The organism is Endozoicomonas sp. (assembly GCF_031844845.1).
In the GTDB taxonomy this organism is placed as follows: domain Bacteria; phylum Pseudomonadota; class Gammaproteobacteria; order Pseudomonadales; family Endozoicomonadaceae; genus Endozoicomonas.
This window is the reverse complement of the sequence record NZ_JAVRMB020000305.1, coordinates 1-57671: the sequence shown is the minus strand read 5'-3', so window position 1 is coordinate 57671 and position 57671 is coordinate 1. Positions and strand designations below refer to the sequence as shown.

The window sequence follows — 57671 nt, the reverse complement described above, 5'->3', positions numbered from 1 at the left end:
GCCAGAAAAGTTGCCCCGGATAATCCGGCCATTGTTAACGAGGCTTTTGCCGAATACACCGGCTATGCTGCCGACCTGCAAAGTCGGCTATCCCCGGTTCTGGATCAGCTGTTGCAGGAGCTGCAGGCTATTAACGGACATTTTGACCCGGATCTTGCCCTGTACCAGCTGGCAGTCAACGTGATGACCAATAACCAGAATATCCTGCAGGAACTGTGGTATCAGGCGGCCAGTGATGATACCCGGGCTGGTTACTGGCTCAACCAGTTGGCCGGGGAGGTGTGGACCAGAGCAATAGCCGGCGCTGGTCGTTATTGTCAGAGGCGTTGGCAGCAGGAGGTTTATCCATTCTGGAATCAGCATCTTCGTCACCGCTTCCCTATGTCATCAGGAACCAACAGTGATAGTCAGCCCGCTGACTTCACTGAGTTTTTCAAACCGAAGGGGGTGCTGGATAATTTCGGTGTCATTCTGATGCCATTTCTGCAGAAAGAGAGCACTGGCGGGCAGTTGAAAACCGTGAAAGGGCAGCAGTTGCCGGTGAGCCGCACCCTGTTGCGTCAGCTGGATAATGCCCGTCAACTGCAACAGCAGCTGTTAAATGCTGATGGTTCACTTCAGGTTAATTACCAGATGCGCAGCCTTGAACTGAGTGCCCGGGCATCGGAGTTTTCCCTCAGGGACAGTAATGGCCGCTTTGTCTATCGCCATGGTCCCCGGCTCTGGCAAAAGCGACAGTGGCCCGGTAATGAGTCAGAGCAGTTTATTGTTACTATCAGCGACGATTCAGTGGTTTTGACACAGCAGAGTTACACCGGTCCCTGGGCCTGGCTGCGGTTTGTCTTTGCTTGTGACCAGTGGCAGACCGATAACCGGGTTGAACTGCTCTATAACAGCAAGGGCTACCGTGCTCAGCTTGAGTTAGAGATGGAGCGGAGGGGGAATCCTTTCAGCCCGACGCTGTATGGCAGGATTCAGCTGCCTGAAATCATTATCAGGACTGAATCCAGATGATCAGAGGGGAGAGGGCAGGCCGCTGTTGAGATAAGCGGACCTGATCCTTTTCAGGGGGGTTACCCCTGATAACGTTCAAATACCAGGGAGGCGTTAGTACCACCAAAACCAAAGCTGTTGGACATAACCCGGTTCAGGGTTTGTTCACGGGCTTCACCCACCAGAATTGGCAGGTTGGTTGCCGCTTCATCAAGCTTCTGGATGTTGGCAGAGGCGGTGATAAAGTTATGCTTCATCATCAGCAGGCAGTAAATGGCTTCCTGAACGCCAGCTGCACCGAGAGAGTGCCCGGAGAGCGATTTAGTCGAGCTGACCACAGGCATCTGGTCGCCAAACACTTCAATGAGTGCTTTCAATTCTGCAACATCACCTACCGGCGTACTGGTACCGTGAGTGTTGATGTAATCAATGGGCTCTTTAAGGCTTTCCATTGCCACGCGCATGCAGCGGGCAGCACCTTCACCGGACGGGGCAACCATATCGTAGCCATCGGAAGTTGCACCATAGCCAGTAATTTCTGCATAGATTTTGGCGCCACGGGCTTTGGCGTGCTCCAGTTCTTCAACAACGATCATGCCACCGCCGCCGGCGATAACAAAACCATCACGGTCAGCATCATAAGCACGGGAAGCCTGTTGAGGCGTTTCGTTATATTTGGTGCTCAACGCGCCCATGGCATCAAACAGGCCGGTCTGGGTCCAATGCTCTTCTTCACCACCGCCAGCAAATACGATGTCCTGCTTGCCCAGCTGGATCTGTTCGATAGCATTGCCTATGCAGTGTGCACTGGTGGCACAGGCCGAGGTGATGGAATAGTTAACACCCTTGATCTTAAAGGGAGTAGCAAGACAGGCAGAGACCGTACTGCCCATGGTGCGGGTGACGCGATAAGGACCGACTCGTTTGACACCTTTTTCTCTCATGATGTCTGCAGAGTCGACAATGTTTTCTGAGGACGCGCCACCGGATGCGGCAATCAGACCTGTGCGAGGATTGGATACCTGCTCTTCAGTCAGTCCTGCATCTTCGATTGCCTGCTTCATGGCAATATAGGCGTAGGCAGCGGCGTTACCCATAAATCGCAGGGTTTTGCGGTCAATAAACTGCGTGAAATCGATATCTACTGTGCCGGATACCTGGCTGCGGAAACCATGCTCCCTGTAGCTTTCATTAAAGCGAATGCCGGAGCGCCCATGTTTAAGACTGTCAGCAACCTCGTCCTGGGTAATGCCCAGACAGGATGTGATGCCAATCCCTGTAACTACAACACGTTTCATTGATGTCAACCTGAATAGCCCATTTAGTCAGAAAAATCAGAGTCAGAAAGAATCGGTATTCTGGAAAAGACCAACCCGCAGACCTTCTGCTTTGTAAATTTCCCGATCATCAACACTGACCGTTCCGTCAGCAATACCCAGAACCAGTTTACGTGCGATGATACGTTTAATATCGATACGATAAGTCACTTTTTTGCTGGTGGGTAGAATCTGGCCGGTGAATTTCAAGTCACCACTGCCCAGGGCGCGTCCACGACCCGGATTACCCATCCATCCCAGGTAGAAACCAACCAGCTGCCACATGGCGTCAAGGCCAAGACAACCCGGCATCACCGGGTCACCGGGAAAGTGGCAGGCGAAGAACCAGAGATCCGGGTTGATATCCAGCTCGGCAATAATTTCGCCTTTTCCATAGGCGCCACCTTCTTCAGAAATATGAACAATGCGGTCCAGCATCAGCATATTGGGTGCAGGTAGTTGAGCATTGCCAGGACCAAAGAGTTCGCCCTGTGAACAGCGCAACAAATCTTCTTTACTGAAAGATGCTTGTTGAAAATCAGGTTTAAAAGGTTGCTTCATTAGCTTATTGGTTCCTGGAAGGTCCAGCACCTGCATGGCATCAGGCCAGTCATGACACCTGGAAAGCCGATACTCTGATCAGGACATCCCTGCCGATATGGCGTTCATATCAGGGTCTGATGACCCCACTTATACCCTGACAGTCTTGCAAAATGCATTACTATCGTTCCGGAGCTGAACTATACCATTGCTGTTTATCTGTCATAGTGCTGTTGGCCTGTTTGTAACAAAAAGACAACACTGCACCGCCGAAAAGGCAGACAATGATAATTTTCGTAGCATTTTATTACCAGAAGGCCGTTGGGCATTAGACTTGTTGCAAAACTGGCATGATCCACAAAAGTTAAAGGTAATACAGTCGGGGGGGGTTTGCTAGCTATGCAACGGATAATCTATTTTTTTGCTTCCGGTGTGTCTGAACTGTGCCACCGGATCTGGGAGTGTGATTAAATACGGTTTTTACTATACAGCAGCTCGTGGTGTCCCGGTCTCTGTCGACTGCCTTGTGTCGGCACAGACCAGTACCCGTATTATTGAGCGTGTAACTCAGGATTAACAACATGACCGACAGGCCAGATAGCACGGCTGAGCATGGTGGTGCCAGTGACTATACCATCGCTGTTCTTGGTGGTGGCAGTTTTGGAACGGCCCTGGCTGATATCTCTGCCACCAATGGGCACCGGGTAAAACTCTGGATGAGGGATGCAGAACAGGTTAGGAGCATTAATGATGATCATGTCAATGCCAGATACCTTCCGGAGTTTAACATTCATCCATCGGTCACTGCAGACACGGATCTTGCGGCTGTAGTCTCAGATGCTGATATCGTTTTTATTGCCATTCCCAGCAAGTCCTTCAGAGAAGTGGTAAAAAAAACCGGGGGATTACTCTCAGGCAAGATAGTGATCAGTACCACCAAAGGTATTGAGTCAGTCACCTTTGACCTGATGAGTCAGATTTTGCATGAGGAGCTGGATGATGCCCGAATTGGCGTGCTCAGTGGCCCCAATCTGGCTCGTGAGATTGTCGCCAAGGCGTTAACGGCCACGGTTATTGCCAGTGAAGATGAAGACTTGTGTCAGATGGTCCAGTCTGTTTTGCACTGTGACTATTTCAGGGTTTACTCCAACACGGATGTGTATGGGGTTGAGCTGGCGGGTGCCCTGAAGAATATTTATGCCATTGTTTCCGGAATGGGTGCTGCGCTGGGAATGGGTGAAAATACCAAGAGTATGTTGATCACCCGGAGTCTTGCGGAAATGAGTCGCTTTGCGGTCACCCTTGGGGCCAACCCAATGACGTTTCTGGGGCTGGCCGGCGTCGGTGATCTGGTGGCTACCTGTACGTCTGATTTAAGTCGTAACTTTCGTGTGGGTTATGCCCTTGGGGAAGGCTTTTCACTGGAAGAAGCCGAGTCAAGACTCGGGCAGGTTGCCGAAGGGGTTAATACGCTTAAGCAGGTGAAGCAAAAAGCCGATGAACTGGGGGTGTACATGCCTCTGGTGGATGGATTATACAGTATCATTTTTGAAGGTAATGGGATTGATGCCCTGGTCAAGGGGATGATGCTCAGGGAACAGAAAACGGATGTGGAATTTATGTCCAGATGATTGATGTAAAGATCATGGCTATTGAGGCTGGATCTGGCATTTACTTTGGCAATTTTTTGGAGAAGAGTGGAGAAGATCAATGGATGAGAAGGTTGTTAATAATCTGAAATCGGAGTCTCGCTGGTTGAGACTTGTGTTTATGGTTGGCTTTGGAATTGTCGCCTATCTTGCGGCATTTCTGGTGATGTTGCTCGCACTGGTACAGGCTGTTCATGGCTTTTGTATGGGTGAGCCCAATGAGCGTCTGTTGAAATTCAGTGGGGGTGTTAACCAGTTTATCTATCAGATTGCCGGGTTCCTGACCTATAACACTGAGGTAAAGCCTTATCCGTTCTCGGACTGGCCTCAGTCATCAAGCTGTGCAGACAAGGCCTCCAGTGAATCGGATAACGGTTAACCATGAAACTTATCATTATGCGCCATGGTGAGGCTTCATGGTCGGCACCGTCTGATATGGAAAGGGTACTGACTGACCAGGGTGTTCGAGAGGTGTCCAGTACGGTTGCCTCCCTGGCAACTCAGAAGGTTGACCGGATTTTTGCCAGCCCTTATTTGAGGGCTCAGCAAACTGCCCGGATTGCCGCCGGGGCTTTAGGGTGTGAAGTGGAAACGCTTCCCGGGCTGGAGCCTGATGGTAATCCTCAGGCGCTATTACCGATGTTGCCTGAGGCGGGTGTTATTCTGCTGGCCAGTCATATGCCCATGGTAGGTTGTTTATCGGGCCTGTTGTGTGATGGAACTCCTCGATCAGGTCCATCCTTTCAAACGGGGATGGCTTTGATTCTGGAGATGGATATCCTTGCTCCCGGTATGGCTCAAGTCCTCGAACGCATAATGCCTTAGGAACTGTCCCGAAATAATTTGCCTGTTTTCGCCGCCCGCCACCTGCCGCCCGAAAAAGATAAGATGCATGCTTTTACGGGCAGCGGGTGGCGGAAAACGCCTCGTTCAGAGTGAACGGAAACTGAGTTCAAAATGGGTAAGTTATTTTAGGGTAAATCCTTAGTCGAAAGCCTTCGGGAAGCTGCGATTAAGAATATACTATCGTCATTTCCGCGAAGAAGGTTGTCGCAAAAGGGAGAATTAACACCCAACCGTCATCCCCGTGAAGGCGGGGATCCACTGCTCGGGATAGACTCCACTTTCGAGATGGATTCCTGCCTTCGAGGTTGTCGCAAAAGGTTGACCCTCCGTCTTTCCCGCGCAGGAGGCTGTCGCAAAACCCACCAGGAACCTCGCTCCCACGCAGAGCGTGGGAGCGAGGAGGGTTTTGCGACAACCGCCTTCGCGAGGATGACGGTCGGGGGCTGTTTTGCCCTTTTGCGACACCCTCCTTCGCGGGAAAGACGACAGTAGTATAAATCGGCATTGAAGACCTTTTGCAACACCCGCCTTCGCGAGAATGACAGAGGGCTGGTAGTTTCTACAATGCCACTTCCCTTAAACTTCTTATCCTTTCAAATGCGATGTCATTAGACCTTGGGTTCGAATATTGTTGCGGGAAATTCTGTTGTTTTCCGCAATATATAAGTTGATTTAGCGTCTCTTGCAACTCTGTCCTGGACGATAGCTTCGAAGCTATTTAGCTCTCCGCTGATTTTTAAATGAACTTTTTTGGTGCCATCTAATCTAACGATGCTCATGTCCCATATACTGGCGCTTAAGACAGGGAAAGGGTTTGTAGGAATAGGCAGGGAGAAAGTACGGTGGCGACACGTTATATTAGCCTCAGAGGCATTCTGGTCTGCGCAATAGCAGCCTTATTCTGCTCATATCAATTCATGTTGCAGGGGGCGCCATCGGTTATGGTTCCCCAGCTGATGGCTGCCTTCGATCTGGATGTGGCTGGTATTGGCTGGCTAACCAGTAGTTTTGTTTATCTCTATCTGTTGTTTCAGGTCCCTGGTGGCTATCTGGCCGATCGCTGTAATGCACGGGTATTATTGGTGATCTGCAGCTTGCTGATGGCGGTTGCCTGTTACTGGTTCAGTGTCTCTGAAGGCATGTTGTCCGCCATTTCATCCCGGGCATTTATGGGGATTGTTACCTCACCGGTGATCGTGGTTTGTATGACGCTGGCAAGCCGTTGGTTTCCCGAACGCTACTTTCCGACACTGGCTGGGCTGATTGAAGCTTTTGGCATGATCGGTGGTGGGATTGGCCCGCTGGTATTACCCAACCTTATGGACGCTTATGGCTGGCAGGGAGCAATGCGGGTAGTTGCCTGCTTTGGGATTGTGCTGGCTGTCATTATTGCGATTTTTGTCAAAAATACGCCCGCTGTATCAGAGAGTGATGTCAAACTGCATGAAGTCACTTTCGATGATGCTTCTGAAAGTGGGAGCAACCGTAAAGCGTCTTCGAACAGACTCTCCTTCATTCTGTGCTGCATGTATGGTTTTGGTCTCTTTGCGGTGATTACCAGTTTTGCCGGGTTGTGGGGGATTCCTTTCTTCTATGAGCGCTTTCCGGGAGAGCAGGAAGCGGTTGCTGATATGGTTGCTCTGATATTTATCGGTACTGCTATCGGTGCCCCTTTGCTTGGCTGGCTGGCGTGCCGGGTCAGTTCGACTCGGAAAATAATGGTGATTTGTGCTGCGATTTCCCCGATTTTATTCAGTGTGCTGATTTTTCTTCCAGGTTCGATGCCCATTATGGCTTTCTTTTGCTTTATGGCAGGTTTTAGCAGTGGGGGATATATTCTGGCATTTTCTGTGGTTAAAAAAATCAGTAATCCCGCAAGAGTGGGGATTTTGCTCGCTGTCACCAACGGCTCTATGTTGTTGGCTGCTCCTGTAATGCAGCCGCTGATTGGTTTTATCCTGGAAAGTATTGGGCATGATGGGTTGAGTGCTTTATCGATTCAGGACTATCAGGTTGCCTTTCTGCCACTGCTGGTCTGTCAATTATTGGCTCTGGTGGTGGCGATTTTCTTGAAAGAGGGCTTCAAAAAACAGTGAATGATCTATCCATTCACTGTTGATGTCGCTATTCTAGCCCGTTTTATTGAATGTTTTTCAGCTGATAAACCTCTGCCTCTATTCATTTATATTGGCGAAGGTGGTCTGTACATTTTATTTCGAAAGTGCCGCTTTGGTTTCTGCCAGTATTTTCATTGGTCGGGGAAGGCGGTTCTTTCAGCTCATGGCTGTTTGGATGGATAATGCCGTTACTTAGATTCGAAAAGGTCAGTCTGGCCTATGGTGATCAACCTCTGTTGGATCATGCGGAGTTTCAGATCCGTAAAGGTGAAAGAGTTTGCTTGATGGGGCGTAATGGTGCCGGTAAGTCCACCATGATGAAACTGCTCTCCGGGGCTACTTTGCCTGATGAAGGAACGCTCTGGCGTAAACCCGGGCTAAAGGTGGGCGTACTGAATCAGGATCTCCCTGATCAGGATGAGAAGAAAGTCTATGATGTGGTGGCTTCGGGCCTTGAAGCCGTTGGTGATCTGATCAGCCGTTACCACAGCCTGTCCATGAATATCAGCACCGACGCGGATATGAAGGCCCTGGAAAAGGTACAGCATCAGCTGGAGTCGGTGGATGGCTGGAGCCTGAGCCTGAAAATAGATACGGTTATCAAGAAGCTTGGCTTACCGGCAGAAAAACAGATGAAAGAGTTATCTGGTGGCTGGCGTCGTCGGGTAGAACTGGCCAGGGCGCTGGTGGGTGATCCCGATCTGTTGTTGCTGGATGAGCCAACTAACCATTTGGATATTATTGCCATTGACTGGCTTGAGAAGCAGCTTAAGGATTTCTCCGGGGCATTGCTTTTTATTACCCACGACCGTTCATTTCTGCAGTCACTGGCGACGCGTATTATCGAGCTGGATCGAGGGAAGCTGACCAGCTGGGAATGTGATTATGTCACCTTCCTGGAGCGTAAAGCTCATGCCCTTGAGGTTGAGTCTGAGCAAAATGCGTTGTTTGATAAAAAGCTGGCGCTGGAAGAGGTCTGGATTCGTCAGGGCATTAAAGCCCGTCGTACCCGTAATGAAGGCCGGGTTCGTGATCTGGAAAAGCTCAGAGTGGAACGTAGTCAGCGTCGCGAAGTTCAAGGCAATGCCAGCTTTGGGCTGGAGCAGGGAGAGTCATCTGGCAAGTTAGTGCTGGAAGTGAAGAATGTCTCCCAGTCATTTGATAATCATACGGTTATCAAAGACTTTAGTCTTCGTCTTATGCGTGGAGACAAGATTGGCCTGATTGGTGCGAACGGGGCAGGGAAGTCAACGTTGCTCAGTATTCTTCTGGGTAATCTGAACCCTGAGTCGGGTTCCGTAAAAATGGGAACCAAGATTGAAGTGGCCTATTTTGACCAGTTGAGAAATCAGCTGGATCTTGAGAAAACGGTGATTGATAACGTGGCCGAGGGCCGTGAGAGCATCACCATTAACGGTGTCAGTCGTCATATTATTAGCTACCTGGGTGATTTCCTGTTTCCGCCCGGACGCTGCCGTGTTCCGGTTAAGGCGTTATCCGGAGGGGAGCGTAATCGACTGCTGTTGGCGCGTTTATTTAGTAAGCCCTCCAACCTGTTGGTAATGGACGAACCGACTAATGATCTGGATATTGAAACGCTGGAACTGCTTGAATCATTACTGGTTGAGTTTACTGGCACAATGTTATTAGTCAGTCACGATAGAACGTTCCTGGATAATGTGGTTTCCAGTTCGCTGGTGTTTGAGCCGGGTGGTCATGTAAGTGATTACGTGGGTGGATTTGAGGATTGGCTGCGGCAGGGTGGTGCCATTTCTCAACTGGTTGCTGATGCTGGTGCGACCAAAAAAGGAGACAAAGCAAAGCAGGTAGCGGCTCCATCAGGAACTGAAAATAAGCCAGCTAAAAAGAAACTCAGTTATAAACTTCAGCGTGAACTGGAGACTTTGCCTGACGAAATTGAGGCGCTTGAGGAAGAGCTGACAAACCTGGAGGCAAAAATGGCTGAGTCGGATTTTTACCTGGGAGAGAAGGACGCGGTTCAGACAGTCCTGGACAGGCTGGCAGAGCTCAATGAGTTGATCGAAGCGAAAATGGAACGCTGGGAAGAACTGGATAATATGTAAAGCTCTGAATAAAGCCACAGGTTGTACAACCTGTGGCTTTGCGTTGCAAAAGATCAACTATCGTTTTTACCCACTCTTACTGCCAGTACGTCACAGCTGGCGCCATGAAGAATACTGGTTGATGTAGAGCCAAGAATCAGAGCCAGTCCATGACGACCATGGCTGCCAACCACAATCAAATCAATATCAGACTCTTCTGCAATTCGGTGAACTTCCCGTTCAGGCCGTCCATAGACCACATGTTGCTCACCATTCTTTAGCTGGATTGACTCAGCCAGACGGGATATACGCTCTCTTGCCTGTTCAGTGATCTCATCCTGCAGTGTTGTGAGATCGAGGGGGATGTCACTGCCATAAGCAACACTCAGCGGTTCTACAACATGAACCATGGTGAGTTTGGCCTGGTTTTTTTCAGCAATGGATTTGGCTTTTTCGAGCACATCATCGGCTTCGTCGGACAAATCAATCGCAACAAGAATGTGCTTGTAGAGGCTCATAAGCTGTCTTCCTTCTTCTCTTCCTTCTTCAATAAATGCAAAAAGTGATCCGCCCGTTTTCTAACACCTGGATGGCCAGACCGCTGTCGCGATTTCCTCAGTACAATCCGTCGGATGGTTTGAATGTTTCAGGGCTTATCCGAAACCTACTCAAGCCACGGCACCTCAATTGTAAGGCCAATTATGGTTTTATTCATGGTTTTATTCGCTCTCTGTCGGGTAATTATCAGAAATAATGATCCAGATTCTGACGGTGAAAGTTCGTGCCTGTATTCCTGCATGGAAGGTCTTGTGTAAGTATGGGAAAAGGTGGCATCTTCATAGCCTTGCAGGCTTGACTTTAAACACCATTTCACAGAAGGTGGGCACTAAATTCAAACAAGTGTATGAATTTGCAGGAAAGAGCTTGGTTTCTGCCCGGAGCAAGTAAGGCAGACTTAAGTCCGACAGGCTCCTGTGTAAAGTCAGGAAGTAAAGCAATAATAATGAGATAGCTGCCATAGTTAATGTCTGATAGAGGTTGAGTCTGTTTAATAGACCGCACTCACCACTGATCTATGGTTTGCCTGTCTATCTTCAATCCGAAAGGAGAAGTTCATGATCTACCAGGGGAAGGCGTTTCAGGTTCTGCCTGTGGAAAATGGTATCGCGGAACTGCAGTTCAATCTCGACGGGGAAAGCGTCAATAAATTCAGCCGTTCTGCCATTGAAGATCTGGCTGCAGCGCTGGATGCTATTCGGTCTGATAAGAGTATCAAAGGTCTGGTGCTGACCAGTGGCAAGGACGTTTTTATCGTTGGTGCTGATATCAATGAGTTCACCCAGACCTTCAAACAGGACGATGAAACCATATTTACCGAGTTGATGTCGGTGAACAAAGTATTCTCTGGTTTCGAAGATCTCGATATACCAACAGTGGCAGCCATTAACGGTATCGCTTTGGGAGGCGGCTTTGAAATTTGCCTCTGTGCTGATTACCGGGTGCTGTCTACGGAAGCAAAAGTTGGCTTGCCTGAAGTCAAACTGGGCATTTATCCCGGGTGGGGTGGAACGGTAAGGCTGCCTCGTCTGATTGGTGCAGACAATGCGGTGGAATGGATTGCCAGTGGCAAGGAATTCCGCCCTGATGCCGCTTTGAAAGTAGGTGCGGTTGATGCGGTCGTTGCTCCGGAGAAACTGAAAGACTCTGCAGTTGCGCTGGTGCGCAGCTGTATCGCTGGTAAGCTGGATTACAAAGCCCGCAAGCAGGAGAAAAAAGGGAAGCTGAAACTGCCGCCTATTGAAGCAATGATGGTGTTTGAAACCACTGCTGCCGTGGTTAAGCAGCAGGCGGGTCCGCATATGCTGGCACCCATTGCTGCCGTCAAGACCATTCAGAAACATGCGTTTATGGAGCGGGATAAAGCCCTTGAGGTTGAGGCTAAAGGATTTCTCAAACTGGCCAAATCCTCTGTCTGCGATGCTCTGGTTGGTTTGTTTCTTAATGATCAGGCGCTGAAGAAGAAAGCAAAAACTTCCTCAAAGCTGGCGGGCAAAACCGATAAAGCCGCTGTTCTTGGTGCCGGGATTATGGGCGGGGGCATTGCCTGTCAGTCGGCTCTGAAAGGCACGCCTATTCTGATGAAAGACATTAATCAGGATGGCCTGGACCTTGGGCTGGCTGAAGCGAATAAACTGCTTGCCAAGCGTGTGGCCAGAGGGCGGCTGGATGCTGGCAAAATGGGCAATGTTCTGAATAGCATTGTACCGACCCTGTCTTATGGTGACTTCGGTTCTGTGGATGTTGTGGTTGAAGCCGTTGTGGAAAATGCCAGGGTGAAAAAAGCAGTACTGGCGGATGTGGAAAACCACGTGTCTGACAATACGGTTCTGACGTCTAATACCTCTACCATCTCGATTAATGAACTGGCCAGCGACCTGAAACGGCCAGAGCAGTTCTGTGGTATGCATTTCTTTAACCCTGTTCATGCCATGCCTCTGGTTGAGGTTATCCGTGGTGAAAAGACCAGTGATAAGACTGTGGCAACGGTTGTTGAATATGCCCGTAAAATGGGTAAGACACCGGTTGTGGTCAATGACTGTCCGGGCTTTATGGTGAATCGGGTTCTCTTTCCCTATTTTGGTGGTTTCTCTGCTTTGCTCCGTGACGGAGCTGACTTCAAGCAGGTAGATAAGGTGATGGAGCGCTTTGGCTGGCCAATGGGGCCTGCCTATCTGCTGGATGTGGTGGGTATTGATACGGCTATTCATGCGGAAGGTGTGATGTCGGAAGGTTATCCGGATCGTATGAAACGTGACTTCAAGACCGCACTGGATGTGATGTTTGAGAACCAGCGTTTTGGTCAGAAGAATGGCGTCGGTTTCTATAAGTATGAGCAGGATAAAAAAGGTAAGCCGAAGAAGGTGGTTGATGAGTCGGTTTATGGGCTGCTGGATGAAGTCTGCGCAGAACACGGGACCTTTGAAGATGAGGAAATCATTGCCCGTATGATGGTGCCTCTGTGTATGGAAACGGTCCGTACACTGGAAGACGGTATTGTGGATTCGGTGGCAGAAGCGGATATAGCGTTGATTATGGGTATTGGCTTCCCTCTCTTCCGTGGTGGTGCGTTGAAATATATCGACAGTATGGGCGTTGCCGGGTTTGTTGAGCTGGCAGACAAATATGCTCATATCAGTCCACTTTATGCACCTACTGACAAGCTTCGGGAAATGGCTCGTGAAGGTAAGACGTTTTACGGTGAATAGAGCTGCGTCTTAAGAAATTGAACCATTTTCACGGAATATAAGAGAGAAGACCATGAGCCTGAACCCAAGAGATGCTGTGATCGTTGATTTTGGGCGCACCCCGATGGGGCGCGCCAAAGGTGGAATGTACCGGAATGTGCGCGCGGATACCCTTTCTGCAGAGCTGATCACGGGCGTGCTTAATCGTAATTCAGACGTCAATCCTGCAGAAGTGGAAGATGTTATCTGGGGTTGTGTTAACCAGACCCTGGAACAGGGCTGGAATATTGCCCGGATGGCATCGCTGATGACGCCTATTCCCCCTACTTCGGGTGCCCAGACGGTAAGTCGTCTGTGTGGCTCATCCATGAGTGCCCTGCATACCGCAGTTCAAGCCATTCAAACCAATAACGGTGATGTTTTTGTGGTGGGTGGTGTTGAGCATATGGGGCATGTGGGCATGATGCACGGCGTTGACCCAAACCCAAGGCTCTCCAAATACGGCGCCAAGGCTGCCGGTATGATGGGGTTGACGGCGGAAATGCTGGCTACCATGCACGGCATCAGCCGTCAGGCTCAGGATGAGTTTGGAGCTCGTTCACATCAACGGGCCTGGGCTGCAACTGAGACGGGTAATTTCAGTGATGAGATTATTCCCATGCAGGGGCATGATGCGGATGGCAATCTCTGCCTGTTTACCCGTGATGAAACGATACGCCCGGAAACCACTGCTGAAAGCCTGTCACAGCTCAAACCAGCATTTAACCCCAAAGGTACGGTAACCGCTGGAACGTCCTCTCAGATCACTGATGGGGCGTCTTGCATGATTGTTATGTCTGCACAGCGAGCAAAAGATCTCGGTTTGCAGCCACTGGCTGTGGTCAGGGCAATGGCTGTGGCAGGCGTTGATCCGTCAATCATGGGCTATGGGCCGGTTCCCAGCAGCAAGAAAGCACTGAAACGCATCGGGCTGACCATTGATGATATTGATCATGTCGAACTGAATGAGGCTTTTGCAGCTCAGGCACTGCCAGTGCTGAAAGATCTGAAGCTGCTCGATAAAATGGATCAGAAAGTAAACCTGAATGGTGGCGCGATTGCACTTGGACACCCATTTGGCTGCTCAGGGGCGCGTATATCCGGAACGCTTTTGAATGTTATGAAACAAAATGGTGGGACGCTTGGGCTGGCAACCATGTGTGTAGGCCTTGGACAAGGAATAACCACCATTTTTGAACGTGTTTGATATTTTAGCTGGATGAGTTGAGATTAAAGTATTGTGTTATCGTGACCCCGACAACACTTAGTCAGCAGCCCGGATTTTCCGGGCTTTTTCGTTGTATTATCAACGCATTGAATCACCTTTCGCTGTCATTGGTTTAAGGCGCTAAATGAATGGCTGTGATTGTGTTGGTACATGGCAGAATATTTTTTATGATTGAGTGCCTTGTAAATTCATGTTAAGCGTTTAATGGCGTCTGCCGTTACTGATTATCAGGAAAATATTGTCATTTCTTAAGCAATTTGATGTGATGATAAGTGGAACTTATTTGTTGGCAGAGCATTTTGGTAGAGGATTCTTTGATTAAAATGTCAGCGGAAAATTCAAGATGGATATTAGCTTCAGCGTACAGGAAATAAGGCTTTCTATGGGGTCTTCCAGAGAAATAGTCCAGAGCTTTTCGGGAACGGGGTTGATGGTTTTCCTTGACCGATTATTGACTTCGCCTTATATATTGAAGCAATTTTCTATCCCGGTTTTTCTTGTTCTGGCACTAAGATCTATTTCAGAAGATCTGTTAATTCAGTATGATGAGCGATTTTTTGGCTCGCAGATCTGACCGGCCAGAACAATGGAACAGATGACAGGACGTGTAAGTCAGCATGGGTAAATCGCTAGTTATTGTGGAGTCGCCTGCCAAGGCGAAAACCATCAACAAATATTTGGGCAAAGACTTTGTTGTCAAATCCAGTGTGGGTCACATAAGGGATTTGCCAACGGCTGGTGGGCCTAAAAAGACCGTGGATACAAAGGCCAGGGCGAAGGCTGCTGCTGAGTCAAAAAAACTTTCTCCGGAAGAGCGTGAACGCCGCAAAAAGATCAAGGCCCGTGGGCAACTGATTGAGCGCATGGGGATCGACCCGGACAATGGCTGGGAAGCCCGTTATCAGATTCTGCCTGGCAAGGAAAAGGTGGTTGATGAGCTGGCCCGGTTGGCAGAGAACGCCGACACTATCTATCTCGCGACGGATTTGGACCGTGAAGGAGAAGCCATTGCCTGGCATCTCCAGCAGGCTATTGGTGGTGATTCCAGTCGTTACCGGCGGGTAGTGTTCAATGAAATTACCAAAAAGGCGATCAAGGCGGCTTTTGATTCCCCGGGCCAATTGAACCAGGATCGTGTGGATGCCCAGCAGGCAAGACGTTTTCTTGATCGTGTTGTGGGTTATATGGTTTCCCCGCTGCTCTGGTCAAAGATTGCCCGTGGGTTGTCAGCAGGCCGGGTTCAGTCTGTGGCGGTCAAGCTGATCGTAGAGCGGGAAAGGGAAGTTCGCAGCTTTGTTCCAGAGGAGTATTGGGAAGTTTATGCAGACCTGTTAATGACCGGGAAAGATTCTGTTCGTTTTCAGGTGGTGAAAGAGAATGGGACAAACTTCAGACCCACAAGCAAGGCTGAAACTGATAAGGCGCTGACTTTGCTGGAGCAGGGGCCGTACTCCCTGACTAATCGTGAAGACAAGCCAACACAAAGTAAGCCATCGGCTCCATTTATCACATCAACCCTGCAGCAGGCTGCCAGCACCCGTCTTGGATTCAGTGTCAAGAAGACCATGATGATGGCTCAGCGTCTCTATGAGGCTGGCTATATCACTTATATGAGAACGGATTCCACCAGCCTGAGTCAGGATGCGGTGGATAGTGCTCGTTCTTTTATCACTGAACAGTATGGCGAGCGCTACTGTCCGGATAAGCCAAACATCTACAGCAGTAAAAAAGGTGCTCAGGAAGCTCATGAAGCAATACGCCCCTCCAGTGTGACAATGCAGCCAGATAGTCTTTCTGGTATGGAGCGGGATGCTGAACGTCTTTACGACTTGATCTGGCGTCAGTTTGTTGCGTGCCAGATGACCGTTGCTGAATATCTCAGTACATCACTTACGATTGATGTCAAAGGTTTCCAGCTCAAGGCTAAGGGGCGAACCCTGAAGTTTGACGGTTATACCCGTGTGCAAAAAGCAATGGCTGGAAAAGGGGAAGATTTAATCCTGCCGAATCTTCAGAAAGGTGCACCCCTGGATCTGGAGAAGCTCGACCCCAAACAGCTGTTTACCCGCCCACCTGCCCGTTTCAGTGAAGCAGCACTGGTAAAGGAACTGGAAAAACAGGGTATTGGCAGACCATCAACCTACGCATCCATTATCTCAACGATTCAGGATCGTGGTTATGCTTCGGTAAAAAATCGCCGCTTTTATGCAGAAAAAATGGGCGATATTGTTACTGACCGTTTGAATGAGTCTTTTGATGAACTGATGGACTATCATTTTACGGCAAGAATGGAAGAGAAGCTGGATGATATAGCTGAAGGCGAAAAGAATTGGAAAGAGGTGCTTGATGATTTTTATTCCGACTTTACCCTTCAGCTGACACAGGCTGAACAGGTTGAAGGCGGGATGCGGTCTAATGAACCTTCTTTGACCGACATTGAATGCCCGACCTGCAGTCGCCCCATGATGATTCGTACCGCTTCTACCGGTGTTTTCCTGGGATGTTCCGGTTATGCCCTGCCGCCGAAAGAGCGCTGTAAAACCACCATGAACCTGGTTCCGGCTGAAGAGGCTGAAGAGGTGGATGACGAAAATGCAGAAGTGAATGCTCTGCGTGCCATGCATCGTTGTTCGAAATGTTCTACGGCCATGGAAAGCTACCTTATTGACGAGCAGCGCAAACTCCACGTTTGCGGTAATAATCCTGACTGCTCCGGATACGATGTAGAGAAGGGGAGTTATAAGCTGAAAGGCTATGATGGCCCTGTGCTTGAATGTGATAAGTGCGGCAATGAGATGCAGCTGAAGACGGGGCGTTTTGGCAAATACTTTGGCTGTACTAACAGTGAGTGCAAAAATACCCGGAAACTGCTGAAAAGCGGTGAAGCGGCACCACCAAAAATGGAGCCTGTGCCAATGCCGGAACTGAAGTGCGTCAAGGTTGATGACCACTATATTCTCCGGGATGGGGCTGCAGGCTTGTTTCTGGCTGCCAGTCAATTTCCAAAAAACCGGGAAACCCGCGCGCCTCTTGTGGCTGAATTATTGCCACATCAAGCCATCATTGATCCCAAGTATGGTTATTTGATGGATGCTCCTCGTCAGGATCCTGATGGTAATCCAGCCATTATTCGATACAGCCGTAAGACAAAGCAGCAATATGTTATGTCTGAAGTGGAGGGTAAGGCGACAGGTTGGAGTGCTATCTGTGAGGATGGTAAGTGGAATGAAAAACAGGCTAAGAAACGCCAGTCCAGCTAGATTTTAACTTAAATTTCTAACTTATCTGACAGGGCTATTATGCCCTGTTGTTCTATGGCTGTTATTTTACTGTTTGCCTGACTGTCTGATAAAAGTGTCCAAGTGTCCAAGTGTCCAAGAGGGAAATACCCGTGCACCATCATTCCCGCGAAGGAGGTTGTCGCAAAAGGTAGCTTAAGCCTTGAACCACAAAGGCACAAAGGTTTTTTGGAGTTGCCAGCGCTACGCGCTGCAAACAAAAGAAAAAGTCTTTCTTTGTGTCTTTGTGCCTTTGTGGTTCCTTCTTTTAAGGCCTTTTGCGACACCCTCGAAGGCGGGAATCCATCTCGAGAGTGGGGTCTATCTTGAGCAGTGGGTCCCGCCTTCGCAGGAATGACGATGGTAAATTCTTAACTGTGGTCACCCTCAGGGAACACGTTTAATTGCACCCGTCTGAAAGTGTATTCAGTAATTGTGGAGTTTGCTATGACAAACAATTGGCAGGGATATACCAATAAAATGCTCTTTCATTCCCGTTTGCTTATGGAAGCAGGGGAAGATGCGGATGATCTTGCCAAACCGGCATTCCGTGAAGCCTGTCTTAATGCCATGGTTCAGGCCTATCGGTCATTACTGGCTGAAATCATGACTAATTACCGTTTACCGGTCAATCAATTGCCTTCTCTGGATGAAGCAATGAATAGTATGCTCCATAAAGGAGAGGTTTCTTCTGAATTGCAATATATAGAGCGTTTAGAACAGCATGACTCCTGGCTGTCGGCTCTGCTGAAAAACCATCAGGAATGTTCGATGCCTATCCAGAGAAAAAGTATTGATCGTAATGAAATTCCTCTTTTCAATGCTAATACCATTCGCCTTGATGAGCCTGAAAGCTTTTTGTCGGTGCTTGGATCTCTTAAAGAGTTAGTGGCGTACAGCAGAAATTTCAGTCTTGAGTGGTAATAAAACATAAATAATGATTTTGTTATTCCTTCAACCGACACGTTGTTCAGATGGCTCCATCATTGTGCTGAAAGTATTGAAAGCCGTTGGTACCTCATGCACAATGCCCCATTGCTATCACTAAGTTCCGGTATAACTATGTCAGCGTCGTTCCTTGAAATTGTTGAGTTACCTTCAGGTGAAATCGTGCTGCGTCGCAGCGATGAAGAAAACGCTGAGCCATTAGTGACGATGTCATTTTCCCAGGAGCTTCTCGAGTTTCTTCAGGGGGATCAGTTTGAAGTCGCCAGAGCTATGCTTGATGCCTGTATAGCTGAAGTAGGACGTAAAACTGAAACTGAAGCGGGTGAATATGTTCCTGAAAACCGTGTTCTTCACTGATTAAGTTTACTATCAAGCTCTATTTCTGATGGCCAGCCCCTGGCAGCGGCCTGAACGAGCGGCCATTTCAAGTTCTGAAAGGGCTGTGCTATCCAGTTGATTAATCCAGCTGACGACGGTATGACTGGTTCCTGAAGCCAATGCCTGACGAGTCAGTTTAAATGGGTCTGATTGCATTGATGGGTTTAGAACTTGCAGTCGATGTCTGCTGATGCCAGAGGATTTCAACCACTTGATGGTGTTGCTGGCCTGGTCACTTGATAAAATTAATGTCAGCCAGCGTTGATCCTGATCGTTAGCCAGCTCGGTTAAAACTGATTTCAAAAAACGTCCCGACTGCCATGGAGGCCCTGAGAGGATTAACTCATCAATTGAGCTCGCTGTCTCATTGTCAGGAAAAGAGCCGTTGGCGCTCTGGTTAAATGATGATGTTAATGCTCGCATGTCAGATCCTCTACTACGGGCGTTATTTGGGACAAGGTTCTATTTTCTGATAATACCTACACTCAGGCCTTCGATAGCAAAGGCGTCAACACTGAGGTCTACTTCGATCGTTGTGAACTCTTCATTTTCCGGATGAAGATAAACCTTGTTTTTGATTTGTTCGAAGCGCTTAACCGTCACTTCATCTTCTATTCTTGCTACAACAATCTGGCCGTTGGATGCTGTTGATGTCTTATGGACAGCCAGAAGGTCTCCATCAAGAATACCGATATTCTTCATGCTCATTCCTCTGACACGTAACATGAAATCAGCTTTTGGGGAAAAGAATTCAGGATTGATGGACAGGTGATCTTCAATATGTTCCTGGGCAAGAATGGGGCTTCCTGCGGCAACCTGTCCTACAATGGGAAGGCCGGAGAATCCTGCACCGGGTACGCGGATGCCTCTGGAGGCGCCGGGAGTAATCTCAATAGCACCTTTACGGGCAAGTGCCCTGAGATGCTCTTCAGCGGCGTTGGGGGATCGGAACCCAAAAGTCTTGGCTATCTCTGCCCTGGTGGGCGGAAAGCCGGATTCTTCAATATGAGACTTGATCAGTTCCAGAATTTCAGTTTGGCGTTTCGTTAATTTATACATTTTTTTCAATCTGTGTTTTTATACAGTACATGTAATTATATACAGTATTTTATTTGCTGCAACCATCAGCTCTTATAAATCTAACTTGATGTTTCAGTTGGCAAACGTTAGTTTTAAACAAATGTTTACAATGGAGGTTATTCAGGCATGTCACAGCCAGCGACAGTAGACAGGATTCTGGACGCTGCAGAGAAGTTATTTGCTGAACATGGATTTGCAGAAACCTCCCTGCGTTCAATTACCAGCAAGGCCGGTGTTAATCTGGCCGCTGTGAATTATCATTTTGGTTCAAAAAAATCTCTTATACAGGCCGTTTTTTCAAGGTTTCTGAATCATTTTGTCAGTAACCTTTCCCAGGCGCTGGTTAAATATCAGGATAATAAGGACGTTATTGATCTGGAGGAGATCCTGCATTTACTGGTTGACCAGATAATGGCCGTCAAGCCTCGCAGTGCAGAAGATCTTTCCGTGTGTATGCGATTGATTGGGCTGGCATACACCCAGGGGCAGGGGCACTTGAAGAAATATTTGAGAGAGGTCTATGGGGATGTGTTCCAGACCTACCTTCAATTAATGGTAAAAGCCTGCCCAAACCTGCCAATGGGTGATTTGTTCTGGCGGGTTTATTTTATACTCGGTTCAGCAGTGTTTACACTCTCTGGTGCCAATGCATTGAGAGCGATTGCTGAAAGTGATTATGGGGTTGACTATGAGCTGGAAGAAATCATGAGAAAGATGGTTCCTTTCATGGCTGCGGGCCTGAGGGCTCATACCTGATGACCATTCGGAGCGATAGTGAGCTGATGCATCTTACTGTTCATATTGCCAGTCAGGAAATGGTGCTTCATGAAAAGAGCGGCAGGCGCCGTTGTTATTCCATATCCACCGCCAGTAAAGGTACCGGTCAGTTCGAGGGGAGCTGGCAAACGCCTCTTGGCCTCCATGTTATCAGGGCAAAAATTGGTGGTGGATTGCCCATTAATTCTGTGTTTTCCAGCCGCCGTTTTACCGGGGAAATTTATTCACCTGAACTTCGGGATCAATATCCTGGAAGAAAGGACTGGATCTTAACTCGAATATTATGGCTCAGTGGTATGGAACCAGGATTTAATCGTCTGGGAAATGTCGATACCATGCGCCGCTACATCTATATTCATGGATCACCTGATACCGCAGTAATGGGGGAGCCAGGTTCCCGTGGATGTATTCGCATGCATGGCAGCGATATTATTGACTTGTATGACCGTATCGAAGCAGGTACGAAGATCGATATTCAGCTTACTTAATATCCCTATTACTGTGTTTTCAGGAGTCACTGATGCCAGAAAGTCATAACAGCGGTGTACTTCTGATTGATCTTCAGGGATTGCAGTTAACCACTGAAGAAAAACAGCGGTTGCTTCTGGACAGTGTTGCAGGCGTGGTTCTGTTCTCCAGAAACTATCAAAACCGGGAACAGCTGTGCCTGTTGACCAGGGCGATTCGTGATTTACGCCATGACCTTTTGATCTGTGTCGATCAGGAAGGTGGTCGTGTTCAGCGTTTTAAGGAAGGTTTTACCCGTCTTCCTTCTGCAATGACCTATAGTCACTACGATCAGGATACACAGCAGAAAGTTGCCCATGAGGCAGGATGGCTGATGGCGTCAGAGCTGCTTGCCTGTGGTGTTGATTTATGTCTTGGCCCGGTTCTGGATATTGATCAGGGTAGAACGGATATTGTTGGCAACCGGGCTTTTGGCAACTCCCATGATCAGGTTATCCAACTGGCTTCAGCATGGATTGATGGTGTTCATGATGCTGGTATGTCGGTTGTCATCAAGCACTTTCCCGGTCATGGTAACGTGGATGATGATTCTCATCTTGGCTTGCCTGTGGACCATCGTTCCCTCGAGGTTATTGAACAGTCAGATTTACAGCCATTTAAAGCCATGATCAGTAAAGGTGTTGGGGCTGTGATGCCTGCTCATATACTTTTTCCCGCCATTGATAAGCTGCCTGCAGGTTTTTCGTCCAATTGGTTAAAGACGATTCTGAGAGAGAAGCTGGGGTATAAAGGATTAATTATCAGTGACTGCCTTTCCATGGAAGGGGCCGCCATTGCCGGGGGGTATCCGGAGCGTGCACGGTCAGCTCTGGACGCTGGCTGTGATTTACTAATCCTTTGTCATCACCAGGGGGTTCAGGAGGTATTGAATGGGCTGGATCCCTCTGTGTTGAAAGGTGTTGGTCCGGATTGTTTGATGCCTGAGTCTTATCCTGACTGGGAGCAGCTGGTTACATCCGGTCGTTATCATGATATTCGACAGCAGCTGGACAGTACTGACCCTGTGGATTGATTTATGCGTAACAATTGATGCAGAGAATAGCAGCCTGCCCCTGATATCTACCCGGTAAAGTTTTATTACCTTTAACCATTTGGGCGGATATTAATCTTTGGTCACTGCTTATATCCTGATTCTTTAAGATCTTCCATTATGATTTCATGGGGTGACGATGGATTTTTCTTCACTGATGGCTGGCAATATTCCTGACTGGTTACTTCAGGCTGTGATGGCTGTCATTCTGACGGCTGTTATCCGCTTTATTGCCGGGAAGGTGTTTGGCAAACTGACGACTAAAGCAGAGGCGACCCACAATTTCTGGGATGATGCACTGCTGTCAGCAGGTCAAAAACCGGCTTATGTTTTTATCTGGCTTGCAGGGCTTACCTGGTCAGCAGAAGTCATCCTGGAAGGGACAGGGAATTACATGTTCGCCCGGTTACTCAGCTTCCGGGATCTGTTGTTTGTTCTCCTTTTCTGCTGGCTTGTTATTGCATTTATCCAGGCCATGGAGCGTCGCTACCTGGCCAGGCCTTCAAAAAAGCTGGATCAGACATCGGTGGTCGCCATGGGGCGACTGATGAGAGTGGCTGTGATCATTACCGGTGTTCTGGTTGTCATGCAGACGATGGGTTACAGCATGTCAGGTATTCTGGCATTTGGTGGTGTGGGTGGCCTTGCTGTTGGTTTTGCCGCCAAGGATATGCTGGCAAACTTTTTTGGCGGCTGGATGATCTATGTTGACCGGCCATTCCGGGTGGGAGACTGGATCAGTTCTCCTGATAAAAATATAGAGGGGACGGTTGAATATATTGGGTGGCGTCAAACCCGTATTTTGACTTTCTCGCGACGACCTCTTTACGTGCCCAACTCAACGTTCATGAATATTTCGGTTGAAAATCCATCCAGAATGCAGAATCGCCGGATTAAGCAGGTTTTCGGATTGCGATATTGCGATAGTGAGAAGGTTGCCCCGGTTCTTGAAGAGATCAGAAGTTATCTGCAGCAGCATGAAGCTATTGATCAGGATAAGATCATCATGGTTAACTTTCTCAGTTTTGGCGCCTCAAGCCTTGACTGCCAGATTTATTGTTTTACTAAAACCACTGACTGGGCAAGATATCTTCTGATACAGGAAAAAGTGTTGCTTGAAGTGGTTCAGATCATTCACCGAAATCAGGCTGATATCGCCTTCCCGACGCGTACGCTGGATATGCCTGAGGATGTTAAGGAGATGCAATCTCCCCCTGATCAGATAAAAGCATCTAATCCGGAAAATTTTAAATCATAGTTATTTCAAAATATTACGCGATTCTTTTGATGTAATTCCTTGTTGCTCAGGTATATAAAAAAGCTCTGAAAATCAACACGGCTACAATTTATCAGAATACAAATTGAAGCTGACCGTTGGGTTTTTGCAATGAATACCGAATTTATTTCTTTTTATTACCATCTCTTTATTGCGTTCTTTATTGCTGTAGTCATTTTTTATTGACTCAAGTGGCTGTTCAACAGGTGGCAATCTGAGCAGGAGAGAGCCTTCAGACCTCTGGTCGCGAGTATTCTTCGAAGGCCATTACTGGCCCGGGCCTGAGAGTACCCAGTGGCATGAAACATTAATGCTGACTCAGAGTATTCTCCTGGTGTTCTATCCCGTCTGGTTTATATGGGAAGTCAGTTTGAATATGGAAGGGTTGCTGAAGACCGCGGATGGACGATGGGCAGGACGACTCTCATCTTCTGTTATTGCCCGCTCAATTCAGTTATTGATTGTCGTTACCACATTATTAAGCCTTGCCCGTGTTTTTGGTTACAGCCTTTCAACACTGTTGGCTTTTGGTGGTATTGGCGGCGTTGTTCTCGGTCTTTCCGCCAAAGACTGGCTGGCCAATTTCTTTGGTGGGCTTATGTTGATGCTGGACAGTCCTTTTGCTGAAGGGGATTGGATTCGTTCTCCGGATCGCGCTATTGAAGGTCATGTTGAAAAAGTAGGATGGCGAATGACGAAAATTCGTACTTTTGACCGTCGCCCCCATATACGTTCCTAATTCCATCTTTACGGGTATTGTTGTTGAAAATGCCACCCGTATGCGTAACCGTCGAATGGTTGAAAATTTTTCTCAGCGCTATGAGGATTTTGGCAAAATATCCAGTATCCTCAGTCGTATAGATAAACGGCTTCAGCAGATTCCTGAAGTCGATGCAAAAGAACCTCATTATGCAGTGTTCATTCGTTATGATGATTCCGCTCTGCTTTGTCAGGTTCGGGCTCATATCACAAGGACTGATCGTGTCGGATTTTTAAAGGTTCAGGAGTCAGTTTTGTTATTAATTGCGCAGGCTGTAACAGAAGAGGGCGCTTTATTTGCCTATCCGGCTCGAAGGATTTTTACAGATGGGCCGATACTATAATAGCTATCGTCAATACAAAACAAACTGATAAGAATACTGATGGATATATTGATCGTTGAAGATGCACGTGATCAGAGAATGATCCTGACTGTTGTTTTAAAAAAACAGGGGCATCGGGTCTTCGAAGCATCCGATGGATATGAAGCAATAAGAGTATTGGAAAGCCATCCAACTATCCGGATTGTCATCAGTGACTGGATGATGCCAAATATGAATGGCATTGAATTATGTGAAGCTATCCGTAAAAGTCATATTGGTTATTATGTCTACTTCATATTGTTAACCGGGAAATCAGACCGTGAAGCCGTGGTTGAAGGAATTAACCGTGGTGCTGATGACTTTATCAATAAGCCGGTTGATTTTGCTGAACTCAATGCGCGCCTGAATGCCGGTATTCGAATCATTGAACTGAAAACTGCGCTTGAAAATAAAATTGAAACTATTGAGAAAGATCTGGAATGTGCCGCAGAGACCCAGGCTCGTATCCTTTCAGAACCTGCCAAAATTCAGCAGGTAGACTTTAACTGGTATTTTAAACCCAGTCGTTATCTCGGTGGCGATATGTTTGGTTACCAGGCTTTGGATGGTGAAACCCTCAGCTTTTATCAGCTGGATGTAGCCGGCCATGGTATTCCTTCCGCACTGTTTTCTTTTTCACTGAATAATATTCTCAGAGAGGACGGTAGTGGTTCTGTTATAAAGGAGTCATTTAACGAACCACCCTTTTATCGTATTCGAAAGCCTGATGAAGTATTGGTGAGTCTGAATGAGCAATTTCAGGCCAAGCCTGAGGCAATGCTCTATTTCACCATGGCCTATGGCGTCATAAATAGCAGCACAGGCTCTGTGATCATTTCACAGGCAGGTCACCCGCCTCCACTTTGGCTCAAAAGCAACGCCAGGTGTGTTGAGACGATTTCCAGCGGTGGTGTTCCCATTGGGATGATGCCGGGGATGTCCTATGAAAATACCACCATACAGCTTCAACCCGGTGACAGGCTCTTCCTGTATTCCGATGGAGTAACGGAATGTGAAAACCAGGCTGGCGAAATGTTTGGAGAGCAGCGTCTGGAGTCTTTGCTCGGGAGTACTTTTGATAGTTCGATTGAAGCTATGATCAGCCGGGTTGAGCAGGAGATAGTCAGCTGGACGGGAGCCGATGTTTTTGAGGATGATATAACTTATCTGGTTCTGGAATGGCAGCCTTAAAGTGATGGATACCGAGTTATTTAACAACAGGATTATAACGCAAGGAGGGCGACATGCCATTTGAATCAAAAAGTGAAGCGGGTTACACCATCGTATCTATAGATGAAACCCGGCTGGATGCATCGATTTCTGAGCTTTTCAGAGTCTACTTATTTGACCAGATTGATAATGGTTCAAATAACCTTGTTGTTGATCTTTCTCTGGTTCGGTTTATGGACAGTAGTGGTCTGGGGGCGCTGGTTGCAGCCCTGAAAAAGATGGGGGGCGAAGGGAAGTTGAAGTTGGCTGGGGCTCAACCCGCCGTTCTGGATCTTTTCAATCTAACCTCTATGGATAAGCTGTTTACTATTATCCCATCCGTGGCAGAGGCTATTGAGGAGAAGTAATCATGACTGCTGAACAGGGCCAGACAGTCAGACTGGAAATCGACAGTGAACTGGCAAATACGACATTGATTGCGATGGCGGTTCGGGGGCTTTGCGCAATGACAACGCTGTCACCGGTTGAGGTAAACCGGGTCGAATTGTGCGTGGTCGAAATTGTCAATAATGCCATTGAGCATGCTTATGGCTATGAGAAGGGACACAAGGTTGAAGTGGGTGTAGGTCTTCAGAAATCGACTTTACATCTTACGATCAGTGATTGGGGCAAGCCAATGGATGAAGGTAAGCTGGGCGCCGGGGACTCTCCGGTTGATCCGGTTGATCCGGATGATCCGGCAGCCTGGCTGTGCAGTGGCAGGGGATTGACTATTGTCCAGAGTTTGATGGATAAGGTTGAATATCAAATTGATGGTGATAAAAACAGCTTTATCATGAGCAAGCAGATCAGAAGTTGATCTGCTTGCCAGCTAATTTCTCTTATCGACTAATCCAAAATGGTAACACCTGTTTCAACCAGAGTATTTGGTCGCTCATACGGTGTCAGTTTAAATAGTACACCAATGACCGGGCTGTCAATGTATTGAATTTCCTTAGTATTTCTGATCCTTCTTCTTTGTTTTATCTGGAAATTTTTTGTTATTCGCAGAGGGGGAGAGTCTGCATGCAACCTGATCAGATTTTCAGGGCCTCGATCGGAAGCAAGAACATCAGATGAGCTGAACTCATTGCTGTTTGACTGGCCGGATATGGAAGAGTACAGCGACTCCGGACTTAATTTATTGAGCCACAGGTCAATATCTACCTGGAGAAAGCGTTCTTCACTGATGCTGACAGTACCATCAAGTAGAAAGTTATCCTGACCACCGACGGCAGCACGGATCTGAACAGGATGCCCGGATGCCTCTGCACCAACAGGCATCCGCCAGGCTTTCTGGGCAATAACCTGATAGCTCTGTTTTTTGTCTAAAGTGGCTACCTGCTTGTTCAACATCATTTCACTGGCAGGTAAAGAGACGTACGCATCCCGTAAAATGTCATGATAACTGGCTGGTTGGTGAGTTTCCCCGGCAATGTTAAAAAGCGGCGTGTTATTTTCGTATCCACTAGTGGGATCCTGCAGTCTGATGGCATTGTCTGGTGCCTTATAGCCAGCAACTGCCGGCCATGCCTCACCGCTGTCATTGCTTATGTAGCGGAATACTACAAGATCAGCCTGATACCATTGCTCATCTGACTGTTGAGCGTTTTCTTTTGCTGACGCAGATAACGTGAAGTTAAAAAATAAAGCTACCGACAGTGCGATAAGCTGAGTTTTTCTCATAAAAAAATCCTGGGGTATATAAATCCGAAAGCAGATCTGGTCGTATGCGAACTCATGCCTCACTGGCCCAGAGGTTAACTACCCAGCTCGCCAAGCAGGGCTTCTGTAGCTGTAAACCGCTGCTCCGGAGTTTCCATTGTGTCAATGTACTTTAAGATACTGCTTCCTTCCAGCCTGAACTGCTTTGGCCTTGCCTGGATCAGCTTGATGATCACCATCGGATCAACGCTGGGCTGCTCCTCAAATTCTATACGGGTCTCCTTACTGCCAGCATCAAGCTTCTTAATGCCCAGTTTTTGAGCCTGCAATTTCAGTTTCATTTGCCGGAACAGGTTTTTTGCCGGGTCTGGCAGAAGGCCGAACCGATCAATCAGTTCTACCTGAAGTGTTCTCAGATCATCGTCATTGGCCGCAGCTGCAATTCGCTTATACAGGATAAGACGGTTGTGAACATCATGAATATAGTCTTCCGGTAACAGGGCAGGGAGGCGGAGATTTACTTCCGTACCATGATTCAATGGCTGATCCGGATTAGGGGTTTCGCCGTTTCGAATGGCTTCAACTGCCCGTTCAAGCATCTCGGTGTAAAGAGTAAAGCCGACACTCTGGATTTGACCACTTTGGCCTTCTCCCAGCAGTTCACCAGCACCCCGGATTTCCAGATCGTTGGAAGCAAGCATAAAGCCAGCCCCCAGTGTCTGAGCGTCGGCAATAGCCTCAAGCCTTTTTATCGCATCGGTGGTCATGGCTTTTGGGGTCGGTGTTAATAGATAGGCATAGGCCTGATGGTGAGAGCGGCCAACTCTGCCCCGTAGTTGATGCAGCTGTGCCAGGCCAAATTTGTCGGCCCGGTTAATAACAATGGTGTTGGCGTTGGGGATATCGATGCCCGTTTCAATAATCGTGGTGCAGACCAGGACATTGTATCGTTTGTGATAAAAGTCAGACATCACCTGTTCCAGCTGCCGCTCTCGCATTTGACCGTGCCCGGCGATTACCCTCGCTTCGGGAATCAGTTCCTGCAGTTCGCTGGCGACTTTCTCAATGGTTTCCACCTGATTATGCAGATAGTAAACCTGTCCACCACGAAGCAACTCCCTGAGAATGGCTTCTTTCACCAGGGGTTGATCGTATTGGCGGACAAAAGTCTTCACCGAAAGTCGTCGTGCCGGAGGGGTTGCAATAATGGACAGGTCACGAATACCGGACATGGCCATGTTCAGCGTTCTGGGGATCGGGGTAGCAGTCAGTGTCAGTATATCTACCTCAGATCTCAGGGATTTCAGCTTTTCTTTATGGCGAACACCAAAGCGGTGCTCTTCATCAATGATTAACAGACCGAGATCTTTGAAATGAAGGTTTGCCTGCAGGATTTTGTGGGTGCCAATAACAATATCCAGACGCCCATCAGATAGACGCTCTTTTGCCTGATCAATAGACTTTTGGGTTTTAAAGCGGGAAATCACATCAATCTCTATGGGCCAGTCGGCAAACCGATCCCGAAAGCTTTCATAGTGCTGCTGTGCCAACAGGGTAGTGGGAACAAGAATGGCAACCTGCTTACCACTCTGGGCAGCCAGAAAGGCGGCGCGCATGGCCACTTCGGTTTTGCCAAAGCCCACGTCGCCACAGACCAGCCGGTCCATGGGTTTCGGGGCGCACATATCGCGGATTACAGCAGCAATAGTCTGTTGCTGGTCTGGTGTTTCCTCAAAGGGAAATGCAGCGGCAAAAGCCAGATAGTTCTGTTCCGGTTTCTCAAAAGGAAAGCCTTTTCTGGCTTCACGACGGGCATAGATATCCAGCAGCTCCACGGCCACATCCCGGGCTTTTTCCGCGGCTTTACGGCGGACTTTGCCCCATTGCTCACTGCCAAGACGATGAAGTGGGGCCATCTCATCATCAGCGCCGGTATATCGGGAAATCAAATGGAGAGAAGCAACCGGCACATAGAGTTTGGCGTCGTTAGCGTATTCCAGTGACAGGAACTCTGTGGTCTGTTCATTGATGGCCAGTGTTTCCAGCCCCCGGTAACGGCCAACACCGTGGTCAATATGAACCACCGGGGCACCCATTCTGAGTTCCGTCAGATTGCGGATAACCTGATCAGCACTGTGTTCTTCACTGCCCTTGCGACGACGGACTTGCTGTACCCGTTGTCCAAGCAGTAGTGCTTCCGGAATGACAACCAGATTGTCAGCGGGAAGATAAAGACCGTTTTCCAATAACCCTATGCTGATGGCCAGTGTTGGTTTTTCAGCCACCATTTCGGTTGAAAAAGTTGACCAGTTTTCACACAGTTCCGGGAAAATGTCATTTTGAGCCAATAGTTCCAGAAGGACTTCCCGTCGACCCGGACTCTCTGCCACCAGCAATACATTACTGACATCATCAATAAAAGACCGGAGGTGGCTCAGTGGTTGTTCAAGTCGGGCATTAATGGTGAGTTCCGGCAGATCTTCCCTGTCCAGGTTAAATCGTCCGGGTTTTGTGACAACGGGGGTCTCGGAAAGCTTTACCCTGGGGAAATCATTCAGCCTGCTGAAGAATTCATCCGGTGGCATTACTACCCTGGCTGGCGGCAGCAATGGGCGGGTTGGGTCAACCCGGCGGTTTTCATAGCGCGCCTGAACGTCAGAGTAATAATGATCCAGTGCCGGATTCATTGCCTCGTAGACCAGGATGCGCGTTTGTTCGGGGAGATAGTCAAACAGCGTTGCGGTTTCGGTCTCTTTAAAAAACAGGGGCAGGTAATACTCGATACCCGGGCTGATGATGCCTTCACCGATATCCTGATAGACCGGGCAGTCCCGGTGGTTAACGTCGAAGGCATCCCTGAAGTGGCTTCGAAATTGTTCCCGCCCCTGTTTATCCATGGGGAATTCATGACCGGGCAGAAGGTGGATTTCAGGCACCACGTCTGTGGAACGCTGGGTTTCCGGGTCAAAGGTTCTTAATGATTCGATTTCATCATCGAACAGGTCAATCCGGTAGGGAATATCCGTGCCCATTGGAAAAACATCGACAATAGAGCCACGCACGGCAAACTCGCCATGTTCCATTACCGAATCGACACAACGGTAGCCCGCCTGTTCGAACTGGGAGCGACGCTCATCAATGATAAAACGTTCCCCGGGTCGTAAGGACAGACAATTACCCAGCAAAAAACTTTTTGGGCAAAGTCGGTGCAGTAGCGTGCTGACCGGGACAATCAGAATAGTTTTTGTATCAGAACTGGCAGACTCTGGTAGCTGGTAAAGCGTCGACAATCGCCGGGAAATAATATCCTGATGGGGTGAAAAGGTATCATAGGGCAGGATTTCCCAGTCCGGCATTTGCTGAACTTTTATCGATTCATTACCGGCAAGAAAAAAGGCCAGCTCTTCTTCAAGGCGATTGGCTGAAGCACTGTCCGGAGTGATGACCATCAGAGGATGGTTGTCCGTCACAGCAGCACTGGCAATGACAAAGGCAGGGCCTGCTTTGGAGAGGTTTCCCCACTCCAGTTTATCACCGGGGCGACCAGGCAGAGGGATAGTGTGTTGAAACATGAATATTCTGAAAGTCCTCTGGAGTACCCCAAAAACGATGAGATAACCTTGCTATATTGTGATGCCGCTATTTACGCCGCTTATTTACTGCGATGGCTACAGGGAGAGAATTGTAGCGTTTGTCGTCCCTTTCTCCCAGCATTCCCGTGGATAAATGCGTTGTAACGGGGGAGAATAAGCTTGATAAACAAGGCGTGTTCAAGTTTGGTAATCTCTGTTGCGTTGAATAGGTTCAGTAAGGATAATAGCCACGAAACATAAGTCCCAATAAAGGGGCACGATTAAAAATAGAAATAATAAACGGGAATTTATCGTGGTAGCAGACCATTTTCAGGACTGGAAAGAGCGTGAAGCACTGGCTGAGTCAATGATCCCCCTGATTGGCCAGTTGTATCGTAATCACAATGTTGTAACGTCTGTTTATGGACGCCCCGTCATCAACCGCTCCGTCATCAATATTCTTAAAGCGCATAAATTTGTCCGACAGATTGAAAATAATGGCCTTTCTGTCCGGGAGACCTATCCGGTTCTGAATGTATTGACCGGTCTGGATCTTGGCTCATCCCGTATTGATATTGGCAAGCTTGCTGTTGGTTACAGAAGTGAAAGGGAAGGCATGACACTGGAAGAGTATGTGACTCAGAAAGTGGCATCGGTGGCCAATGGTCACAAGCAGAGCCTGGGGGCAGGTCAGGATGTGGTGCTTTATGGCTTTGGGCGAATTGGTCGTTTAATGGCCCGGATTCTGGTTGAGCGCGTGGGTAGCGGCTCCGGTTTGAACCTGAGAGCGGTGGTGGTAAGGCCCGGTGGTGCTGATAATGATCTTCAGAAGCGTGCCAGTCTGCTCCGTCGTGACTCTGTTCATGGCACATTCAAGGGCACGATCTCTGTTGATGAAGAGAATAAGCTTATTTATGCCAATGGTGTTGGGATCCGGGTGATTTACGCCAACTCCCCGGATTCCATTGATTACACTCAGTACGGTATTCAAAACGCAGTGGTGGTGGATAATACCGGTAAGTGGCGTGATAAAGAGGGTCTGGGTCTTCACCTTAAATCAAAGGGTGTTGCACGGGTTCTGTTAACGGCACCAGGAAAAGGTGATATCAAGAATATTGTTTATGGCGTTAACCATAAGGATATTCTGCCTGAAGACCAGATTCTCTCCGCAGCATCCTGTACGACCAATGCGATCACACCCGTTCTGAAAGCGGTCAATGACCAGTTTGGTGTTGAGCATGGTCATGTTGAGACGGTTCATTCTTACACCAATGACCAGAACCTTATTGATAACTATCATGAGGGCAATCGTCGTGGGCGCAGTGCAGCCCTGAATATGGTGATTACTGAAACCGGTGCTGCCAAAGCGGTGGCGAAAGCATTGCCTGAACTTGAGGGTAAGCTGACGGGCAATGCCATACGGGTGCCGACACCGAATGTTTCTCTTGCCATTCTTAACTTATCCCTCGAACAGTCAACCACGGTTGAAGATCTGAATGATTTCCTGCGGGAGACATCCCTCTATTCGAGTCTTCAGAAACAGGTTGATTATGTGACGTCTGTCGAGGCGGTTTCCAGTGATTTTGTTGGGAGTTACCGGGCGGGCGTTGTTGATGGCAAGGCGACGATTGTGGATGGCAAACGCTGTGTTCTGTATGTCTGGTATGACAATGAGTTTGGTTACAGCTGCCAGGTAAACCGGATTCTGCAGTTTATGTCTGGTGCAGTGTATCCATCGGTTCCTTAAAAAAAGCTGGAAGTAAAAGATGCTGGAAGCTGAAAGCAAAGAACAATCAGCTTCCGGCTGTTATATGTGTATTGCTGACGCCAATTGACGCGGGTCAATACCATGGTCAGTTCCTGTCATTCTAAATTGTAACCATTCTCATTTGCGTATATATTCATATCAGTCAATAAAGTACTAACCACCAAAAAAACCAGGATGAAAGCCATGAAATTATAGGTTTTTTTATTTCTGGTGGATGATTCGGATCCAATTTGTTTTGGTCATTGTCTGAGACAAAGCAGCCTGAAAATCAGGACTATCTCATAGAACCTGACCCCAAATACCGGTGGAGAGAAGTAGATGAAGGTGACTTTGGGTGAGCTGAAAACCGGTGAATCTGGTCAGGTAAAGGCTTTTCTCGATGCTGGCAGTGCCTATCGCCGGAAATTGCTGGCCATGGGGCTGACTCCCGGAACCCGGTTCAAGGTTTGTCGTGTTGCTCCCCTGGGGGATCCGATCCAATTGGAAGTGAGGGGCTTTCAGCTTTCCATCCGACGTGATGAAGCTGCTGTCATTGAGGTTTCCAGAGTATGAGCTCTCCATCTGTGAAAAAGCACGTTGTTGCCATAGTAGGCAATCCGAACTGTGGTAAAACAACACTGTTCAATGCGTTAACCGGAGCTCGTCAGCACGTCGGAAACTGGCCCGGCGTTACGGTTGAAAAGCGCAGTGGTTTCTATACCTTTGAAGATGATTCTATAGAGGTGGTTGACCTCCCGGGCACCTATTGTCTGGATGTTGTTGACAGTGATGTCTCTCTGGATGAAAAAGTTGCCCGTGACTATATCCTGAAACGTGAAGCCGGCCTGATCATCAATATTCTCGATGCATCCAATATCGAGCGAAATCTCTACCTGACCACTCAGCTTCTGGATATGGGGGCTCCGGTTCTTGTTGTGCTCAATATGATGGACGTTGCCAGGGAAAAAGGCATGGACATTGATATTGATAAGCTCTCCGAAGAGCTGGGTTGTCCTGTATTGCCGCTGGTGGCCAGTAAAACCAGTAATATCAAAAGCTTCCTGAGGGAAGTTAATGGTTTACTGAATAATGGTGTTTCAGTTGCGCCACCTTTGAATCTTGGGGATCAGCTGGAGCAGTCCATTGCGGTTATTGAGTCGGCTCTGAAAGAGTCAATCGCCCTGGATAATCCGTTGTCCCTGCGCTGGTATGCATTGAAGTTGCTGGAAGGTGACAGCATTCCACTGCCGGATCTGACATGGCATGTGGTCAATCTGGCTACCCAGCAGCGTCATATCATTGAAGCTGCACTGGAAGAAGATCTGGATATTATTCTGGCCAGCCGTCGTTATGATGTGGTTGGTCGTATTATGGATACCGCGATTCGTGAGAGAGGTGCCGTCAGTCATCGTCTTACTGAGTCCATTGACCGGGTGGTACTGAACCGGGTGCTTGGGTTCCCCATTTTCCTGGGGGTCATGTACCTGATGTTTATGTTTACCATAAACCTGGGCAGTGCATTTATTGACTTTTTCGATATCTTTACCGGTACCCTGCTGGTGGATGGGCTTGGCCACTGGTTGAGCTCCCTCGGGGCTCCTGTCTGGCTGATCACATTGCTGGCTAATGGTGTTGGTGGTGGTATCCAGACGGTGTCTACCTTTATTCCGGTGATTGGCTTCCTGTTTCTGTTCCTTTCCGTATTGGAAGACTCCGGCTATATGGCCAGGGCTGCTTTTGTGGTCGACCGGCTGATGCGTTTCCTGGGGCTTCCGGGTAAGGCGTTTGTCCCCATGCTGGTGGGTTTTGGCTGTAATGTGCCGGCGATAATGGCGGCCAGAACACTGGACAATGAGAAAGATCGGCTGTTGACGATTTCCATGGCTCCGTTTATGTCCTGTGGTGCCCGATTACCGGTTTATGCGCTTTTTGCGGCGGCCTTCTTCCCTGAATCGGGTCAGAATGTGGTGTTTGTTCTGTATCTGGTGGGTATTCTGGCGGCCATTTTTACCGGATTGATTCTCAAGCAAAGTATTCTCAGTGGTGACAGCTCTCCCTTTATTATGGAACTGCCTAACTACCATCGTCCGACGGTTACTCAAGTGATGCTGCGCACCTGGGATCGCCTGAAATCCTTTCTTATACGTGCTGGCAAGGCGATCGTGGTGGTCGTGGTGGTGCTGAACACCCTGAACGCTATTGGTACCGATGGCTCTTTCGGACATCAGAATACCCGGGACTCCATGCTCAGCAAAATCGGCCAGAGCATTACACCGATGTTTGCCCCCATGGGCATGACTGAGGAAAACTGGCCCGCTGCCGTAGGGCTGTTTACCGGTATCCTGGCCAAGGAAGCCGTGGTGGGTACCCTTGATTCTATGTACGGCGCCATTGCAGCTTCTGAAAAACCTGAATCTGAGGCTGATGCCCCTTTTGACCTGATGGCCGGTTTAAAAGAAGCTGTGGCAACCATTCCTGCCAACCTGAGGGGGCTGAGTGGGGCTCTGACCGATCCGCTGGGTATTCAGGTGGGTGACCTGAGTGATCTTGAGGCTGTTGCGGAAGAGCAGGCAATAACGGTGAGTACCTTCTCGGTGATGGCCAAGCTCTTCCCAAGCAATGCGGCAGTGATTGCCTATCTGCTGATGATTCTGCTGTATACCCCCTGTGTAGCGGCACTGGGTGCCATTTACCGGGAAACCACTTTGGGCTGGACACTGTTTATCTCCGGCTGGACTTTCTTCCTGGGTTATTCGGTTGCCACCATTTACTATCAGTTGTCACTGGTTTCGGTGCAACCTGGCGAAACGCTGTTGTGGGTTGTTTCTATATTCCTGGTGATGTTTATTGTGGTTGCCCTGATGAGACGGATGGGAGCGTCGGTATTGCAGGGTAGAATGAACGTTAGTCCGCAGTAATATTCACTGATGAGGCTGTCACAACGGGATTCATGCAATCGTTTTGAGACAGTCTCTGACCTGTTATGACAGGAGCTGACCATGCTGATCAAAATTCGTGATTATTTGAAGCTGCAGAAAGTATGCTCCCTTGCTGACCTGAGCATGAAGTTCAATAGCACACCTGAGGCCATGAGGGGGATGCTCTCTCACTGGTTAAGAAAAGGACAGCTGAGCTGTGATCAGCCAGGTTGCTTTGTATCCTGCAAAAAGGGTTGTGTTTCCTGTGATCCGGCTGAACTGGAGGTATACCGCTGGAAGGGTAAGTCTCAGCAGATACCCCTGTGTTCCCTGAACTGATGGTTGTTTCAGGTAGCATCGTGATTCTTTCTGTACAGGAATTGTAAAGGATTCTTGTTTTTTCTTATCCGGGAAGCCTTCCGGGGAACTATTAAAGAGAACCATAGTCTTAATAAGTAGACCGGTAGGGTTTAAATCAGGATTTTAATTGGTGATTATCCAGGGAGGAGTTATGACAATTGAAAGAATACCGCCAGGAATACAGGTGGTTACGGGATGCGATGATTTTAAAGCAGCGTATGTATGGACACAGGGGCAGAGTCATTGTGTAACTAACAATGGCCAGGTTATAAAAGTTGTTCCCGAGGCTGGGAATACACTGGGTGAGTCTGTTCCAGATAATCTGGGCAACATTTCAATTGATCAAAGAAAAGTTGATCAGAACCTGGGAACCAGTGATGACTATGAATCTTTTACATTAATTGATGTCAGTGAACTAAAAAATAGACGCCCGTCTGGTGATGGTGCGGTCTGTGATACCAGCAAAGAGATCCGAAAGGTCTATAAGTTAACTTCTGCTTTAGCAGGAGCAAAGCCAATGAATCCTGATGAAATAGCCACCCAGGTTAAGAGATTTGAAGAATCATCAGATTTGATTTGTGCTCAGAGTGATGGCAATTCCCTGGGCTCTTTGGATGCAACAGAAATTACTGGTTACACAACATGGTCAGGTTATTGTGTCAGTATTGTATACGCATTGGGACAACAGGTTGCAACGGCTGTTAATGGTGTCAGTGGTTATGTTACTGCTGATAAATCCCAGGCTTGAGCCGGGAGCCTGAATTCAGAGGTTTCACTCAGGATTTGTCCCGGGATAATTTCCCCGTTTTAAACTCAGACTCCGTTCACCCTGAGCGGAGTCGAAGGGGGCTGGCACGGTCTATTCATGAGCCTGGAGTTCACGCCCTTCTTGCTACTTCGACGGGCTCAGGACGAATGGAGGTCAGAGTCAGAATAGCCAGGTTATTTAACGACGATTTCTTAGTTTATCTGATAGAGATAAACCGGCGTCCGGTAAAGATCATCCGCCTTCATGGTCTTTACCGGCACTCTGCCTGGCAGACTGAATGTATGAGTCAGTATCCAGCAACCTGCCGGTAAACGAGGAATTATTTCCTTCTCAATGCGTGCCATGGCCCCGGGGAACAGGTAACAGATAATAAGTCCTGCTTCTTTAACATCGGCCTCAAAGAAATCCCTTCTTTTTACCTCAATACCACAGAACCAGTGAGTGAACAGAGCGGGTAAAGGTGAGCGTTCCCAGGCCTGAATCCTTTGCTCGGGATACTTTTCCTGTAGCAGTGGGATCAGCTGCCCCCAGCCACAGCCAAGCTCAATGATTGCTCCGGATACCTCTTCCGGCAGACAGCTTCTGATCCTGTTTCTTACTTTTCCTGAAGTCGGTGTTGGACCAATACCAAGGCGAATAGTCCAGAACAGCACAGAGCCAGCGCTGAGGCCGGCCAGTGTCAGTAAAAGAATGGTAATTGTCTGAGAAATCAATGGGTCGGGCTTTGTTCTTCAACCCGTTCCCAGGTTTGGGAGCGGCCGATGAGTGAGAATCCAATGTAGCCTCTTACTTCAAGCTTCTGGCCATCTTCAAGCACTTTCATATTGGCGCTGTAGACTTTTCCGGATTCCGGATCGACGATTTTACCATCGTCGTACTTGCGGCCTTGTTTTTCCATACCCCAGAGAATTGTCATACCCTGAATGTTCTGATCTTTCAGATCCCCTTTGCACTGGTCACAAATGCTGTCCTGTTTGGCAGGGTCTAGAATCTGGGTCACTTTGCCGGACAGTTTGCCGTTTTCTTCAAAGACAGTGACATAACTTTTGGCTTCACCAGAACTGTCATCAATGGTCTTCCAGATACCCAGAGGGGAGGAAGCCAGAGCCATGGATGAGAGACAGGCGGTCAACAAACCAGCAGCCAGGGCGCTTTTTTTCAGGAACATGTGGGGGGATCTCCGGTACCCCGGAATTTGCCGGGGTTCAAATTAATCATTCCATTGTGGTGTCATTAAGGTAAAACAGCTTACCCCGGACACTCCTGCGAAATTCAGAAGGGGTGAGTTGGTATTGACGCTTAAACAACCTGGAAAAGTAATCGGCGTCAGCATAACCCACCTGCAGGGCAATCTCGGTAATGCCCAAATTAGTATTCTTTAATAGATCTCTCGCTTGATCAAGCCTGATTTTTCGAACATACCCCATGGGGGCTGAATTGGTGGCCTGCTGGAAGCGGCGATTCAAGGTCCGGGTGTTCAGGCCTGAGATTTTGCACAGGTCTTCAATAGCAATATCACTGGCAAACTGGTGGTGAATAAAGTCCTGAAGAGAAACGATAATTTCATCCTGGTGAGCAGTGGTATGGTCATCGGCATAATGGGTGTCTTTAAAGGGCTTTCTTATTTCATGGGAAAACTGCTGCTCAACCTTCTGGGCAACCGATTCACCCAGCGCGATACCCAGCAGGTGTACCATCAAATCAGCCACGGAATTAACACTTCCGGCACAATAAATGCGGTCGGCCCGGGTGATCAGGTGATTCGGCTTGAAATCCACTTCCGGAAAAAAACGCTGTAACTTCTCCATGTAGAACCAGTGAGTAGTCGCGGGCTTTTTATCCAGTAAACCCGCGGCAGCCATAAAGGTTACACCGGTACCTGCTGCAGCAAATACAGCGCCTGAGTCGTATTGCAGTTTGATCCATTCAATAATATCCGGGTGCTTGCGAACCACCGGGATAGGATTCCGCCAGAGTGCCGGTATCAGGATCAAGTCGCCTGTGCCGCTTTGTTTGAAGGTTCGGTCTGGTGTGAGTCGCAAGCCACCTGTTGTAGTAACAGGCTCTTTATTCATGGCACAGAAGTGAACCTCAATGCTTTTCCTTGCGTTCGACAGGCGTGTATAGGTCATTGCCGCTTCGAGCATTTCCAGGGGTAATGTCACACTGGTACTGATCATATGATCGACCATGGGAATTAATACCCGATTTAGCTGTAATGGAGGTGGCTGTTGGAACATTATTCAAACGTTTGTCTTATTTATCCGGATTTATGTCTTTTTTGTCCGGTTTAGTTTATCACGAAATCATTAAACTAGTGCCAACTTCATTTGATTCTTAATTTGCATTCATAACGGTCTATTTGTATCCGGGCTCGGGTGGCAGGTGGTGCTGTTATACAGGAGTGTGGTTTGTCCAGATTACCCGTTATTGTTGCTCAAGGTGGGGTCAGCTCGGCTGGAAGAACCTCTGGTTTTCACGGTTATCGTCGTCTGATTCTGGAATGCCTGGATGACCAGTCCCAGCGTGATACCCTTTCAGCGCTTCGAACATTGAGAAATTTGCCGGTAGACAGTAGCCGGGATGATATTCTGTCAGGCACTCTTATTCGACAACTTGAAAAGAATCTGTTTGATAGTCAGGCGATCCCCATTCATGAGGCAATTCTGGCAGATCAGGGCACTGAAATTATTCTTCGGGGGCGTCGCTTGCCCAACCCTTTACCAGCAGGCTGGCAGTTGGAAAAGCTGGAGGACGGTCGTGTAAAAGTTCGTATCGAAGGCAGTCAGCAGTTGATGGTTCCGTCGATCAGGCAATCCCTGGTGGGCTCAGCGGGTCAGCTTCCTACGGGTTTTGCACCGGAAAAACTTTACCAGTCCCGTCATCATCCCCGGTCTCTGGCAATGACGGTATTTGGCGCATCCGATGTCATTTTTTCTTCAGGTATGGACTGGGATGCTATCAAGCAGAAGCTAGGCCCTGAAGAGGTGGCTGTTTATTCCGGCAGTGCCATGAGCCAGATGGATTACAACGGTAATGGTGGTATGTTCCAGGCTCGTTTGCTGGGTAAACGAGTCACTTCCAAGCAATGTCCATTAGGCTTTGCAGAAATGTCTGCAGACTTCATTAATGCTTATATACTGGGTTCTCTGGGTGGTACGGGTACGGGCATGGGAGCCTGTGCGACGATGCTGTATAACCTTGAACATGCGGCATCAGAGATTCGCAGTGGTCGCCGTCGTCTGGTGATTGTGGGTAACAGTGAAGCGCCAATAACCCCTGAAATTATGGAAGGCTATTCCACCATGGGGGCATTAACGACGGATGTAGCACTCCGCAACCTGGACGGCCTGTCTGATTCTGAAAACCCTGACTGGCGAAGAGCCTGCCGTCCATTTGGGGATAATGCCGGTTTCACCATTGCGGAATCCAGTCAGTTTCTGGTGCTGATGGACGATGAGCTTGCCCTGGAATGTGGTGCTGAGATTCTCGGTGCAGTGGCTGATGTTTTCATCAATGCGGATGGTTATAAAAAATCCATTTCTGCTCCGGGTGCAGGCAATCATTTGACCGTAGCGCGGGCGGCTGCTTTGGGAAGAGCCATTGCCGGCGATGACGCCCTTCGTTATCGCAGCTTTGTCCAGGCCCATGGCACTGGAACTCCACAGAACCGGGTGACCGAATCGAAGATTCTCAGCGAAACCGCCAAAATGTTTGGTATGGAAAACTGGCCTGTTGCTGCGGTGAAAAGCTACGTTGGTCACTCCATTGGTGCTGCCGGTGGTGATCAGATTATGGCGACACTGGGTGTCTGGAAGCATGGGGTTATTCCCGGGATCAGAACCATTAAAGGTTTGGCTGAAGATGTTCACTCTGATCATCTGAATATTCTCCTGAATCACCTGGAAACGGGGGCCGATCAGATGGATCTGGCTTTGGTCAATGCCAAGGGTTTTGGTGGCAATAATGCCACTGCATTGTTGTTAAGCCCTGAGATGACCGGAAGGATGTTAAAGGCCAGACATGGCGAGCAAGCCATAACACAGTGGCAGCACCGGAACGAGTCAGTGACTCAACAGCAGGCTGATTACGAGAAGCGTTGCCAAACCGGTGAAGCCAGGCCTATTTACCAGTTTGGTAAAGGTGTTCTGGATGGTAATGATCTTGAGTTAGATGATTCTCAGATCAAAGTACCAGGTTATGGCAAGGCGCTGAACCTTAATGTGGAAAACCCTTTCTGGAAGTTTTAATTCTACAAACACCCAACCGTCATCCCCGCGAAGGCGGCTGTCGCAAAACCCTCGTTCCCACGCAGGACCCACAGGGCCTAAAAGCATGGGAACGAGGTTTCCGGAGGCTTTTGCGACAACCTCTTAAGCAGGATTGGGGCTGGCCAGAACCAGAACCTTTTACTTAAATAGAGTCCTGATTTTGGTATATGTGTAAATACGATTTTGTATCTCAGTAAAACAGGCCGTAACAAATATACCCATAACGCTACCGAGTTATACGCAGCGTCTCTTTCCCAAGTTACGGGTTTTGGATAAGCTAGTCCGTTATTTACGCACTGGGGCGGGTACGCCTGATCTTAGCCCCTGGTTTTCGAACCGAATTTCACCTGTTGGGGACAACGATGATCATTAAACCAAGGATTCGTGGATTTATCTGTACCACCACTCACCCGGTGGGTTGTGAAGCCAATGTGAAGGAGCAGATTGCCTATACCAGGTCGCTGGGCCCGGTGGCCAATGGCCCCAAAAAGGTACTGGTGATCGGTTCTTCCAGCGGTTACGGTCTGGCTTCCCGCATTACTGCCGCTTTTGGCTCTGAAGCTGCCACCATTGGTGTGTTTTTTGAAAAGTCGGCCACAGAAACCAAACCGGGTACTGCCGGTTGGCACAACTCTGCGGCGTTTGAAAAACTGGCCCATGAAGCGGGCTTGTATGCCAAAAGTCTGAATGGCGATGCCTTTAGCCATGCAGCGAAGGAAAAGACCATTGAGCTGATCAGGCAGGATCTGGGTCAGGTGGATATGGTGGCTTACTCGCTGGCATCCCCGGTTCGTAAACTGCCGGATACCGGTGAGGTGATCCGTTCCGTACTGAAACCGATGGGCGAAACCTATTGTACTACTGCGGTGGATACCAATAAAGATACGTTGTTTGAAGCCACTGTTGAACCAGCCACCGAAGAAGAAGTGGCGGCAACGGTCACCGTAATGGGTGGTCAGGACTGGGAACTCTGGATGAAGGCGTTGTCTGAGGCAGGCGTTCTGGCAGAAGGTTGCAAGACGGTAGCCTACAGCTATATCGGTACAGAACTGACCTGGCCTATTTACTGGGACGGTGCCCTGGGTGAAGCGAAGAAAGACATGGATCGTGCCGCTCATGCGATTGATGTTGAGATGAAAGCCGTTCACGGTTCTGCCAATATTGCTGTATTGAAGAGTGTGGTAACTCAGGCCAGCTCTGCCATTCCGGTAATGCCGCTTTATATTTCCATGGTCTTTAAAAAGATGCGGGAAGAGGGACTGCACGAAGGTTGTATCGAGCAGATCAACCGCATGTTCCGTGAACGCGTCTACCGAACTGATGGCGCTGCTCCGGAAGTGGATGATAGTAATCGTCTGCGTCTGGATGACCTGGAGTTGAGAGAAGATATCCAGAAACATTGTCAGGCGATCTGGCCTCAGCTGACCAATGAAAATCTGGCTGAACTGACGGATTATATCCTCTATAAAAAGGAATTCCTGAAGTTGTTTGGTTTTGGTGTTGAGGGTGTGGATTATGATGCCGATGTTAATCCATTAGTACCTTTTGAGGTTGTCCAGATCTGAATGGGCTAATTATCACGGAAGATGATCAATTCAGCTGGGTAGCCACCCATCTGAATTGATCGGTGGGTGAAATAGATGGCAGAACTTCACATTGCTCGAAGTGGTAATGTCAAAGGGGTGTTAGCTCTTCCGGAAGATACCGGGCATAAAGCCTTATGGATCGGGAGGCAGGTGAAACCTGTTTCTCTTGAAAATCAGGTCTCCATTCCCGAAGTTTCTCATCAACAATCTATCCATGATGGTGTTCAGAAGGATCGTAAAGTCAGTATTGATTCTGGTATCGGATCTCTTGGATCTGCTGAGGAATTGGAAATCAGCGATAGCGATGGTAAAGAAATCAGTAAAGGCCTGGAAAGTATCTATCAGGGGCTTTTTGCCCAGTCTGCCCGGAGGCAAAGCTTACCTGAGGCTCGTCAGGCTCTGGAGGAAAAAAGCTGCCAGCCATTGATGGATCTGTTGGGCAAATATGGTTTGGATCATTACGGAAGAGGCATTTTAGAGAAGGCTGAAACGCTGTTAGACTGGTGTGAAAAAGAACCCCACCCTGTGATGCCTGACAGACTGGTTAGGATAAAAAAGAAATGTGAGAAACTCCGGGCAGAGAGTGATGTATTAACCAGGAAAATGAATCTAAAGAGCACCGCGGCCAATCTAAAAAAAGCCATTAAGAAAAATGAACAACTGACTGAATACAAAGAGAATACTCTCAAACCGGCTGAGCGTGCGTTTGACCATATCATTTATTCCCTGATTGACCGGCAGCCAGCCACTCAGGAACTCAACGCCTGTCTCCAGTCTATTAAAGCCCTTTTACCTGAAAATGTGGAAGTTAGCGCCCCTATTGATAGCACCATAAGAACCTGGACTTATAATGTCCTGCTGGAGCGGGCAGGATATTCGGCTGATATCCGGTAACCCGATTCAGGATTTATCCCTAAATAATTTGCCTGTTTTCGCCGCCCGCCGCCCGAAAAAGATAAGACGCATGCTTTTACGGACAGCGGAAAGCGCCTCGTTCAGAGTGAACGGAAACTGAGTTCAAAACTGATGTTAAGTTGGCAATGTTGAAATAGTGGGTGTGGCGATATAAAGCGAGCCCGGGCGCCTTACTTCCGGGTGGCTGGTAATCCCGCTGGCGACCGTGAAATTTTATCGATTATCTTTATCAATGAAGCCAGCTCAGCCTTAGTGAGCTGCTGTTCCATCTGTTGATTCAGCCATTGTTTTTTCTGTTCAAGGCGTTCGGCAACGTTAGCGCCCCTGTCGGTGATCACGATGCGATAAGAGCGTAATTCATCACCAGGCTGACGTTCGATAAATCCTTTTTTGACCAGGCTGGTGATATAGCGGGTAATCAGTCCGGGTGTCACTCCAAACGTTTTCGCAACCTCTTTTGGCAGCATGCTCTTTTTTTCAAATAACAGACTGAGCAACAACGCTTCACGGCTGGTTACTTTCTCGGGTAATGATTGGATCAGCTGCTCAAACGCTTCCCGACAATGATCCCCAAGCTTACTTAACTGATCAATCAACATACATCACCCTACGTACAGGCTCTGCACGATAAGTCCTATAATTACCGGCATTAAGAGCGCGACAGACGAGCGAATAATAACATACTTCAGTCCCATAAATGGCAGCTCAAATACGATAGCCCGACCGATGCCTACCAGGCTAAAACCTGCGACAAAAGCAATCACCACAGCAACGGGTGTCCCCACACTGTTAAGCGTACCTGCTATGGGGTACAGCACGATCGGACTGGTGGGTGCAACAGCGCCCACGAGGGCAGCTATCATACTGCCTGCAACGTTATTTGAGCCAGAGAGCCATAGGGATAATTGTTCAGGGCTGATCATCGCAAGTGCTATACCGGCAATCAGAAAAGAGGCGGCAAATACTGGCAGCATCTCCATAAACATGCCCAGACCCGCTTTAATACCATCAAGCAGGTCTCCAGTGCGCTGTTGTTTATACAAAACGACGGCACACACTAATGACAGTGCCAGCATAATACCGTTAGTGATGTAATCCATGATTAATGCTCCTCTGCCTGAATTTTGATGATAGCGGTATCAATTTTTTTCGGATCAGGATCCATGGACAGGCCATATTTTTCATAAATAACATTCACCAGCCAGCCAGCAATCAGTGGTGCGGGCAAGCTGACCAGCAGTGTTAACAGCATCAGTTTGGCTCCCAGTAAAGGCACGCCCCATGCGACGGCACGAATCAGCCCTAACATGCCCCAGGAGGATAAGAAGGTGGTGATAATGCCAACGCTACAGCGTTTTTTAATCATCATGCCGATCATTGGATAAATAACCGCAGGTCCCGCAGGTGTGATCATTCCACCGGCTAATGCCAGCAGGTAGCCCTTCAGGCCTGCATCCTTTCCCAGCCATCGGTTCAGGAACGCTTCAGGGATAAGCTTCATCACCAGACCTGAAAAAATAAACGCGATGAGCATGGTTGGTATAATCTCCAGCCCCATTTCATAACCACTGGTAAGCCCTTCAGTGACAACCGTCTGGTCGGTATAGAGCAGGGCTGACGCTGCAGTAATAGCCAGTAAAATTAACACTGGCATTGCCGCTTTGAACGCCTCAAAAAATTTCGTCATATTCGCACCTCAAAACAAACAAGAGTAAACTGTTTACTCTGTAAATTATTTGGCAGATTATGTCGGGCATTGTTTACACTGTCAACAGATAGTTGATGAAAATAGATAAGAGAGAGAGGCAGGAAAGCCTGTGACCAACGATTTTTAAAAACTATCAGTGATGGGTTGTTTGTCCGGAAGGTCTCAAGATGGCTTTGTTAATATGCCAGTTTCTTCATTTCGTAGTTCAAAAGGGTGAGCTGCTGGTGGTGATCGGGTCGTATAATCCAAATGGATAAGAAACAGCCTTTAGCCGGGTAAAAAAACAAACAGGTTCTGGTTTGCTCCAGTACTGCCGACTTTGGTATCTTGTTTTTGCAGTGAAAGAAAATTGCCACGGTACCCAAAGGCACAGAGAAAAGAAAAAAGCTTATCCTTTGTGTCTCATTGCCTTCGTGGTCAACTCTTTCATGCCAGAGGGTGACGAACTATCATCATGAGCATTTGATATCTAAACCGTCATAATAAAAAACAAATAAAAGCGAGCGTCTCATGTCTTATTCTGACTCATCTCATTCACCATTTTCGTCAACAAATGTCGTCATTGTTTCTGCTGCCCGCACTCCCATGGGCGGATTTCAGGGAGATCTGTCGTCTGTTTCTGCGGTTGAACTGGGTACTGTTGCCGTTAAGTCAGCGCTGGAGAGAGCAGGGATTGCTCCGGAAAAGGTTTCTGAAGTGCTGATGGGGTGCGTGTTGCCTGCGGGTACTGGTCAGGGACCAGCACGACAGGTTGCATTAAATGCCGGGATTCCGGTTCATGTACCCACCACAACGCTGAACAAGTTGTGTGGTTCTGGAATGAAAACCGTGATGCTCGGTGCCGCCCAGCTGCAAACCGGTGAAGCGGATATGGTGGTTGCCGGTGGTATGGAAAGTATGAGCAATGCCCCCTATCTGCTGGATAAAGCCAGAGGTGGTATGCGCCTCGGTCATGGTCAGGTTAAAGATCATATGTTTACCGATGGACTGGAAGATGCCTACCGTGGAATAGCCATGGGCGTATTTGCCCAGGAAACCGCTGATCTCTTCGGATTAACGCGAGAGGCCATGGATGATTATGCGCTGGCCTCTCTGGAGCGAGCCAGGCAGGCGATTGAGTCTGGAGCTTTTGCTGAGGAAATTGTGCCTGTTGAAACCCGTAAAGGGGTGGTTGCAATTGATGAGCAGCCAGGTAAAGCCAGGCCGGAGAAAATACGTCAGCTTCGACCGGCATTTACTAAAGATGGAACCGTTACAGCGGCAAACTCAAGCTCTATTTCTGATGGTGCCGCCGCGCTGGTATTAATGCGGGAAGAGGATGCCAAAGCGCAGGGGTTAAAACCCATTGCGCGGATTACCGGTTATCAGAGTCATGCCCAAAAGCCGGAAGAGTTTACCATTGCTCCCATTGACTGTGTCCGCAAACTGTTGGCAAAGATTGACTGGCAGGCCAGTGATGTAGATCTGTTTGAAGTCAATGAAGCCTTTGCAGTGGTCGCCATGATGGCCATGCGCGAACTGGGTCTTGATCACGACAAGGTAAATATTAATGGTGGTGCCTGCGCCCTTGGTCATCCTCTTGGTGCCAGTGGTGCCCGTATTCTGGTGACTTTGCTGCACGCACTGAAAAAAACGGGGGGTAAAAAAGGTATCGCTTCACTGTGCATTGGTGGTGGTGAGGCAACCGCCATTGCAGTTGAGATGTTGTGACAGGTTTTGCTGCTAACTCCCTGTATTTTCGAATTATTTGAGTTTGGGGATAAGGCATTAAAAAATGCCTTATCCCCCATATCTCACCAATGGCAAAATTTATAGGCGGCTTTTTTATGGACTACAACCTTTCTGAAGAGCAGATAGCCTTTCGAGATCTGGCCCGGCAGTTTGCCGAGGCTGAACTGGCTCCCCACGCAGCACAGTGGGATCTTGATTCTCACTTTCCTGTTGATGTTATCAGGGCTGCTGGCGATCTTGGTTTCTGCGCACTTTATACCAATGAGTCTATGGGGGGGCTGGGGCTTTCCCGTCTGGATTCCCATATCATTTTTGAGCAGATGGCTATGGGGTGTACGGCCACTACCGCCTATATCACCATTCATAATATGGTGGCCTGGATGATCAGTGAATTTGCCACTGACCGGGTTAAATCCGAATGGGGTGAAGGGCTGGTCTGTGGCAGTAAGCTGTCTTCTTACTGCCTGACAGAACCAGGGGCTGGGAGTGATGCCGCTGCATTGAAAACCAAGGCTGTACGTGATGGAGATGAGTACGTTCTCAATGGCTCGAAAATGTTTATTTCCGGAGCGGGCAGTACCGATCTGCTATTGGTGATGGCCAGAACCGGAGAAGAGGGTCCGAAAGGAATATCGGCCTTTGCTGTGCCGGCCAGCCTGGAAGGCATTCACTATGGCAAGAAAGAAGAAAAAATGGGCTGGAATGCCCAGCCTACCCGACAGATTTCTTTTGATAATGTCCGTATACCGACCGATCACCTGCTGGGCGAAGAGGGGCAGGGTTTCTCTTTTGCCATGAAAGGGCTGGATGGTGGCCGTATTAATATTGCCACCTGTTCAGTGGGTACTGCACAACAGGCGTTAAATACTGCCAGAGCCTATATGAAAGAGCGGAAGCAGTTTGGTCGTGAGCTGGCCGGGTTTCAGGCATTGCAGTTCAAGCTGGCTGATATGAATACAGAGCTGGTGGCCGCTCGTCAGATGGTGCGACTGGCGGCCTTCAAGCTGGATCATGGCGACCCGGAGGCCACCGCCTATTGTGCCATGGCCAAGCGGTTTGCCACGGATATCGGTTTTCAGGTATGTAATGAAGCCCTCCAGATTCATGGCGGTTATGGCTATATCAAAGAGTACCCACTTGAACGTCATGTCCGTGATAACCGGGTGCATCAGATTCTCGAAGGTACCAATGAAATCATGCGACTGATTGTCGCCCGTCGTTTGCTTTCAACAAGCATTTCTCAATCTGGTATGGAGTTACAGTGATTATGTCTGAAGCACTACATCTGACTTATGAAGGGCGTACCGCCATTCTCACCCTGGACAATCCACCGGCTAACACCTGGACGCCAGAGAGTTTGGGAGAGTTGGAACAGATTGTTCAGGAGCTGAATAGGAATCCGGGTGTTATTGCGCTGGTTATTACTTCTGCCTCAGAGAAATTTTTCAGTGCCGGCGCGGACTTAAAGCGATTTGATAACCTGATTCCTGAAGAGGCCCGCCCCTTTGCTGAAGCGTTTGGTAAGGCTTTTGAAGCCTTGAGTGATTTTAAAGGGCTCAGCATTGCGGCCATTAATGGCTATGCGATGGGAGGAGGTCTCGAAGTTGCCCTGGCCTGTGATTTGAGGGTGGCGGAAGAACGGGCAATTATGGCGTTGCCGGAAGCTGCAGTGGGTTTGCTGCCTTGTGCTGGTGGGACACAAAACCTGACACTCCTGGTAGGAGAAGCCTGGGCCAAGCGCATGATCCTCTGTGGTGAAAAAGTGGGTGCTGAAAAAGCATTGGCAATTGGCCTGGTAGAAGAAGTTGTGGGTTCTGGAGAAAGTCTGGATCGTGCGAAAGCCCTGGCGTCGAATGCCGGAAAGCAGAGCCCTGATGCCCTGAAAGCCTGTAAAAAACTGGTGCAAATGGGACGCTCTGGTTTCTCAAGAGATGCTTTGCCCTCCGAAAGAGAGATGTTTCTGGAACTGTTCAACGGCAAAAACCAGCAGGAAGGGGTTCGCGCATTCCTTGAGAAGCGCAAGCCTGAATGGACTTATGAATAACGCCTTTTCCGTGAAAGAAAGTTGCCACGGAGGCACGGAGACAGAGAAAAAACTTTTTCTTTTCTCCGTGACTTTGTGTCTCCGTGGCTAAATCGTTATGGGTATTTATGTCAGACCGCTGAACAAACAGCAAAAGCAGGATGAGAATAATGACAAAAATTGCATTTATCGGTCTTGGTAATATGGGTGGTCCCATGGCTCAGAATCTGGTGAAAGCCGGGTATGATGTCTGTGGTTTTGACCTGGTGCCTGAAGCCCTGGATCAGCTGGTGCAGGCAGGCGGTTCGAAGGCTGAGTTGGTAACCGATGCGGCTCAGGGTGCCAGTGTTGTGATCAGTATGTTGCCTGCTGGTAAACATGTGGAAACGCTGTATCTGGGCGATGAAGGGCTTTTTAATGTTATTGACAGCCGTTGTCTGGTTATAGACTGCAGCACCATTGAGGCTGATGTTGCAAAAAACGTCGGTGTAAAGGCAGAAGCGCAGGGCATTGATTTTATTGATGCGCCGGTTTCCGGTGGAACCGCCGGGGCTGCAGCTGGCACATTGACGTTTATGCTAGGAGGGAATGGCGAAGCTGTAGAACGAGCCAGACCTTATCTTGAGGTTATGGGACAGAATATTTTTCATGCTGGCGGTGCTGGTGCGGGACAGCTGGCCAAGATCTGCAACAATATGCTGTTGGCCATTCTAATGACGGGGACATCGGAAGCCCTCAAACTGGGTATCAATAATGGTCTTGATCCGGCAGTGCTCTCTGAAATCATGAATAAGAGCTCTGGAGGGAACTGGGTTCTGGAAAAATATAATCCGGTACCGGGAGTTATGCCACAAACGCCAGCCAGTAATGACTATCAGGGTGGTTTTATGGTGGGTTTGATGGCCAAGGATCTTGGTTTAGCCCTGAATACCGCTGCAAGTAGCAAGACGGCGACGCCAATGGCCTCTCTGGCAGAGAATTTGTATAGAATCCATTCGATCCGTTCTGGAAGTACTCAGGACTTTTCGAGCATTATTCAGCTTTACGACCCAGCGGATTAGCTTTGATGTTGACCACATGCAGTGGTCTTCTGTTGTATGCTGGGAAAGTCTGAAATATTTGTTTCTATTGGCAGCTATTTTTTTGAATGCACGATCAAAATTATTATTCAATAGATAGTTGCCGATCAGCGTGCAGGTTATTTTCCTTCTCTTGATTTGGCTCAATGTTTTGCTCAGAAGTTGTTCTGTTTTTGAACAGTTGTGTCAGATAACGGTTCTGTTTTTGTAAATCAGGTTATACAATTCTCGGGATTTTTTTAGCCCTCTGACCGAATGTGTGACTGGTCGGGTCTGATCATCCATTGAAGGTAACCTGATCCCATGGAAATATTTATGAGTCTGGTGGGCATTGTCAGTCTTCTGGCAATCGCTTTTCTCCTGTCGGATAACCGAAAAGCCATCAATCTGAGAACGGTCGGTGGCGCTTTTGCCATTCAGGCGGGTCTTGGTGCTCTCGTTCTCTATGTGCCGATGGGGCAGGAGATCCTGGGTGGCGTCTCCAACGCGGTGAGTAATGTCATCAATTATGCCAACCAGGGTATTGGTTTCCTGTTTGGTGATCTTGGCAACTTCAAAGTGGGCTTTATTTTTGCCATTAATGTTCTGCCAATCATCATCTTCTTCTCCTCCCTCGTTGCGGTTCTTTACTATCTGGGCATCATGCAGAAAGTGGTGATCATTCTGGGCGGGGGGTTGCAAAAACTACTGGGTACCAGTCGTACAGAATCCCTGTCAGCGACTGCCAATGTTTTTGTGGGGCAGACAGAAGCTCCTCTGGTGATCAGACCTTACATTGGTCGTATGACTAACTCTGAACTGTTTGCGGTGATGGTTGGTGGTCTGGCTTCAGTGGCCGGTTCAATTCTGGCTGGTTATGCCGGTATGGGTGTTGAGCTGAAATACCTGGTTGCTGCCAGTTTCATGGCGGCTCCCGGTGGTCTGTTGATGGCAAAAATCATTAAGCCTGAAACCGATACACCCGATGATTCTGAGTTGTCTGATGAAGAAGGCGATACTGAAAAACCCGTCAACGTGATTGATGCTGCTGCTTCCGGTGCCTCCTCCGGTCTGAAGCTGGCTGCCAACGTCGGTGCGATGCTGTTGGCGTTTATTGCCCTGATTGCCATGGTTAACGGTATTATGGGCTGGGCTGGTGGCTTCTTTGGTTATCCGGAGCTGAGCCTTGAGATGATTCTGGGGTACCTGTTCAGCCCACTGGCGTTTCTTATTGGTGTACCGATGAATGAGGTCATCACTGCAGGCAGTTTTATCGGCCAGAAAGTGGTGGTGAACGAGTTCGTTGCCTACATGGACTTTGTACAATATCTGAATCCTGAAGCGGCTGTGGCGGCAGGTGTTGAAGTGCTGTCTGCCCGGACCCAGATCATTGTTACCTTCGCTCTGTGTGGCTTTGCCAACCTGTCTTCTATCGCTATCCTGCTGGGTGGTCTCGGGGTTATGGCTCCCCACCGTCGTCAGGATATTGCCCGTATGGGTATCAAGGCAGTAGCTGCCGGTACGCTGTCTAACCTGATGAGTGCTACCATCGCAGGATTAATGTTTACCCTTTAAGCAACTGTCCTTAAATAACTTGCCCATTTCAACGAACGTGGTCCGATGTCCGTAGTCCGAAAAAGCAGGAGTCACTCGTGCTTTTTCGGGCAACGGACAACGGATAGCGGGCAACGAGCTTAATGTTGCTGATCTTTCCGCCAGTCAGTATTTTTCCTCACGATTTCCTCACGATTTTTCTGAAATGGTCGAATCATTTTTATAATGAAAAGTGATTGAATGCTCATGTATTGCAATCAAATGTATTTATGAATGACGTTGTTCCTGACCTTTCCTGAGTATCCAAGGATGAATCTGACAACAAGGATTTTGTGCTCCCGTAAGGATAAGAAGTTCTCGCAGCAGGCTTTGGCCGACTTGATTGGTGTATCCAGAAGTGCACTGGCTCAATGGGAGACCAGCATGAGTAGCCCCAGTCTGGGTAATCTACGCAAAATGGCAGAGATTCTTGAAATTTCTTTTGAATGGCTGGCCACTGGGCGAGGGAACCAGTATCTGGTTCAGGTTAGTGACACCATTTGCGATTCAGAGGTGGATGGTGAAATTATTAATCAGCTTTATCGAATGAATCTGATGAAGAAGAGAGCCCTTCTTAACATGATACAAGCCATGGCTTGAGCGTGTTATGGGTGTTGTAAGCTGAAGCGCCATACTGGCGCTTTTTTAATGACCAGATGCCTGGCTTCTATGCCTGGGCACCCTGGTGTTCTCTTATGTATCAGTCAGGTTATTTGATCATTTCCCGAAATTTATTACCGGGTTTGAATTGCGGAAGCTTACAGGCGGGGATATGAATTTCTTCCCCTGTCTGGGGATTCCGCCCCTTTCTGGCCGCGCGGTCCGCTACTGAAAATGTGCCAAAACCAATGAGTTGAACGATATCTCCACTAGCCAGCGTTTCCTGCGTGTTACTGATAAAGGCGTTGACCACCAGTTCGGCCTTGCTGCGTGGCAGGTTTGCTTGTTCAGCGACTTGCTCAACCAGTTCTTTCTTGTTCATATCCAGTCTCAGGGGATTACCAGTTATGTGGAAAGAAAATACCAGAAAACATGAGTGATCAGCTTCTGGCTTCGCTCGGCCCAGGGTATACCCGTCGCCTTTGAAGTTGCTATTCTGCTGGCTGCGCTCGTTTACTGGAGCGTCAGCCCAGTCTGGTCACTTAGTGAATCTAAGTTCCCGGAACCCGAGGGTCCGAGAACCTAAAAGCTTCGCTCCCTTGTCAACCCGTAGCAACTCCAAATCAAATGGGTAAAGTCCTGAGCAGGTGCTGAAACACAATCAGCCTGAGGATTTATCGTTTACTTAAATAACAGTCGAAGGGAGAAAAAAGCCTTGATAAGACAATATAGAAGCTTTTAAGCGCTTTATCCGGTTTCGTTGCCGTTTGTGGTGAAGTTTTTATGGGCCTGCCAGTACAATACTGACAGGCAATGGCGGTTAAATCAGTGACTCAGCTCGCGTTCCAGCGGGATCATATGATGTTTGGGCTGAAGAACCAGAATATCAGTTTTCACCTCGGAAATGAGCTGTTCTGCGGTGTTGCCAATAGCAATTGCACTAATGCCTGTTCTTGCATGGGTGCCCAGAATCAGCAGTTTTGCATCAATTTCTTTCAGAAGTGCAGGAATCATGGTCTCGGTTGGGCCAGGTTCAATATGGAACTGATCTTCATTCAGTTTGAATTCCCGGGCGTATTCCTTGCAGTGCTTTTCGTAATTGTGCTTGTCGGTCCGGCCGTCTCCATGGTCCTGAATAGCGAGCATGGTGGTTGGGTATGCTGTCGCCAGGTGAAGTTCTGCGGAGAACTCATCGGCAATATCTGTGGCATATTGCAGGATGGCCTGGTTGAGAACGCTGTGATAATGATCTTTTGGGTCTGCATTAACAGCAGCAAGAATAGTACCCTTACTCCAGTCACTGTCAGATTGAACCAGCAGTACAGGGACTCTGCAGCGACGGAGCAGGCTCCAGTCTTCCGGAGTGCTGAATGCTTTTTGCAGGGCGGTAATCAGCTTGGCATCCTTGACAACAAGATGGCAGCGTTCCATCTGGCGAACATGAATAATGGTCTCGATAACAGAGTCATTCCATGTTTCATGAAGATAGACTTCCTGACCTTCTGCCATAAGAGGTTCAGCCAGCGCTTCCAGGCGAGCCATGGATTCGACACCTGCTTTTGGGTTAGGTGCAAGAATGTGCAGCGCAGCACCGGTTACCCGGCAGATCTGGCTGGCCCTCTGCAGAGCAATCTGTTGGTCCTTTCTGGTATCAACAACGGCCAAAACTTTGGTGATTCCACGCATATGTCTCTCCTTCTTGCTGAAAATTTCGTTTCTTTTGATACCATCATGCATGAGATTAACTGATGTTTTTATGATCTCTGTCAATAAGACGCTGTGCTGTTAGGAGTATGTGAAAGTTGTGGGATAAATAATAAACCGCTGTCCGGTTTACTCGCAGCGGCTTTCTCTTAAACATTACTGTGCCGGGCCTGAACCTGTCAGCGCCCGGGAGGTAAAGTACTTTCTTAACGCCTTCGGTGTGCTCAGGTGTTTTGCCAGTCTGGCAAAGCCAACGCGCCCCTCTGTCTTGTCAAATACCACATAGAATGCCCGCATAAAAGCATCACCCAATATCCAGAAGTCTTTATTGCCCGGTGCCAGCCCGACTACGCATTGCTCCTGTCCCCACCAGTCAACCTGCTTAACCACATAAAACTCGGGAGGTACGGTGTAATTCTGGCCACCGATGGTAAAGGTCAGTGATGGCTGTTCATGCAAATTGGTGCAATCCGGATTCAGCTGCAGGGCATTAAGAATTGTGAATACGTCATTCGCTGGCCCGACAATCAGGGAGGTGCCCGAGTCGATAATGGCTCTGCAGTTACCCTGGTGCTGACAGCTAAGGGGGATGTTCCGGTCGTTGATGCGGATGCCGTCAAAGGTAATATTGTAATAGACATCCATGGGGCTCCCCGTATTCAGTGATAGTATCGGGTGCCAGTTGATTTCTCCCCGGTAATAGTACGGATCCGGTTCGCCGATAATCAGGCGACTGGCTCCGTTGGCAGGTGTATTGCTCAGGTAAAAAGAGAACATCGCTTTCGGAATCCGTCCCTGCAGAACGGCATTATCCATCCACAATGTCATCGGGTCGTCGGCAGGGCTCTTGTAGGCAAGGCCAAAGATGCCATCAAAAGGTGTGTTCTGAAAGCTATCAGAAAGCCAGGTCGCCAGGCCAATCTCCTGATCAGCAACAGGGATATCCCCCAGAGTAACCGTGTCATACCCTCTGTAGCCCTGCATACTGCCGGATCCATACTGTATTGAGAGGCCCTGGTAGTCCGTTGAGAATGACTGGCTGAGTTCGGGATAAAATATTTCCTTGCCCCGGCAAGCCACGAAAAAGCAGTGCTTGTCCGGTACCCAGATTTTTCCTGAACCGGTATCCAGAATCCCGTCGAACTTCTGGTTCGGGTTACCTATAAAAAATGTACCGTAGTATTGGGTGTTGTGGTTATCGGTAAGGGCAATTTCACCCGGCTCCAGTGCGTGGGTGAGTAGTTCGATGCTGTTGATATTGTGTTCCGGGGGCGGCTCAAGAATCTGGATGCAGGCTCTTTTGGACGGAGATGATATCTGCTGTTCCATGGGGGTCTGACTGATTACATCCGCGTAGGTGAGCAGCGTCTGTGAGAAGATCAACAAAGAAATTGATGTAGCTGGAACTGTTTTCATGGGGCCATTCGGTTTGCAAAGAATTTGACGGTAAATTGGGGGAGCACCTGTACAAGTTAGTTGCTTACTGTCGTATTCTCGAATAGGGCTCTTTAATATCGCGCCATATCACCGCAACTGCCGGAATTGTGGTAGTATTCTGCAAAAATTTATTGCTGTACTTACTGATCTGGCTGCCTTATGGAAAAACTGTTCGAAAAAGTGCTCTATTCTGCCCGCTGGCTGCTGGCTCCGATTTATCTCGGGCTAAGTCTTGTTCTGGTGGCTCTGCTGATTGAATTCTTTCAGAGTGCTGTCTATCTCGTTTTAAACGTTTTCAGCATGAATGAGAATGACGTGACCCTTAAGGCACTCACACTGATTGATGTGGCGTTGGTGGGTGGGCTGATTGTGATGGTGATGTATGCAGGTTATGAAAATTTTGTTTCCAAGATTGATGTTGAGAAAGAGTCTGATAAATTAAGCTGGCTTGGCAAAATGGATACGGGCTCTCTTAAAGCAAAGGTTGCGGCCTCCATTGTCGCCATATCTTCTATCCATTTGCTGAAAGTTTTTATGAATGCAGGAAATATTCCCAATGACAAGCTAATGTGGGCTGTTCTTATGCACCTGACATTTGTGGCGTCTGCTTTCTTTATGGGCTTGCTCGACCTCATGCTTCATAAGAAAAAGACAGCGATTGATACCTCTCTGTAACCGTCTCCTCCCACTGAATTTATGCTGGCTCAGTTTAGTGAGCCAGTTATGACCGATATTCCCAAGAAATAAAGAGAAATAAAGGACATCCATAAATTAGGCTCTTCAGGGATATCTGTGGGTAAATTGAGTGAATTTTAGGTAGGAAAGCACCTGCCGAAAACTTCTGTATGTTTTTTAGCTGTGAACTGAAAAACAACAGAAGGCCCGGCAGATGCTTATAAAGACTCTCCTCAATAAATGCCACAAATTCAAGTCATTTGTTTATCAATCAGTGGAGCTTGTCATCCATCAAGGTGCTGAAGTGCTCGATATCATGGTGGTTCCCAGAAAGAATGGACTGGCTATCTGTTCTGGTTGTCAGAAGCCAACACCTGGGTATGACCAACTAAATATACGCCGGTTTGAGTTCATCCCAATATGGGGTTACAGAACCTTTCTCCTTTATCAGATGCGTCGAGTTAATTGCCCCACCTGTGGCGTAAAGGTTGAGGAGGTTCCATGGGCCCAAGGTAAAAATGAGCTTACCAAAGCGTATATGCAATTCCTTGCATTTTGGGCAAGGAAGATGTCGTGGAAGGAAGTAGCTGAGACCTTTAATACCTCATGGGAAAAGGTCTTTCATTCTGTTGAATATATAGTGGACTGGGGACTTAAACATCGATGCCTGGACAAAATAAAAGCCATCGGTATTGATGAGATAGCATACCAGTTAGGTCATAAGTACCTCACCGTTGTTTACCAGATTGACCGCGGTTATACGCGCTTATTGTGGATTGGTGAGGAGCGAACAGAGAAAACTATTCGCAGCTTTTTCGAGTTCTTCACAGAGTCCAGAAGTAAGCAGCTGGAGTTTGTCTGTTCAGATATGTGGAAACCCTACGTAAAAGTCATTGGAGAACTTGCAGCAAATAAAGGACATCCATAAATCGGCGCAAATAAAGGACATCCATAAATCTATCCATTGTTTAAGTATGGATATTTTAGTGGGTGTCCTTTTCTTGTCTCTATAAAAAACTAACAAATCAATCATCCTCAGTATTAACCATCCCTGAATCCAAGTGATTCAGACATTACTATTGGGGGGTAAATCCAGCTTTTGGATAAAAACTAACAGACAGGATTCTGGTTGGCGCAGGCTGAACCAGCGCTACATGGCAACGGAGTGCGGTTTAATCAATCAGGCTTAAAGAAATCAGTTTTACAATGGTGCCGATGAGTACAACCGGCGACAAGCAAGAGTACCCTGAAACCACTGCTGTCCTTGCTTTTCAGCGAAGGCTTTCATTGCGGCCAATTTACCAACCGCACGTCTGAAACGATTATTCCAGCCTACGGTTTTTAGCCATTCTTCTTCATTTATATCCAGTCGGGTCAGAATGGGAGGCGTATCACCGGGAATGGCTCCCCGTTTTCCAGCTTTGAGTATTCTTCCACTCCAGTCGACTAACTCAAAGTAGTATTGCCGACTGAACGGAATGGACTCATCGGGGTTTTGTCCAGGGCATTGTAGAGGTTTGAGTAATAGGCCGGTTTTTATTGGTGTACCTGATCTTATTAAAGCTACCATTGATGTTAAAAACACTGCTACGACCCTGTTATCGTTATTGGAAAATACTTCAGACACTTTTGACTTTGGCTTTTCAAGTGCAAATTCACCATCGGCAGGGATGAAAAC

General features: G+C 48.3%; 52 protein-coding genes and 1 pseudogene (1 of these 53 running past the window's edge). 36 read left to right on the top strand and 17 right to left on the bottom strand.

Going from position 1 to position 57671, the window contains the following annotated elements; genetic code table 11:
* Positions 1-1014, top strand: partial view of a type VI secretion system membrane subunit TssM gene (tssM, locus tag RM811_RS16960; protein ID WP_402526711.1) — the final stretch only. The gene continues 2454 nt to the left of window position 1, outside the view; only the last 1014 of its 3468 coding nucleotides appear in the window; the start codon falls outside the window, past its left edge; the stop codon is at positions 1012-1014.
* Positions 1015-1073: 59 nt separating this feature from the next.
* Here the strand turns inward: tssM and fabB are convergent, their stop codons facing one another.
* Together fabB and fabA are read right to left on the bottom strand one after the other, a co-directional pair.
* Entirely contained in the window at positions 1074-2291 is a 1218-nt protein-coding gene (fabB, locus tag RM811_RS16955; RefSeq protein ID WP_402526709.1) for a beta-ketoacyl-ACP synthase I, read from the bottom strand.
* 42 nt (positions 2292-2333) lie between these two features.
* Positions 2334-2870, bottom strand: coding sequence for a 3-hydroxyacyl-[acyl-carrier-protein] dehydratase FabA (fabA, locus tag RM811_RS16950; protein ID WP_402526707.1), 537 nt, complete (start codon positions 2868-2870; stop codon positions 2334-2336).
* Between the two features lie 560 nt (positions 2871-3430).
* Between fabA and RM811_RS16945 the strand changes: the two genes are divergently transcribed.
* The 5 genes from RM811_RS16945 (at position 3431) to RM811_RS16925 (ending at position 9545) form a co-directional block, all read left to right on the top strand.
* The gene (locus RM811_RS16945; RefSeq protein WP_402526704.1) at positions 3431-4480 is read left to right on the top strand and encodes an NAD(P)H-dependent glycerol-3-phosphate dehydrogenase; all 1050 of its coding nucleotides are present in this window, start codon (positions 3431-3433) and stop codon (positions 4478-4480) included.
* 79 nt (positions 4481-4559) lie between these two features.
* Positions 4560-4877 (top strand): DUF4389 domain-containing protein, encoded by a 318-nt coding sequence (locus RM811_RS16940; protein WP_402526701.1) that lies wholly within the window; start codon positions 4560-4562, stop codon positions 4875-4877.
* Between the two features lie 2 nt (positions 4878-4879).
* The gene (gene sixA / locus RM811_RS16935; RefSeq protein ID WP_402526699.1) at positions 4880-5323 is read left to right on the top strand and encodes a phosphohistidine phosphatase SixA; all 444 of its coding nucleotides are present in this window, start codon (positions 4880-4882) and stop codon (positions 5321-5323) included.
* Between the two features lie 863 nt (positions 5324-6186).
* On the top strand, positions 6187-7440 hold the full coding sequence (locus RM811_RS16930; protein WP_402526696.1) for an MFS transporter: 1254 nt from the start codon (positions 6187-6189) through the stop codon (positions 7438-7440).
* A gap of 203 nt (positions 7441-7643) precedes the next feature.
* Positions 7644-9545: an ATP-binding cassette domain-containing protein gene (locus RM811_RS16925; protein ID WP_402526693.1), complete on the top strand. Its 1902-nt coding sequence runs from the start codon at positions 7644-7646 to the stop codon at positions 9543-9545.
* 53 nt (positions 9546-9598) lie between these two features.
* Here the strand turns inward: RM811_RS16925 and RM811_RS16920 are convergent, their stop codons facing one another.
* On the bottom strand, positions 9599-10042 hold the full coding sequence (locus tag RM811_RS16920) for a universal stress protein (protein ID WP_402526690.1): 444 nt from the start codon (positions 10040-10042) through the stop codon (positions 9599-9601).
* A 597-nt stretch (positions 10043-10639) separates the two neighbouring features.
* Here RM811_RS16920 and fadB point away from each other — a divergent pair.
* The 5 genes from fadB (at position 10640) to RM811_RS16895 (ending at position 18619) form a co-directional block, all read left to right on the top strand.
* Positions 10640-12790, top strand: a complete 2151-nt coding sequence (gene fadB / locus RM811_RS16915) for a fatty acid oxidation complex subunit alpha FadB (RefSeq protein ID WP_402526687.1) — start codon at positions 10640-10642, stop codon at positions 12788-12790.
* 52 nt (positions 12791-12842) lie between these two features.
* A complete protein-coding gene (gene fadA / locus RM811_RS16910; protein WP_402526685.1) occupies positions 12843-14015 on the top strand; it encodes an acetyl-CoA C-acyltransferase FadA in 1173 nt (390 codons plus the stop codon).
* A gap of 638 nt (positions 14016-14653) precedes the next feature.
* The gene (gene topA, locus RM811_RS16905; RefSeq protein WP_402526683.1) at positions 14654-17296 is read left to right on the top strand and encodes a type I DNA topoisomerase; all 2643 of its coding nucleotides are present in this window, start codon (positions 14654-14656) and stop codon (positions 17294-17296) included.
* Between the two features lie 465 nt (positions 17297-17761).
* A complete protein-coding gene (locus RM811_RS16900) occupies positions 17762-18238 on the top strand; it encodes a DUF6586 family protein (protein WP_402526680.1) in 477 nt (158 codons plus the stop codon).
* Positions 18239-18376: 138 nt separating this feature from the next.
* Positions 18377-18619 carry a hypothetical protein gene (locus RM811_RS16895; RefSeq protein ID WP_402526677.1) on the top strand — a complete coding sequence of 81 codons (243 nt, stop codon included), beginning with the start codon at positions 18377-18379 and terminating at the stop codon, positions 18617-18619.
* Positions 18620-18631: 12 nt separating this feature from the next.
* Here the strand turns inward: RM811_RS16895 and RM811_RS16890 are convergent, their stop codons facing one another.
* Positions 18632-19063, bottom strand: coding sequence for a hypothetical protein (locus RM811_RS16890; protein WP_402526675.1), 432 nt, complete (start codon positions 19061-19063; stop codon positions 18632-18634).
* Positions 19064-19102: 39 nt separating this feature from the next.
* Complete coding sequence (gene lexA, locus RM811_RS16885) at positions 19103-19699, bottom strand: transcriptional repressor LexA (RefSeq protein ID WP_402526672.1); 597 nt, start codon at positions 19697-19699, stop codon at positions 19103-19105.
* Between the two features lie 147 nt (positions 19700-19846).
* On the opposite strand from lexA, the gene RM811_RS16880 reads away from it, so the two are divergent.
* From RM811_RS16880 to RM811_RS16840, 9 genes are all read left to right on the top strand, one after another.
* Positions 19847-20476, top strand: a complete 630-nt coding sequence (locus tag RM811_RS16880) for a TetR/AcrR family transcriptional regulator (RefSeq protein WP_402526669.1) — start codon at positions 19847-19849, stop codon at positions 20474-20476.
* Entirely contained in the window at positions 20476-20985 is a 510-nt protein-coding gene (locus RM811_RS16875) for a L,D-transpeptidase family protein (protein WP_402526666.1), read from the top strand. The genes RM811_RS16880 and RM811_RS16875 overlap by 1 nt, the downstream gene beginning before the upstream one ends.
* Before the next feature lie 32 nt (positions 20986-21017).
* Positions 21018-22037 carry a beta-N-acetylhexosaminidase gene (gene nagZ / locus RM811_RS16870; protein WP_402526663.1) on the top strand — a complete coding sequence of 340 codons (1020 nt, stop codon included), beginning with the start codon at positions 21018-21020 and terminating at the stop codon, positions 22035-22037.
* A 157-nt stretch (positions 22038-22194) separates the two neighbouring features.
* Positions 22195-23313, top strand: a complete 1119-nt coding sequence (locus RM811_RS16865; RefSeq protein WP_402526660.1) for a mechanosensitive ion channel family protein — start codon at positions 22195-22197, stop codon at positions 23311-23313.
* 328 nt (positions 23314-23641) lie between these two features.
* Entirely contained in the window at positions 23642-24070 is a 429-nt protein-coding gene (locus RM811_RS16860; protein WP_402526658.1) for a mechanosensitive ion channel family protein, read from the top strand.
* Positions 24071-24125: 55 nt separating this feature from the next.
* Positions 24126-24434 carry a hypothetical protein gene (locus tag RM811_RS16855; protein WP_402526655.1) on the top strand — a complete coding sequence of 103 codons (309 nt, stop codon included), beginning with the start codon at positions 24126-24128 and terminating at the stop codon, positions 24432-24434.
* Between the two features lie 39 nt (positions 24435-24473).
* Positions 24474-25643 (top strand): PP2C family protein-serine/threonine phosphatase, encoded by a 1170-nt coding sequence (locus RM811_RS16850; RefSeq protein ID WP_402526652.1) that lies wholly within the window; start codon positions 24474-24476, stop codon positions 25641-25643.
* A 53-nt stretch (positions 25644-25696) separates the two neighbouring features.
* Entirely contained in the window at positions 25697-26029 is a 333-nt protein-coding gene (locus tag RM811_RS16845) for an STAS domain-containing protein (RefSeq protein ID WP_402526649.1), read from the top strand.
* 2 nt (positions 26030-26031) lie between these two features.
* A complete protein-coding gene (locus tag RM811_RS16840) occupies positions 26032-26481 on the top strand; it encodes an ATP-binding protein (RefSeq protein ID WP_402526647.1) in 450 nt (149 codons plus the stop codon).
* A 29-nt stretch (positions 26482-26510) separates the two neighbouring features.
* Here RM811_RS16840 and RM811_RS16835 read toward each other — a convergent pair whose 3' ends face one another.
* Positions 26511-27347 (bottom strand): CsiV family protein, encoded by an 837-nt coding sequence (locus tag RM811_RS16835; protein ID WP_402526644.1) that lies wholly within the window; start codon positions 27345-27347, stop codon positions 26511-26513.
* A gap of 74 nt (positions 27348-27421) precedes the next feature.
* Positions 27422-30898: a transcription-repair coupling factor gene (gene mfd, locus RM811_RS16830; protein ID WP_402526641.1), complete on the bottom strand. Its 3477-nt coding sequence runs from the start codon at positions 30896-30898 to the stop codon at positions 27422-27424.
* Positions 30899-31211: 313 nt separating this feature from the next.
* Between mfd and RM811_RS16825 the strand changes: the two genes are divergently transcribed.
* The 5 genes from RM811_RS16825 (at position 31212) to RM811_RS16805 (ending at position 36671) form a co-directional block, all read left to right on the top strand.
* On the top strand, positions 31212-32645 hold the full coding sequence (locus RM811_RS16825) for a glyceraldehyde-3-phosphate dehydrogenase (protein ID WP_402526638.1): 1434 nt from the start codon (positions 31212-31214) through the stop codon (positions 32643-32645).
* A 339-nt stretch (positions 32646-32984) separates the two neighbouring features.
* The gene (locus RM811_RS16820) at positions 32985-33218 is read left to right on the top strand and encodes a ferrous iron transport protein A (protein WP_402526635.1); all 234 of its coding nucleotides are present in this window, start codon (positions 32985-32987) and stop codon (positions 33216-33218) included.
* Positions 33215-35563, top strand: a complete 2349-nt coding sequence (gene feoB, locus RM811_RS16815; RefSeq protein WP_402526632.1) for a Fe(2+) transporter permease subunit FeoB — start codon at positions 33215-33217, stop codon at positions 35561-35563. Before RM811_RS16820 ends, feoB begins: the two co-directional genes overlap by 4 nt.
* An 81-nt stretch (positions 35564-35644) precedes the next feature.
* Complete coding sequence (locus RM811_RS16810; protein ID WP_402526629.1) at positions 35645-35902, top strand: FeoC-like transcriptional regulator; 258 nt, start codon at positions 35645-35647, stop codon at positions 35900-35902.
* A 172-nt stretch (positions 35903-36074) separates the two neighbouring features.
* A complete protein-coding gene (locus tag RM811_RS16805; protein ID WP_402526626.1) occupies positions 36075-36671 on the top strand; it encodes a hypothetical protein in 597 nt (198 codons plus the stop codon).
* Positions 36672-36883: 212 nt separating this feature from the next.
* Here RM811_RS16805 and RM811_RS16800 read toward each other — a convergent pair whose 3' ends face one another.
* From RM811_RS16800 to RM811_RS16790, 3 genes are read right to left on the bottom strand one after another with little or no spacing between them, the layout of a single operon-like run.
* Positions 36884-37405 carry a hypothetical protein gene (locus RM811_RS16800; RefSeq protein ID WP_402526623.1) on the bottom strand — a complete coding sequence of 174 codons (522 nt, stop codon included), beginning with the start codon at positions 37403-37405 and terminating at the stop codon, positions 36884-36886.
* Complete coding sequence (locus RM811_RS16795) at positions 37402-37860, bottom strand: DUF2147 domain-containing protein (RefSeq protein WP_402526620.1); 459 nt, start codon at positions 37858-37860, stop codon at positions 37402-37404. Before RM811_RS16795 ends, RM811_RS16800 begins: the two co-directional genes overlap by 4 nt.
* A gap of 46 nt (positions 37861-37906) precedes the next feature.
* Positions 37907-38932, bottom strand: coding sequence for a GlxA family transcriptional regulator (locus RM811_RS16790; RefSeq protein ID WP_402526617.1), 1026 nt, complete (start codon positions 38930-38932; stop codon positions 37907-37909).
* A 171-nt stretch (positions 38933-39103) separates the two neighbouring features.
* Between RM811_RS16790 and RM811_RS16785 the strand changes: the two genes are divergently transcribed.
* The 3 genes from RM811_RS16785 to RM811_RS16775 all read left to right on the top strand — a co-directional run bounded on the left by RM811_RS16785 (position 39104) and on the right by RM811_RS16775 (position 43443).
* Entirely contained in the window at positions 39104-40942 is a 1839-nt protein-coding gene (locus tag RM811_RS16785) for a beta-ketoacyl synthase (RefSeq protein ID WP_402526614.1), read from the top strand.
* A 383-nt stretch (positions 40943-41325) separates the two neighbouring features.
* On the top strand, positions 41326-42528 hold the full coding sequence (gene fabV / locus RM811_RS16780; protein WP_402526611.1) for an enoyl-ACP reductase FabV: 1203 nt from the start codon (positions 41326-41328) through the stop codon (positions 42526-42528).
* Positions 42529-42603: 75 nt separating this feature from the next.
* Positions 42604-43443, top strand: a complete 840-nt coding sequence (locus RM811_RS16775) for a hypothetical protein (protein WP_402526608.1) — start codon at positions 42604-42606, stop codon at positions 43441-43443.
* Between the two features lie 191 nt (positions 43444-43634).
* Here the strand turns inward: RM811_RS16775 and RM811_RS16770 are convergent, their stop codons facing one another.
* From RM811_RS16770 to RM811_RS16760, 3 genes are read right to left on the bottom strand one after another with little or no spacing between them, the layout of a single operon-like run.
* A complete protein-coding gene (locus RM811_RS16770; protein WP_402526605.1) occupies positions 43635-44063 on the bottom strand; it encodes a MarR family winged helix-turn-helix transcriptional regulator in 429 nt (142 codons plus the stop codon).
* A 3-nt stretch (positions 44064-44066) separates the two neighbouring features.
* Positions 44067-44564, bottom strand: coding sequence for a hypothetical protein (locus tag RM811_RS16765; RefSeq protein ID WP_402526602.1), 498 nt, complete (start codon positions 44562-44564; stop codon positions 44067-44069).
* A gap of 2 nt (positions 44565-44566) precedes the next feature.
* On the bottom strand, positions 44567-45151 hold the full coding sequence (locus tag RM811_RS16760) for a permease (RefSeq protein WP_402526600.1): 585 nt from the start codon (positions 45149-45151) through the stop codon (positions 44567-44569).
* Positions 45152-45682: 531 nt separating this feature from the next.
* Between RM811_RS16760 and RM811_RS16755 the strand changes: the two genes are divergently transcribed.
* The 6 genes from RM811_RS16755 to RM811_RS16730 all read left to right on the top strand — a co-directional run bounded on the left by RM811_RS16755 (position 45683) and on the right by RM811_RS16730 (position 52177).
* Complete coding sequence (locus RM811_RS16755; protein ID WP_402526597.1) at positions 45683-46882, top strand: thiolase family protein; 1200 nt, start codon at positions 45683-45685, stop codon at positions 46880-46882.
* Positions 46883-46998: 116 nt separating this feature from the next.
* The gene (locus RM811_RS16750; protein ID WP_402526594.1) at positions 46999-48168 is read left to right on the top strand and encodes an acyl-CoA dehydrogenase family protein; all 1170 of its coding nucleotides are present in this window, start codon (positions 46999-47001) and stop codon (positions 48166-48168) included.
* Between the two features lie 2 nt (positions 48169-48170).
* Positions 48171-48947: an enoyl-CoA hydratase gene (locus RM811_RS16745; RefSeq protein WP_402526591.1), complete on the top strand. Its 777-nt coding sequence runs from the start codon at positions 48171-48173 to the stop codon at positions 48945-48947.
* A 149-nt stretch (positions 48948-49096) separates the two neighbouring features.
* Positions 49097-49987 (top strand): 3-hydroxyisobutyrate dehydrogenase, encoded by an 891-nt coding sequence (mmsB, locus tag RM811_RS16740; protein WP_402526589.1) that lies wholly within the window; start codon positions 49097-49099, stop codon positions 49985-49987.
* Between the two features lie 321 nt (positions 49988-50308).
* On the top strand, positions 50309-51559 hold the full coding sequence (locus tag RM811_RS16735; RefSeq protein WP_402526586.1) for a NupC/NupG family nucleoside CNT transporter: 1251 nt from the start codon (positions 50309-50311) through the stop codon (positions 51557-51559).
* Between the two features lie 288 nt (positions 51560-51847).
* Positions 51848-52177 (top strand): helix-turn-helix domain-containing protein, encoded by a 330-nt coding sequence (locus RM811_RS16730; protein WP_402526583.1) that lies wholly within the window; start codon positions 51848-51850, stop codon positions 52175-52177.
* Between the two features lie 109 nt (positions 52178-52286).
* Here the strand turns inward: RM811_RS16730 and RM811_RS16725 are convergent, their stop codons facing one another.
* The 3 genes from RM811_RS16725 to RM811_RS16715 form a co-directional block, all read right to left on the bottom strand.
* On the bottom strand, positions 52287-52559 hold the full coding sequence (locus RM811_RS16725) for an HU family DNA-binding protein (RefSeq protein ID WP_402526581.1): 273 nt from the start codon (positions 52557-52559) through the stop codon (positions 52287-52289).
* 443 nt (positions 52560-53002) lie between these two features.
* On the bottom strand, positions 53003-53863 hold the full coding sequence (locus RM811_RS16720) for a universal stress protein (RefSeq protein WP_402526579.1): 861 nt from the start codon (positions 53861-53863) through the stop codon (positions 53003-53005).
* A gap of 174 nt (positions 53864-54037) precedes the next feature.
* On the bottom strand, positions 54038-55297 hold the full coding sequence (locus RM811_RS16715; RefSeq protein WP_402526576.1) for a pepsin-like aspartyl protease: 1260 nt from the start codon (positions 55295-55297) through the stop codon (positions 54038-54040).
* Between the two features lie 180 nt (positions 55298-55477).
* Between RM811_RS16715 and RM811_RS16710 the strand changes: the two genes are divergently transcribed.
* Together RM811_RS16710 and RM811_RS16705 are read left to right on the top strand one after the other, a co-directional pair.
* Positions 55478-55993, top strand: coding sequence for a TIGR00645 family protein (locus RM811_RS16710; RefSeq protein WP_402526573.1), 516 nt, complete (start codon positions 55478-55480; stop codon positions 55991-55993).
* Positions 55994-56207: 214 nt separating this feature from the next.
* Positions 56208-56921: a transposase gene (locus tag RM811_RS16705; RefSeq protein WP_402526571.1), complete on the top strand. Its 714-nt coding sequence runs from the start codon at positions 56208-56210 to the stop codon at positions 56919-56921.
* Between the two features lie 273 nt (positions 56922-57194).
* Here the strand turns inward: RM811_RS16705 and RM811_RS16700 are convergent.
* Positions 57195-57671: pseudogene (locus tag RM811_RS16700) on the bottom strand (hypothetical protein); the annotation flags it as partial.

Excerpts from the sequence above, each read along its gene's own strand:
- fabB (WP_402526709.1), bottom strand. The coding sequence starts at position 2,291 with ATGAAACGTGTTGTAGTTACAGGGATTGGCATCACATCCTGTCTGGGC.
- fabA (WP_402526707.1), bottom strand. The coding sequence starts at position 2,870 with ATGAAGCAACCTTTTAAACCTGATTTTCAACAAGCATCTTTCAGTAAA.
- RM811_RS16945 (WP_402526704.1), top strand. The coding sequence starts at position 3,431 with ATGACCGACAGGCCAGATAGCACGGCTGAGCATGGTGGTGCCAGTGAC.
- RM811_RS16940 (WP_402526701.1), top strand. The coding sequence starts at position 4,560 with ATGGATGAGAAGGTTGTTAATAATCTGAAATCGGAGTCTCGCTGGTTG.
- sixA (WP_402526699.1), top strand. The coding sequence starts at position 4,880 with ATGAAACTTATCATTATGCGCCATGGTGAGGCTTCATGGTCGGCACCG.
- RM811_RS16925 (WP_402526693.1), top strand. The coding sequence starts at position 7,644 with ATGCCGTTACTTAGATTCGAAAAGGTCAGTCTGGCCTATGGTGATCAA.
- RM811_RS16920 (WP_402526690.1), bottom strand. The coding sequence starts at position 10,042 with ATGAGCCTCTACAAGCACATTCTTGTTGCGATTGATTTGTCCGACGAA.
- fadB (WP_402526687.1), top strand. The coding sequence starts at position 10,640 with ATGATCTACCAGGGGAAGGCGTTTCAGGTTCTGCCTGTGGAAAATGGT.
- fadA (WP_402526685.1), top strand. The coding sequence starts at position 12,843 with ATGAGCCTGAACCCAAGAGATGCTGTGATCGTTGATTTTGGGCGCACC.
- topA (WP_402526683.1), top strand. The coding sequence starts at position 14,654 with ATGGGTAAATCGCTAGTTATTGTGGAGTCGCCTGCCAAGGCGAAAACC.
- RM811_RS16900 (WP_402526680.1), top strand. The coding sequence starts at position 17,762 with ATGACAAACAATTGGCAGGGATATACCAATAAAATGCTCTTTCATTCC.
- RM811_RS16895 (WP_402526677.1), top strand. The coding sequence starts at position 18,377 with ATGTCAGCGTCGTTCCTTGAAATTGTTGAGTTACCTTCAGGTGAAATC.
- RM811_RS16890 (WP_402526675.1), bottom strand. The coding sequence starts at position 19,063 with ATGCGAGCATTAACATCATCATTTAACCAGAGCGCCAACGGCTCTTTT.
- lexA (WP_402526672.1), bottom strand. The coding sequence starts at position 19,699 with ATGTATAAATTAACGAAACGCCAAACTGAAATTCTGGAACTGATCAAG.
- RM811_RS16880 (WP_402526669.1), top strand. The coding sequence starts at position 19,847 with ATGTCACAGCCAGCGACAGTAGACAGGATTCTGGACGCTGCAGAGAAG.
- RM811_RS16875 (WP_402526666.1), top strand. The coding sequence starts at position 20,476 with ATGACCATTCGGAGCGATAGTGAGCTGATGCATCTTACTGTTCATATT.
- nagZ (WP_402526663.1), top strand. The coding sequence starts at position 21,018 with ATGCCAGAAAGTCATAACAGCGGTGTACTTCTGATTGATCTTCAGGGA.
- RM811_RS16865 (WP_402526660.1), top strand. The coding sequence starts at position 22,195 with ATGGATTTTTCTTCACTGATGGCTGGCAATATTCCTGACTGGTTACTT.
- RM811_RS16860 (WP_402526658.1), top strand. The coding sequence starts at position 23,642 with ATGCTGACTCAGAGTATTCTCCTGGTGTTCTATCCCGTCTGGTTTATA.
- RM811_RS16855 (WP_402526655.1), top strand. The coding sequence starts at position 24,126 with ATGGTTGAAAATTTTTCTCAGCGCTATGAGGATTTTGGCAAAATATCC.
- RM811_RS16850 (WP_402526652.1), top strand. The coding sequence starts at position 24,474 with ATGGATATATTGATCGTTGAAGATGCACGTGATCAGAGAATGATCCTG.
- RM811_RS16845 (WP_402526649.1), top strand. The coding sequence starts at position 25,697 with ATGCCATTTGAATCAAAAAGTGAAGCGGGTTACACCATCGTATCTATA.
- RM811_RS16840 (WP_402526647.1), top strand. The coding sequence starts at position 26,032 with ATGACTGCTGAACAGGGCCAGACAGTCAGACTGGAAATCGACAGTGAA.
- RM811_RS16835 (WP_402526644.1), bottom strand. The coding sequence starts at position 27,347 with ATGAGAAAAACTCAGCTTATCGCACTGTCGGTAGCTTTATTTTTTAAC.
- mfd (WP_402526641.1), bottom strand. The coding sequence starts at position 30,898 with ATGTTTCAACACACTATCCCTCTGCCTGGTCGCCCCGGTGATAAACTG.
- RM811_RS16820 (WP_402526635.1), top strand. The coding sequence starts at position 32,985 with ATGAAGGTGACTTTGGGTGAGCTGAAAACCGGTGAATCTGGTCAGGTA.
- feoB (WP_402526632.1), top strand. The coding sequence starts at position 33,215 with ATGAGCTCTCCATCTGTGAAAAAGCACGTTGTTGCCATAGTAGGCAAT.
- RM811_RS16810 (WP_402526629.1), top strand. The coding sequence starts at position 35,645 with ATGCTGATCAAAATTCGTGATTATTTGAAGCTGCAGAAAGTATGCTCC.
- RM811_RS16805 (WP_402526626.1), top strand. The coding sequence starts at position 36,075 with ATGACAATTGAAAGAATACCGCCAGGAATACAGGTGGTTACGGGATGC.
- RM811_RS16795 (WP_402526620.1), bottom strand. The coding sequence starts at position 37,860 with ATGTTCCTGAAAAAAAGCGCCCTGGCTGCTGGTTTGTTGACCGCCTGT.
- RM811_RS16790 (WP_402526617.1), bottom strand. The coding sequence starts at position 38,932 with ATGTTCCAACAGCCACCTCCATTACAGCTAAATCGGGTATTAATTCCC.
- fabV (WP_402526611.1), top strand. The coding sequence starts at position 41,326 with ATGATCATTAAACCAAGGATTCGTGGATTTATCTGTACCACCACTCAC.
- RM811_RS16775 (WP_402526608.1), top strand. The coding sequence starts at position 42,604 with ATGGCAGAACTTCACATTGCTCGAAGTGGTAATGTCAAAGGGGTGTTA.
- RM811_RS16770 (WP_402526605.1), bottom strand. The coding sequence starts at position 44,063 with ATGTTGATTGATCAGTTAAGTAAGCTTGGGGATCATTGTCGGGAAGCG.
- RM811_RS16765 (WP_402526602.1), bottom strand. The coding sequence starts at position 44,564 with ATGGATTACATCACTAACGGTATTATGCTGGCACTGTCATTAGTGTGT.
- RM811_RS16760 (WP_402526600.1), bottom strand. The coding sequence starts at position 45,151 with ATGACGAAATTTTTTGAGGCGTTCAAAGCGGCAATGCCAGTGTTAATT.
- RM811_RS16755 (WP_402526597.1), top strand. The coding sequence starts at position 45,683 with ATGTCTTATTCTGACTCATCTCATTCACCATTTTCGTCAACAAATGTC.
- RM811_RS16750 (WP_402526594.1), top strand. The coding sequence starts at position 46,999 with ATGGACTACAACCTTTCTGAAGAGCAGATAGCCTTTCGAGATCTGGCC.
- RM811_RS16745 (WP_402526591.1), top strand. The coding sequence starts at position 48,171 with ATGTCTGAAGCACTACATCTGACTTATGAAGGGCGTACCGCCATTCTC.
- mmsB (WP_402526589.1), top strand. The coding sequence starts at position 49,097 with ATGACAAAAATTGCATTTATCGGTCTTGGTAATATGGGTGGTCCCATG.
- RM811_RS16735 (WP_402526586.1), top strand. The coding sequence starts at position 50,309 with ATGGAAATATTTATGAGTCTGGTGGGCATTGTCAGTCTTCTGGCAATC.
- RM811_RS16730 (WP_402526583.1), top strand. The coding sequence starts at position 51,848 with ATGAATCTGACAACAAGGATTTTGTGCTCCCGTAAGGATAAGAAGTTC.
- RM811_RS16725 (WP_402526581.1), bottom strand. The coding sequence starts at position 52,559 with ATGAACAAGAAAGAACTGGTTGAGCAAGTCGCTGAACAAGCAAACCTG.
- RM811_RS16720 (WP_402526579.1), bottom strand. The coding sequence starts at position 53,863 with ATGCGTGGAATCACCAAAGTTTTGGCCGTTGTTGATACCAGAAAGGAC.
- RM811_RS16715 (WP_402526576.1), bottom strand. The coding sequence starts at position 55,297 with ATGAAAACAGTTCCAGCTACATCAATTTCTTTGTTGATCTTCTCACAG.
- RM811_RS16710 (WP_402526573.1), top strand. The coding sequence starts at position 55,478 with ATGGAAAAACTGTTCGAAAAAGTGCTCTATTCTGCCCGCTGGCTGCTG.
- RM811_RS16705 (WP_402526571.1), top strand. The coding sequence starts at position 56,208 with ATGCTTATAAAGACTCTCCTCAATAAATGCCACAAATTCAAGTCATTT.